Genomic DNA, 57,671 nt, shown 5'->3' with positions numbered 1-57,671 from the left:
GACCTTGGGGTGGTGGATCCGCACCAGGCCCTCGGACTCCATGTCGGAGACCAGGACACGGGTCACACCGAGGGGGACGCCCAGGAGGGCGGAGATCTCCGCGACCGAGCGGACCCGGCGGCACAGATCGCTGATGAGGCGATACTCCCGGATGTAGGACAGGCCGAGCTGGGCCGTGGTCGAGGTCGAGACCATCGCCTCCATGGCGAGCTTGGCGCTCGGCACGATCCGCCCTCCGGTCACGGCGTACATCCGGACCAGCGAGCTCTCCTCCTCGACCGGCTCGCCGTACTCCGGCTCGTCCCCGAAGCGCCTGTCCTGCCCACCGTCGGAGTTGTCGGCCCGCACGGCTACCGATCCCCGTTCGAGAGCTCGTTGCGCGCCCTGTGCACGCCCTGCTGGAAGCTCGATATCCGGTCGCGGAGCCGCTCGGCCGAGACCGGGGCCGGGGCCGCGCCCGGTTCCGGGTGCGACTGTGCCCGCGCGAGCGGCGCCACGGAGCCGGGCACCAGGTTGGCCTTGGGAGTGCGCCTGGGCAGGCCGGCCGCGGTCGTACCGCCGTGTGCGGGGGCGCTCGCCGCCTGGGCGGCCTGCCAGCCTCCGTCACCTGGCGAGGACCACGCTTCGGGCTCGTCCCGGAGTTTCCCCGGGACGGGGTCGCCAGGGGCCGCGGCAGCGGAACCGTCTGGCTCCGCGCCGGGTTCTCCGGAGGAGGCGGCGATCCTGAACCAGGCGGACTCGACCGAGGCGAAGATCGGCAGGAACTCGTCCCGCTGTGCCGGCGGCGAGGCCCCCATCCTGGGCAGCGGCCCTGTCCCGTCCGCCGGAACCTGACCTGGAAAGGAGTCGAGCGGGCCGGGAAGGCTGCCGAAGAGGCCGGAGTCCGGCTCTGGGAACTCCCCCCGCGAGCGGGACCGCTCCACGGGCGGGCTCCACACGCTCGGCGCGTTCGCGTCCGGCCGCCTGTCCCACCCGGGTGCGGGGGATGCCTGTGCGGGGACCTGCGCGGTGGGGGCCGCGAGCACGGGGGCCCTCCGGGACAGGCCCTCGGCACCGGCGGGGAACGACGGGCCGGTAAAGGGCGAGACACCCGCGGGGAGGGCGCCGGAGAGTTGCGGGTAGCCGACCTGCTGGGGCGCGTCGGGCGGCGTGACGAGGAGCGTCTCCGGGAGGAGGATCATCGCGGTCAGGCCGGACTCCTGGTGGCGGAGCCGGACCCGGATGTCGTGCTTGACCGCGAGGCGGCCGACCACGAACAGACCCATGTGGCGGGCGACCGACGCGTCGGCGGCCTGCGGGTTGGCCAGCCGCCAGTTGGCCTGGGAGAGCTCGTCCGGCGTCATACCGATGCCCTGGTCGGTCACCGAGACCATCACACCGCCGCCCTCGATCCGGCTGCTGGACACCGTGACCCTGGTGTTCGTCTGCGAGAACGAGACGGCGTTCTCCACCAACTCGGCCAGCAGGTGGACCACGTCGCTCACCGCGGGACCCTCGACGGCGACCTCCGACTGGACCCGGTTCGTCACCCGCTCATAGTTCTCCACCTCCGACAGCGCGGCCCTGACCACGTCCATCAGCTCGACAGGCTGCCTCCAGCGCCGTGCCACCTCCTGCCCGGCGAGGACGAGCAGGTTCTCGCTGTTGCGGCGCATGCGGGTGGCGAGGTGGTCGAGCTTGAACAGGTCCGCCAGCCGCTGGTCGTCGCGCTCGCCGCGCTCCAGCCGCTCGACCAGGCTGAGCTGGCGTTCCACCAGGTTCTGGCTCCGCCGGGAGAGGTTGACGAACATCGCGTTCACCGTGTTCCGCAACTTGGCCTCGTCGCCCGCCAGCCGCACCGCCTCCCTGAGTACCTCGTCGAACGCCCTGGCGACCTCGCCGATCTCGTCTCGGGACAGCACCCCGATCGGCGGCACGTCCGCGACGACCTCCCCCTCGCGCGACTCGCGGACCCGCTGGACGTACGCGGGCAGCCGCTCCCCGGCGACCTCCAACGCCTCCCCGCGCAGCCGCCGTAGCGGGCTGACCAGCGAGCGCGCCACCCAGATGGTGATCACCAGCACGAGCGCCAGCAGGGTGACGACGGCCATGGCGACCATCAGGGCGCGGCTCTGCTCGGCGTCACCGAGCTGCTGGCTGCGTACCACGATGTCCCGGGCGTGCCGTTCCTCGACCCCGCGCATCTGGTCGACGACGACGGTGGCCGCATCGAACCACTCCTCGGCGTCGTCCTTCTCCGCCGGGTCCAGCCCTTTCAGCGAGACGCCGGAGGCCACGCGGAGCAGGACCAGCTCGCGGAGGAACTCGGCGCGGTCGGCGGTACGGCCGTTGACCGCCTCGTCGAAGAGGCGGCGGTCCCGGCTTCCGGCCTCGGCGGCGAAGGCCTTCCTCTCGTTGCGTTCCGTGGAGAGCGCGCCGAGGAACTGCTCCATCTGCTCCTGCTCGAACCGCCCCGCCACCAGCACCACGGTCAGCAGCGCCCGCTGGAACGAGACCGCCTCCTTGGCGCGGGCGAGCGCGTCCAGGGTCAGGGCCTGGCCGAACAGGACGTCGTCGGCGGTGCCCTTGCCGAGCTCGTCGTGGAGGGAGATCAGATCGGCGATGACCGGGGTGTAGGCGGCGATGGCCGCGTCGGGTAGCAGCGTCGACCCCAGGGCCTGGGTACGCAACGGGGGGAGGTCGTCCAGGCGGGTGATCGCGGTCTCGACCTCGTCCCGGGTACGGCCGCTCACCTCCCTGCCGAGCAGGGCACCGCTCTCGCGAACGCGTGTCACGGCACCGTCGACCAGGTCCATCTGGGCCCGCACGTTCTTCACCCCGCTCGCGGGGCGGCCGAGGGCGATGAACCAGGCGGTGTGGTCACGTTCCTTGGCCAGTTCGTGGGTGAGCGCGCCGACGTGGCCGGAGAGCCGGGCCAGGTCGTTGATCCGCCGGTAGTCGTTCGAGGCACTCATCGAGGCGAGCACCTGGACCCCGCCGAGCAGCACCGCGGCGATCGTGGGCACCAGGATGAGCGCGACAAGGCGCCGCCTCACCCGCCAGTTCCGCGGGCGTAGGCCGCTGCCCGCGGCTTGGATCCTCTGTGTGCTCACCGAACGCTGCCTCTCGGTGGATGAACCACCGGTCGAATTTCCTGCGGTTCTCGGCAATTCGAGCACATATCGACCTATGGGGCCAAGCGAACACAGCTCAATAAATGCGTATTCCTGGCGAAGCGGTGACTGGAATCTGGAGCTCCAACTACGGATGGAATACCGGTTTTATTCACCTACGAGATGGTCGCGGACCACGAACCCACCCGGATGCGGCAGGGGCTACGCAGACGTGCCGTAGGCCGCGCGGACCCGCAGAACATGCTCGACCAGAGTGATCAGCGTGCCTTTGACGGAGTCGCGGGAGCGGGCGTCGGTCCGCACGACGGGAATGTGCGGGGCCAGCGTCAGAGCCTCCCGCACCTCGTCCTCGTTGTGCGGGAACTCCCCGTTCCAGCCGTTGATACCGACCACGAAGGGGAGCTTGGCCTCCTCGAAGTAGTCGATCGCGGGAAAGCCCTCGGCCAGTCGCCGGGTGTCGATCAGGACCACCGCGCCGATCGCGCCGCGGACCAGGTCGTCCCACATGAACCAGAACCGGTGCTGGCCGGGCGTGCCGAACAGGTACAGGATCAGGTCGCGGTCCAGCGAGAGACGGCCGAAGTCCATCGCGACCGTGGTGGTGGTCTTGTTCGGTGTGAGGTCGAGATCGTCGATCCCGGCGCTGGCGTCGGTCATCACCGCCTCCGTGGTCAGCGGCAGGATCTCCGACACCGCCCCCACGAACGTGGTCTTACCGACACCGAATCCCCCCGCGACAACGATTTTCGTCGATGTCAGGCCGCCGCCGCGGCTAGAGCCTGCGAAGTCCACTGAGCACCCTTTCCAGCATGTTGAGATCCGGTTGTCCCCCGTTGAGACGTGGCTGGTGGATGCGGACGAAACCCTCGTCGACCATATCCGCCACCAGAACGCGGGCCACGCCGAGCGGGACCCTCAGCAGAGCCGAGATCTCAGCCACGGAACGATACGAGCGACAGAGCCTGATGATCGCATCCTGCTCGGGGCTGAGCAGAGCCAGGTCCTCCTCCATGATGAAGGAAGAGGAGACCAACGTCTCCATCGCCAGGTGGAAACGGGGCTCCGACCTGCCACCGGTGACGGTGTACGGACGGAACAGGGGCTCGTCGTCCTCGGTTCCGTCAATCCCGCGCACCGGCCTCCCCACGGACGACCCCGACACGGACCCGGTCACTACCGGCCCCGGAAAGACTGCAGCTCGGCACGGAGCGCGGGGGTGAGCACCTGACCGGCCCGCTCGACGAGCAGGGTCATCTGGTACGCCACCAGACCCATGTCGCAGTCGGGAGAGGCCAGCACGGCGAGCGCGGAACCGTCGCTGATCGCCATGACCAGCAACAGTCCGCGCTCCATCTCGACCACGGTCTGGGTGACGGAACCTCCGTCGAACACGCGGGAGGCACCCACGGTCAGGCTGAGGAGACCCGCCGCGACCGCGGCGAGCTGGTCGGCCCTGTCGGCCGGAAACCCTTCCGAGCCGGCGACCCTCAGCCCGTCGGCGGAGACGCACACCGCGTGCGCGACACCGGGTGTGCCGCGGACGAACTCGGTGATCAGCCAGTCGAACCTGCGTGCCTCATGACTCAGGGTCGTCACGAGCCCTCCTCCTTGTCCATAAGGCTCCCGGTAGTGGCTTCGGCCACTTCGGCGCGACCTCGTCGCACCCCCTGCTGAAAACTCGTCAGACGGTTGCGCACCCTGTCCGGGGACGGCGACGGCATCGGGCTGGACGGCGTGGGAGCGGCCGTGCCCGGTACGAGATTCGCCCTTGGAATGCGCTTGGGCAGGCCCGCGGCGGTGATCCCGCCGAGGGTGGGGGCACTCACCGCCTGGGCGGCCTGCCAGCCGACGTCGGAGGGGGTGTCCCAGCCGTCCGGGTCGCCCGCCTCCGCGCCCGCCGGGGGCATGGACTCCTCCGCCCAGGCCGCCTCCGGCTCTCCGGACCTGCTCACCGGTGCGGAGGACGTGGGCACCTTGTCTTCCACCGGCCCGTCCTTCTGCTCACCCGGCCCGTCCGCGCGGCGGAACCAGGCCGACTCGACCGAGGCGAAGATGGGCAGGTACTCCTCCTGCTCGGGTTCGAGCGGGGAGACGCCCACCGTGGGCATCGTCCCAGCCGCCGGCCCCTCGTACTCGTACTCGTACTCGTACTCGTACTCGTGCTCGTATGAGGACTCTCCCCGGGAGGGGGAGCCGGGAGCGGAGACACCCCCGTTGCCTTTCATCCCGCCGACCTGGCGCTTGGGCAGTGGCGCGCCACCTGCCGGAGCACCTGACGAGTCGATGTGACCGGCGGAGTCCTGCCGTCCCGGAGCGGTATGGTCACCGGGCAGCGAGGTCGAACCGAACGAGGGTGCGTCCGGGATGGACGCCTGCCCGAACGAACCCTGTCCGAACGAGCTCTGCCCGAACGAGGACTGCCCCTGTCCGAACGAGGACTGCTCGAACGAGGGCTGGGCCTGTCCGAACGAGGACTGCCCGAATGAGGGCTGGGCCTGTCCGTACGAGGGCCGCTGGACGGGCGGACCGCCGGTGGGCGCCTGGGCGGAGAAGTCCCGCGAGACCGCCTGCTCCGTCCCCCAGGAGGGCGTCTGCACCGGCTGGACCTCCTGCACGAGGATCTCGGGCGGGAACAGCACCATGGCGACGAGGCCACCGCCCTCCTGCGGGCGCAACTGCACCCGGATGCCGTGGCGCAGCGCCAGGCGGCCGACCACGAACAGGCCCATGCGCCGCGACACCGAGACGTCGACGACGGGCGGATCCGCCAGCCTGCGGTTCGTCTCGACCAGTTCCTCGTGGGTCATGCCGATACCCGGGTCGCTGACCGCGAGCAGCGCGCCACCGCCCTCGATCGCGCTGCTGGAGACCACGACCCGGCTGGCCCGGGGAGAGAACTGGACGGCGTTCTCCACCAGCTCCGCGACCAGGTGCACGATGTCGTTGGCGGCACTGCCCGCGACCGAGATCGTACGGTGCACCTTGACCTGGACCCGCTCGTAGTCCTCCACCTCGGATAGGGAGGCGCGCACGACGTCGACGAGTTTGGCGGGCCGGCTGCGCCTGCGGGGCGGCTCGTGACCGGCGAGGACCAGGAGGTTCTCGGAGTTGCGCCGCATACGGGTGGCCAGGTGGTCGAGCCTGAACAGGTCGGCCAGGCGGCCGCCGTCCTCCTCCCCCTTCTCCAGGCCGTCGATCAGCGAGATCTGCCGCTCGACCAGGGTCTGCGTGCGACGCGACAGGTTGACGAACATCGCGCTGATGTTGGAACGGAGCTCGGACTCCTCGGCGGCCAGGCGCACGGCCTGCCGGTGGACCTCGTCGAAGGCCTTGGCCACCTCGCCGATCTCGTCGGTGGTCTCGACCGAGATGGGGGCGATGTCGGGTGTCCTGGTGTCGCCGGAGACCCGCAGCCGTTGCACGACCTCGGGAAGCCTGAAGCCCGCGACCTCCAGCGCCTCGGCTCGCAGGCGGCGCAGCGGCGTCACCATCGAGCGGGCGATGACGACGGTGAGGCCGAGCACCAACAGGAGCAGGAGCAGGATCAGAGCCGATGTGATGATCGCGGTGCGCTGCTCGGTGTCCTCCAGCGCCCGTGCCCTGGCGACCACGTCACCGGCGACCTTGGTCTCGACCTTCCGCATCAGGTCGAGGACCGCGGTGTTGTCCGAGAACCACTGCTTGACCTCGTTGGAACCCGGCAGCAGCCGCCCGGTGTAACGGGGGTCGCCGGCGAGCACGATCGCCCTGGACTTGGTCAGCTCGGCCCGGTGCACCCTTTCGTCGATCATGGAGGTGACGAGAAGCGAGCTGTTGGCCGGGCTCGCCTCGACGCTGAAGTCCGCCTCGAACTCGTTCATGCGGGAACGGGAGGCGATGAACTTCTCGATCTCCTGCGGATTGATCAGCGAGGGCGCGTAGTAACCGGCCAGCAGGCGGGCGCGCTGCCTGGAGACCTCCTCCTTGGCGTACGCCAGGGCGCTCAGCGCGCGGGCGTTGCCGATGATCTCCGAATCGTCACTGACCAGTGTGAGCTCCTCATGGAGCTTGAGCAGCGGGGCGATCATGTGGCTGTAACGTTCCACACGGGTCGTGCCCGGCAGGCGGCGCAGCTCGGAAATGCCCTCCAGCTGGTAGGCGACGCTCTTGGCCGCCTCGACGGTTCGGGACCCGTAGGAGTCGTCTATCGCCTGGACCTCCAGCAGCACCTTCTTGACCAGCGCGTCGACCACCTTCCGCTGGGCTTCCTCGCTCTCTTCCAACCCCTTGTTCGAGGGCTGGAACGACGCCCAGGCGCCTCGGTCACGTTCCAATCCAAGCGCCTGGGCCAGATCCCGGAGGCCGCCGGAGTACTCCGCCGCGGCGGCGGTCCGCTGGTATCCGGCGACGCTGTCGACGGAGGCCACCACGCGCGTACCGGCAAGCAGGACACCCACCGTGGTCGGCACCAGGATCAGAGCCGTCAGACGCGAACGGACACGCCAGTTCCTCAGGCCGAACCGGGCGGCAGGCCGCTTGCCACGGTCGGGTGCCGAAGCACCCCCGCTCTCGGATGTCGCCGTCGCCAAAGCTCTCGCTACCCCTCAATCACGACACAGGTGGACAACATCAGACCACAAGGTCACGTGAGAGAGTCGACAAAACCGACATATCACCTTTGATTGTTACGAAGGCGACAAAAGCGATCATCCACGGCTACCGCAGGGCAGCCAGCACCTGGTCGCGTATCTGAGCTCGCTGGACCTCGTCGGTCAGCGGGCGGCCGGCTCTGTCGACCACGTAGAAGACGTCCACCACCTCTGCGCCGAGAGTCTCCACACGGGCAGCCCGTACGTCAAGGCCACATTCACCAAACGCTCTACCAATGCGCCACAAAAGTCCCGGACGGTCATGGGCTCGCACCTCGATGACCGTCGCGGTGTTCGACGCGTCGTCCAGCAGGTTCACCCTGGGCGGCGCCACCGGCACCCGGGTCGGGCGCAGCGACCTGCTCCTCCTGGAGAGACGCTGCTCGATGTCGAGGCGGCCGGCCAGGACCAGCCGCAGGTCCGCCTCCAGCGTCGCGGGGTCGGGCGGCGAGCCGTACTCGGGGACGACCGAGAACTCGATCACGGCGGTCGCCCCCGCCGAAGCGGCCGACGCGGCGCGGACCACCATCCGGTGCGCGGCCAGCACCCCGGCCGCACGCCAGAGCAGCCCGGCGCGGTCCGGCGCGACCACGGTGACCGCTCCCCCGTTGATCCGTACGGCGCCTCCGCCGTGGCGGGCCAGGGACGCCTGCTCCACCGAGAGCGAGGGCGCGGGCCGCAGCGGGGTGCCCGAGAGCACCGAACGGACCCGGCGTACCAGATCGGTGACCAGCGAGGCCTTCCACGAGTTCCAGGCGGCGGGCCCGGTGGCGTGGCCGTCGGCCACGGCGAGGGCCGCCAGCAGTTCGAGGACCTCGCGCGTACCGACGGCCTCGGCCACCCGGGAGATCGTCACCGGGTCGTCCAGGTCGCGGCGGGTGGCCGTCTCGGGCAGCAGGAGGTGATGGCGGACCACGGTCTCCAGGGTGTCGACGTCCGCCGGGGGCAGGCCCATCCGGGTCCCGATGTCGCGGGCGACGACGGCGCCGGTGGTGGAGTGGTCGCCGGGATATCCCTTACCGATGTCGTGCAGGAGCGCCGATATGAGCAGCAGATCGGGCCGGGAGACCTCGCGGGTGAACGAGGCGGCCCCGGCCGCGGCCTCGATCAGGTGCCGGTCGACCGTGTAGCGGTGCACCGGGTTGCGCTGCGGGCGGTGCCGCACCCGCTCCCAGTCGGGCAGCAGGCGGACCAGCACTCCCGCCTGGTCCAGCTCCTCCCAGACCGGCACGGCCGCGCGCCCGGCGCCCAGCAGGGCCACCAGGGCATCGCGCGCCTCGTCCGGCCAGGGCACGGGGAGTGGTGGCGACTGGGCCGCCAGCGTGGTGACCGTGGCGGGTGCCAGCGGCAGTCCCGCCTCTGCGGCGGCGGCGGCGGCGCGCAGCACGAGGGTCGGGTCCTTGCGGGGGTTGACCCCGCGGGCCAGCACGACCTCTCCGCCGTGCTCGACGACTCCGTCGGCGAGCGGGCGGCGGCCACGGGGGGTGGGACCGGTCAGCAGCCGGTCGACGGTGCGCCAGGTGGCGTCGAAGGCGTGCCCGATCGTCCTGGCGGCCTCGGCGAGCCTGCGCATCAGCGCCTCGGCGTCGAGCAGGCCGAGGATCCCGGCGACCGCGTCCTGCTCCTGGAGCACCAGCCGGTCGACGCCTCGGGCGGTCACCAGGTGCAGGCCGTGCCGGATGTCGAGCAGCAGCTCGTAGGCCTCGCGGACTCGCGGGCCGGGAGCCGAGGCGACCCAGGCCGCAGCCACGGCCTGCATCGCCTGCACGTCACGGATGCCGCCGCGGGAATCCTTGATGTCGGGTTCGAGGAGGAACGCCAGCTCCCCGCTCGCCTCCGCACGCTTGTCTGCGGCGTCGCGCAGCTCGCCCAGGCGGCGCCGGGAGTCGGCCCGCCACTCGGCGAGCACGACCTCGCGCGCCGACCGCGTCAGCTCCTGGTCTCCCGCCACGTGCCGGGCCTGGATCAACCCGAGGACCGCCTTGAGGTCCTCCCCGGCCACCCTCGCCGCCTCGTCCACGGTCCGCACCGAGTGGTCGAGGCCGATCCCGGAGTCCCAGATCGGATACCAGATGCGGTCGGCGATACGCGCCACGTCATCTCGCCCGTCGTGGAGCAGGACCAGGTCAAGGTCGCTGCCCGGCGCGAGCTCCGAGCGGCCCAGGCTCCCGACCGCGACGAGCGCGACTCCACTGAGGGCGCCGCGCTCGTCGTTTCTCGTCGTTCCCCCGTTGTGCCCGTACGGCGTGCCGCAGGCGGTCCTGACCAGGTCTGTCAGCCAGCGGTCGATGTCCGCGGCCCGTTCCTTACGGGCCGCGGCGTACGAGCGAGTGTCGCCTCTCACCGGTTAGAGCGCCTCAGGTCCGCGTTCCCCGGTGCGGACGCGGATCACCGTGTCCACCGGAACGGACCAGACCTTGCCGTCGCCGATCTTGCCGGTCTGCGCGGCCTTGACGATGACGTCGATGACGTCCTCGGCGTCGTCCTCCTCGGTGAGCACTTCGAGGCGAACCTTGGGCACCAGGTCGACCTGGTACTCGGCACCGCGGTAGACCTCGGTGTGGCCGCGCTGGCGGCCGTAGCCGCTGGCCTCGCTGACCGTCATGCCCTTGACCCCGAACTGCTCCAGGGCCGCCTTCACGTCGTCGAGTTTGAACGGTTTGATGATCGCGGTGATGAGTCTCATGCGTCGACCTTCTTAGACGCCGGGGTGGGAGCCGGACCGTTGACGGCGGCCACACCTGAGGAGTGGATGGTACCGAGGTCGTAACCGGTCTCGGCGTGGGAGGTGATGTCGACGCCGGCGATCTCTTCCTCGGCACCGATCCGGAAGCCCATCGTCTTGTCGATGATCTTCGCGATGATCCAGGTGATGATGAAGGAGTACGCGCCGACCGCGACCGGGCCGAGAATCTGCAGGCCCAGCTGCTTGATGCCGCCGCCGTAGAGGAGGCCGGTGCTCTGCTGCTCCAGGAACGGGTAGGCGGCGATGAAGCCCAGGGAGACAGCGCCGATCACACCGCCGACCAGGTGCACGCCGACCACGTCGAGGGAGTCGTCGTAGCCGAACTTGTACTTCAGGCCCACCGCATAGGCGCAGGCCGCACCGGCGACGAGGCCGAGGATGAGAGCCGCCCAGGGGTCCACGAAACCACAGGCCGGGGTGACGGCGACCAGACCGGCGACGGCACCGGAGGCGACACCGAGGCTGGTGGCGTGACCGTCGCGGATCTTCTCGACCACGAGCCAGGCACCCGCGGCGGCGGCGGTGGCGATCTGGGTGTTCATGAACGCCAGGCCGGCGGTGCCGTCCACCGCGAGCTCGGAGCCCGCGTTGAAACCGAACCAGCCGAACCACAGGAGACCGGCGCCGAGCAGGACCAGGGTCAGGTTGTGCGGCCGCATCGGCTCCTTGCGCCAGCCGGCGCGCTTGCCGAGCACGAGCGCGAGGGCCAGGGCCGCGGCTCCGGCGTTGATGTGGACCACGGTGCCACCGGCGAAGTCCTCGATACCGAGGCTGAACAGCCAGCCGTTGCCCCAGACCCAGTGGGCCACGGGGAAGTAGACAATGGTCGCCCAGACGATGGTGAACAGCACCCAGGCGCCGAACTTGGCGCGGTCGGCGATGGCACCGCTGATCAGCGCGACGGTGATGATCGCGAAAGTGAGCTGGAAGGCCGAGAACACCAGGCTCGGCATACCCGTGCCGTCGTCCTTGGTGGCGGTGTCGACCAGGCTCTGCAGCCCGAGGGCGTCGAAGCCGCCGACGAACTTGTTGACGAGCTCGTTGCCGTTGTCGGTGAACGTCAGCGAGTGCCCGTAAAGCACCCATGCGATGGTGACGGTGATGATGCTGACGAACGACATCATCATCATGTTCAGGACACTCTTGGCCCTGGTCATTCCCCCATAGAAGAACGCAAGGCCGGGAGTCATCAACAGCACCAACGCGGTGGCTGTGAGCATCCAGGCAGTGGTGCCGCTATCGATCTTCATTCGACGCGACCCTCCCTTACAAATGGCGTGTGGCCGGTTTCACAGTCGCAGTGATCGCTTCCTGGGCTCCATCGACCGGCCGCGCACTGACGTTGCGCCACAGCGTGTTCTTCCGCCGTTTCAAGGCGCGACTCTGCGTGTTTCGCATCTGTGAATCTCGGCCGCATGATGTTTCCATCAAGTTTCGGACCGGGCGTGCCTTGACTTATAGATGACCCAAAAGGTGCCCGGGCGAGCAACCGCCGGGCTCTTCAGCGGGCTGCCGATGACCACACGCATGACCGCCGCCACGCCCGCCATGTCCCCTCGTCCGGGCGAAGCAGCGCCGGCCCCGGGAAAACGAATCCGGCACGCCCCACAGGGGGCGTGCCGGATCGCGGGTCGTTCAGGCGGCCGTGGCCATCTTCCGCAGCCGGGCCAGGGCGTCGCGCTCGATGCGACGGGCACGGTCCCGGCCGATGCCGTAGCGCTCGCCGACCTCGGTCAGCGTGTGCTCGCGGCCGTCCATCAGGCCGTAGCGCCAGCGGAGCATCTCGCGGGTCTGCCCCTCCAAACCCGTCAGCCACTCCTCCAGACGCTCACGTTCAAGGACGTCCATCGCCTGCTGCTCGGGATCGGCCCACGTGTCGTCGGCGATCATGTCGCCGAGTTCGGTCTCGTCCTCGTCGCCCACACCCAGCTGCAGGGAGACGGGGTCGGAGGCCCAGCGGCGAAGCTCGCGGACCCGCTCGATGGGCAGTTCGAGCACCGCCGCGAGATCGGCGTCGGTCGGCTCGGCGTCGGACTCGGCCAGCATGTCCCGGCGGACCCGCATCAGCCTGGTCATCTGCTCACCCGCGTGGGTGGGCAGGCGGACCGGCCGGGCCTGCTCGTGGATGGCGCGCCCCACGGACTGCCGGATCCACCAGGTGGCATAAGTCGAGAACTTGTAACCGCGCCGGTAGTCGAACTTCTCAACCGCGCGGACCAACCCCAGGTTGCCCTCCTGAACCAAATCGATCAGCGGCATTCCCCGCCCCGAATATTTGCGCGCCACCGCCACCACAAGACGTAGATTGGCCTGGATGAATTCATCCTTGGCCCTTCGCCCGGAAACGGCCAGTCGCTCAAGCTCCTCATCGGCGGCGTCCGCGATCCGCGGCTCCGTCAACCCGCCGTCCAGCAACTGCTCCGCGAAGAGACCCGCCTCGATCCGCTTGGCGAGTTCCACCTCCTCCTCCGCGGTGAGCAGGGGCACCCTTCCAATCTCTGCCAGGTAGGTCCCGAGCAGGTCTCTGTCAGAGACGTGCTGATCCTGCGTCCGATTCCCCGTCGGCCTTGCCATCCGATGGCACCTCGCTCCGGCTGCTTATGACGTGTCCACCCGCTCGCTCAACGCCCCAATGCGCGCGGACACGTCGCTTGACTTTTCAACGGCTGGATCAGAGCAAAGATTCCCTCAAGAAGTACGCCTGGAGAATGGTTTCGAATTCCTCCTCAGGGAGGATGTCCCCCGACTCCGTGACAAGGCCGACGGCTGCCCCTGGCAAAAATGGTCAGACCAGACGGCGCCCCTCCTTCCACACCTGTGTCACCAGCGGCACCCCCGGCCGGTAGGCGAGATGGACGTACGTCGGGGCGTCCAGGATCACCAGGTTCCCCCTGGTTCCCACCCGCAGCGTGCCGACGTCCCCGCGGCGCAGCGCCCTGGCCCCGCCGTACGTGGCCGCCCTGATCGCCTCCAGCGGCGTCATCCGCATCTCGCGGACCGCCAGCGCCACGCAGAAGGGCATGGAGGAGGTGAAGGAGGAACCCGGGTTGCAGTCGGTGGCCAGCGCGACCGTCACCCCGGCGTCCAGCAGGCGACGGGCATCCGGGTAGGGCGAGCGGGTGGAGAACTCCGCGCCGGGCAGCAGGGTGGCCACCACTCCCGCCGACGACAGCGCCGAGACGTCGTCGTCGGTCAGGTGGGTGCAGTGGTCGGCGGAGGCCGCGCCCACCTCGGCGGCGATCCGCGCCCCGGGGCCCTCGCCCAGCTGGTTGGCGTGGATCCTCGGCAGCAGCCCCGCCTTCATCCCGGCGAGAAGGATCTCCCTGCTCTGGTCGGCGTCGAAGGCGCCGCGCTCGCAGAACACGTCGACCCACCGGGCGTGCGGCGCGCAGGCCTCCAGCATCTCCCCGGTGACCGTGCGGACGTACTCGTCGGCCGAGGAGGCGTCGGGGGGCACCACGTGCGCGCCCAGGTAGGTGGTCTCCTCGGTGAACCCCCGCGCGATCTCCAGGGACCTGCGCTCGTCCTCTACCGTGAGGCCGTAACCGCTCTTGATCTCCAGCGTGGTCGTCCCCTGGGTGAGCATCTCCGAGACCAGGGCGGCGGTGCGCGTCACGAGTTCGACGTCGGAGGCGGCGCGGGTGGCCGACACCGTGGTGCGGATGCCACCGGCCGTGTAGGGCCGGCCCGCCATGCGGGCGGCGAACTCGGCCGTGCGGTCGCCGGCGAAGACGAGGTGGGCGTGGCTGTCGACGAAGCCCGGGATCACGCAGCGCCCCTCGGTGTCCACCCGCTCGTCGGCGCAGGGAGCCGCGCCGGTGGGCCCCACCCACACCACCTCGCCGTCCTCCACCACCAGCGCGGCGTCCTCGATCTCCTCCCGCGCCGGATCGCCCGTGTAGAGCAGTCCGATGCGATCGAAGAGGATGCTCCTCACCTGCCGGTCCTCGCCCGTCATGCCGACCTTCCCCCTCGCGCCTCGGTGATCGCCTCGGTGAGCATGCCGCCCACGTCACCGAGGGCGTGCCTGCCGTCGGTGACCACGCGGCGGCCACTCGACACCACGGAGTGCACGTCGGCGGCCGCGGCGGCGAAGACGACGGTCTCGGCCAGGTGCGCCGGGGAGGCGCCCGCCGTACGGACCGAGTCCAGGCGCAGCGACACCAGGTCGGCCCACGCGCCGGGGACGAGCATGCCCGCGCAGGCGAAGCCGAGCGAGTCGTGTCCCGCGGCGGTGGCGGCGTGCAGGAGCTCGGCGGCCGACCAGTGGCCGCGCCGCTCGGTGGCCAGCCGCTCGTCCAGCTCGACCGCGCGGGCCTCCTCGAACAGGTCGACGACCGCGTGGCTGTCCGAGCCGAGCGTGATGGGCGCCCCCGCGTCGAACAGCGCCCTGGCCGGCCCGATGCCGTCGGCGAGGTCGCGCTCGGTCGTCGGGCACATGCACACGCGTGTGCCGGAGCCGCCGAGCAGCGCGACGTCCACGTCCGACAGGTGCGTGGCGTGCACGGCGGTCGAGCGGGGGCCGAGCGCGCCGTGCGCCTCCAGCAGCTGGACCGGGCTCGCGGAGTACGCCTCCACGCAGGCGGTGTTCTCCGCCCGTTGCTCGGAGACATGGGAGTGGAGCGGGACCGCGTGGTGGCGGGAGAACTCGGCGACCACGGGTATCTGCTCGGGCCTGACCGCGCGGACCGAGTGCACTGCCACGCCGATCTCCACATCCGGATCGCCCCGGTAGTGGGCCGTGAGCGCCTCCGCCCGGGCGGCCCACCCGTCGGCGTCGCCGTCACCGAACCGCAGCTGTACACCGCTCAGCGGGGTGCCGACGCCGCCTGTCAGGTAACAGGCGTCCAGCAGCGCGATGCGCAGCCCCGCGTCGCGCGCCGCCTGGACGAGCGCGTGGCCCATGACGTTCGGGTCGTCGTAGCGCCTGCCGCCCGGACCGTGGTGCAGGTAGTGGAACTCCCCGACGCAGGTGATGCCGGCCAGTGCCATCTCGGCGAACGCGGCCCTGGCGAGTCTGAGATAGGACTCGGGGTCGAGGGTCCCCGCCACCCCGTACATCTGCTCGCGCCAGGTCCAGAAACTGCCCTTCTCACGTTGCGTCACCCCGCGCAGGGCGCGATGGAAGGCGTGGGAGTGCGCGTTGGCCAGACCGGGGATGGTCAGCCCGGCCAGCCGGACGGCTCCGGCCGGCGGGGTCGCCACACCGGTGACGATCTCGGAGATCACGGTGTCGTGGACCTTGACGAGCACCCCTGCGACGGCCTCGCCCGGTGGCAGCCAGGCCAGCTCGCACCAGTAGTTCAGCTCGCGCACAGGTCCTCCAGCGTCGCGGCGAGGACGGTGACCCCCGCATGGCAGTCGGCCGTCTCCGCGTGTTCGTCCGGAGAGTGAGAGATGCCCGTCGGATTGCGGACGAACACCATCGCGCTGGGCACACCCGCGGACGCGAGAATGCCCGCGTCGTGTCCGGCCCCGGTCGGCAGGACGGGTGCGCCCCCCGCGGCGGCGGCGACCCGCTCCCGCAGGACCGCGTCGAAGTCCACGACCGGGGTCCACGACTCGACGCTGACCTCGGCACCGGAGAACTCGGTCAGTTCGGCGACCAGCGCCCTGACCGCGTCCTCGTCACCGCCCCTGGCATCCAGCCAGGCGCTGACCAGTCCGGGGATGGCATTGGCGTTGTTGGGCGACACACGCATCCTGCCGAAGGTGGCGACCACGCCGCCGCGCTCGGCGGCCTGGCGGGCGTGGAGCACGGTACGGGCGAAGGGCAGCATCGGGTCGTCGCGGTCGGCCAGCCTGGTGGTGCCGGCGTGGTTGGCCTGGCCGTGGAAGTCGAACCGCCAGCGGCCGTGCGGCCAGATGGCCGAGGCGACGCCGACCGGCGCGTCCCGGTGGACCAGGTCCTTGCCCTGCTCGACGTGGAGCTCGACGAAGACCCCGATGTGCCGCAGGGTCTCCTCGTCCCGGCCCAGGGCGCCCGGGTCACGCCCTGCCCTGCGCAGCACCTCGGCCAGCGAGTCGCCCTCGTCGTCGGTCAGGGCGCGCGCCTTGTCAGGGTCCAGGATCCCGGTCAGCAGGCGGGAGCCGACGCACGGGACACCGAACCTGGCGCCCTCCTCGTCGGTGAAACAGGCGATCCCCAGGGGGCGCGCGGGCCGGAAGTCCCTGGCCCGCAGCAGGTCGAGGGCGGCGAAGGCCGACACGACCCCCAGGGGGCCGTCGAAGGCACCGCCCTGCCTCACCGAGTCGAGGTGGCTGCCGGTGACCACCCCGGGCCGCGCCGACGGGTCACCCCACCAGGCCCACAGGTTGCCGTTGCGATCCTCCCTCAGGTCGAGGCCGCGCCTGGCCGCCTCCTGTCCGAACCAGCGCCGAAGCTCCAGATCCGCCGGCGACCACGCGTCTCGCAGGTAGCCCCGGGTCCGGCCATCACGTCCGAGGTGCGCGATGGCACCCCACATCTCGTCGAACACCCTCCCATTATCTGAATGATTCCATTCAGATGCGAGTCCGCCGCACCCTCAACCGATTCCCCCCTTGCCGCACAGGCCCACTCCGGTCGCCGGGCGAGGAGCCGGGCGGCGACCGCGCCCTCAGCTCAGAGGCCTGCGGCGGGACGGACGGTGATCTCGGTGACGTGGGCGTCGGGGGACGCGGTCAGGGCCGCCTGCACCACCCTGGCCACCGAGTCCGCGTTCAGATACTTCTCCGGCTGGTAGGGGCCGCCCTCCCGGACCCGGACCTCACGCTGCATGTCGGTGTCGACCCGTCCCGGATAGATCGTCGTCACCCGGAGCTCCGGCTCCTCCAGGCGGAGCGCGTCGGCGAAGGCGCGCAGCGCGAACTTGCTCGCCGAGTAGGAGCCCCAGCTAGCGCCGGCCCGCTGCCCGGAGCCGGAGTTGATCAGCACCACGTGACCGTGCCCCGCGCGCAGGGCGGGCAGCAGCAGCCGGGTCAGCTCGACCACCGCGATCACGTTGACCTCCATGGTGTGACGCCACACCTCTGCCGGGGTCTCCGCCACCCGCCCCAGGTGCAGCACGCCCGCGCTGTGCACCAGCACGTCGAGCCGGTCGACGGCGGCGACGTCGGCCTCCGTGACGGCGGTGAGCTCCACCGGCCAGGGCCGCGCGCCGGGCAGGGCGGAGGCCATCTGGGCCAGCGCCTCGGGGTCGCGGCCGCCGAGCAGCAGGTCGTGGGTGGGGGCCAGGGCGCGGGCGATCGCGGCACCGACCCCTCGCGAGGCGCCGGTGACCAGCGCGGTCGGACGTACAGGCATGTCGATCACCTTACTCGCTGGAAGATCTCCGGCCGGCGGCACTCCGGCGGCACGGCGACGGTGTTCTCGCCCGGGTGGCGAAAGCCGTACGGGCAGCGAAAGCCATTCGGGCGGACCGTGCCGGCCTCGGCGAAACCGGCGGCCGGATGCTCCCGCCGCTCTCACCCGGGCACGGATGTCAGTCGAACCGCTCGGTGAAGACCCCCGCCTGGTCGGTCATCCGTTCGTACTCCTCCAACCGGGCCTGCGTGCGCAGCGGCGCCGCGTCCGCCATGGCCTCCACCAGCACCATGGCCAGGGTCAGCGGCGCCGCGTGCGAGTCGAAGACCAGCCGTTCGCCGACGGGGGCGGCCAGGATCACGTCGGCCTCGAAGGGCACGTCCCGCCGGTCGGTGATCACCGCCGTACGCAGGCCGAGGTCCCGGGCGCCGCGCAGCGCCTGTACGGCCTCGGCCGGGTAACGGGGCAGGATCACCGCGACCAGCCAGCTCGCTCCCGCGCGGCGCGCGGCGTACAGGCCGTCGGCCAGCTCGGAACCGCCGTGGGTCAGCAGGCGGACGTCAGGGTGGATCCGGCGCGCGAAGTAGGCGAACGTGGTGGCCAGCCCGCTCGACACCCGCAGGCCCAGCACCGGCAGCGGCTCGCATCCCGCCAGCCTGACACCCAGCTCCGAGATGTCGGCGGGGTCGCCCAGTGCGTCGCGTACGCTCCGCAGGTTGTCGATCTCCACGTCTATGGCCGTCTGCAGGTCGTTGGCCCGCGACGGTTTCCGCCCGCCCACCACGAGGGGCCGTAGCGCCTGTCTGAGCTCGGGAAAGCCCGCGAAACCGAGCACCATCGCGAACCTCGTCACCGACGGCTGGCTGACCCCTGCCCGCTCGGCCAGCTCCACGCTGGACAGGAAGATGGCCTCGGACAGGTGATCGCCCAGGTAGCGTGCGATCCGCCGCTGCACGGGCGACAGCCGCCGCCCCCCCAGAAGCTGATCGAGTCCGTCCCCCACGTCCTCTCCAACCGCTCGATGCCCCACGAGCATTCCCCTCCCCGTCCCGCTGTCGTTCATACACCCGGGCGGGACGGGAGGGAGCGGCGCCGAAGGGATCCGCGCCCCCGAGATCGGGACACGGTACGCGGATCGGTGCCCGGTCGGGTACTTCCCGTTCGACGGGAGACAACGCATCCGACCAGGGCCGGCACGCCCCCGGCCGGAGCCCGGCTGTCCGGCCGGGACCCGCGTGTCCGGCCGGGACCCGCATGCCCGATCAGGACTCGCGCATCGGGATGCGGACGTCTCGCTCCTCGGCCACGGCGACGGCCTCGTCGTAGCCGGCGTCGACGTGACGGATGACCCCCATGCCCGGGTCGTTGGTGAGCACCCGGTTGAGCTTCTCGGCACCGAGCCTGGTGCCGTCGGCGACGGTGACCTGGCCGGCATGGATGGAGCGGCCGATGCCGACACCGCCGCCGTGGTGGATGGAGACCCACGCGGCACCGGAGGCGACGTTGAGCATGGCGTTCAGCAGCGGCCAGTCGGCGATCGCGTCGGAGCCGTCGGCCATGCCCTCGGTCTCCCGGTACGGGCTCGCGACGCTGCCGCAGTCGAGGTGGTCGCGGCCGATCACCAGCGGGGCCTCGATCTCCCCCGAGGCCACCATGTCGTTGAACCGCTCTCCGGCCAGGTGGCGCTCGCCGTATCCGAGCCAGCAGATACGGGCGGGCAGGCCCTGGAAGTGGACCTTCTCCCCGGCCATCCGGATCCACCTGGCAAGCGGCTCGTTGTCTGGGAAGAGCTCCAGGATCGCGCGGTCGGTCTTGGCGATGTCGGAGGGGGAACCGGAGAGCGCGGCCCAGCGGAACGGGCCCTTGCCCTCGCAGAACAGCGGCCTGATGTAGGCGGGCACGAAGCCGGGGAAGTCGAACGCGCGACCGTAGCCCGCGAGCCGGGCCTCGCCCCGGATCGAGTTGCCGTAGTCGAAGACCTCGGCTCCGGCGTCCTGGAAGCCGACCATGGCCTCCACGTGAGCGGCCATCGCCTCGCGGGCCCTGCGGGTGAAACCCGCCGGGTCCTTCTCCCGTTCGTCGGCCATGTCCTCGAAGGCCACACCGATCGGCAGGTACATCAGCGGGTCGTGAGCGGAGGTCTGGTCGGTGACGACGTCGATCTCGGCGTCCCTGCGGAGCAGTTCGGGCACGATCTCGGCCGCGTTGCCCTCCACCCCGATGCTCAACGGCCTGCGCTGGTCGCGGGCCTCGTACGCCAGGCGCAGCGCCTCGTCGAGGTCGGCGGCGCGGACGTCCAGGTAGCGGTGCTCGATCCGCCGGTCGATCGACCTGGGGTCGCAGTCGACGCAGATCACCACGCCGCCGTTCATGGTCACGGCCAGCGGCTGCGCGCCGCCCATGCCGCCGAGCCCGGCGGTCAGCGTGATCGTCCCCGCGAGGCTCCCGCCGAACCGCTTGGCGGCCACGGCGCCGAAGGTCTCGTAGGTGCCCTGCAGGATGCCCTGGGTGCCGATGTAGATCCAGGAGCCCGCGGTCATCTGCCCGTACATGGTCAGTCCGGCGGCCTCCAGGCGCCGGAACTCCTCCCAGTTGGCCCAGTCGGGCACCAGGTTGGAGTTGGCGATGAGCACCCGGGGTGCCCACTCGTGGGTGCGGAACACGCCGACGGGACGACCGGACTGCACCAGCAGCGTCTCGTCGCCCTCCAGGGTGGTCAGAGTGCGGGTGATCGCGTCGAAGGAGCGCCAGTCGCGGGCGGCCTTGCCCGAGCCGCCGTAGACGACGAGCTGTTCCGGATGCTCGGCCACCTCGGGATCCAGATTGTTCTGGATCATGCGGAGCGCCGCTTCCTGCGGCCACCCCTTGGCGGTGAGCATGGTACCGCGCGGCGCGCGCACAACCCGGCTGCCGGTCATGCCCGGACCTCCCCATCAGGAATGAATGAATGCATTCATATTTGTCACCTGGAGGCTACAGGTCAACTCGGGAGAGGGGTACCACGGCAAAGGGGTGTCGCGGGCGACATGCCCGCGACACCCCCCGGTGGTAGCCGTAACGATCGTCGCGCCCCGATCTTCGTCCCGCACGGACGGGATCGGGAGATCGAATGCGGCGCGCGCCCGATGGGGCACCCCGGCGCGAAGGAGAGGCTTCGCACAGGCGGGGATGCCCGGTTCGCCGAACAGCGAATCAGACCATCGACCCGGCGCCCGAATTATTCCTTTGTGAACGATATGAATTTACACAACCGCGCCAGTACCACCGCGATGCCTTCACCCTGACGAACGGCAGGCGGACGGCAGGCGAGCGGCAGGCGGACGGCAGGCGAGCGGGCCTCTGACAATGCGGCCCCCTTCGAATCGACGCGGTCGACCCCGGCCGCCTCTCCTGCTTACCCGGTATCATGATCAGCACTCCTTCGGCAGAGAGGGCCGTCACCTGCCCGGCGGGCGGGCGGGTATGCGCCCTGCCTCTTTCCGGTTTGAAAGCTCACCACGACCGTGCCGCCGCTTTCCCCGCGTCGCTCAGTCCGGGTCGGGGACGTCGTCGTAGTCGATGTCGCCCTCCTCCGCGCGGCGCAGCCCGATGTCCTCCACCCAGGCACCGGCGAACCGGCGGATCTCCCAGAGCCGCTCGCCCTGCACGCCGTAGGCCTCGAAGTCCTCGTCGGCGATCAGGTCGACGAACTCCAACCGCATCACCAGCTCGGCGAGCGAGAACCCCCCGTCGTGCAGGCGGGCGAGGTGTTCGAGTTCGCGGAAGCCGTACGGCTGGGAGACCGAGGCGACCTCGACGACGTCATGGGCGAGACCGCGCTCGTGCAGGGCCCACACCCGCGGGCCGACCTCGGCGCCCGGCCCGAACATCGGCGACATCGGCCACGTCGGTGGCGTCGGTGGCGTCGGTGGCATCTGGGGCATCTGGGGCATCTGGGGCATCGGTGGCTCAGTGGCGGGAGCGGCGGCGGGTGGAGGGGAGGTCATGGCGGCCTGAGACGAACTCCTGGAAGGCGATCTTGCCGCGGATCACCGGGCGGCGCCAGCGCTCCTCACGACGCTCGGCCCTGGCCATCTTGCGGAGCCGCGGATGCCGGGCGCCCGGGGCGAAGAACCAGTGCGCCCAGGGCGATCCCGGGCGTGCCAGCCGCAGGGCGCCGGGCACCAGGAGGACCGGCACGAACAGTCCGACCAGGCCCGTCCAGATCTTGCCCTTGAGCAGCGTGACCACGGCGAGCCCGAGGTTGGTCACGATGAGGCCGACGGTCAGCCAGGTGCCCCTGGGGGTGCCGTCGGAGTTCTCCCAGCCGAGAGGGCGCAGGCCGAGCAGGAGCAGGCCGGTGATCGCGATGGCGATGAACACGGTGTCGACGGAGGCCCGGCCCTCCTCCTCCCAGTAGACGTCGCGCAGGTGCAGGATCAGCGCGAACTCGTCGAGGATGAGGGCGGCTCCGATGCCGAAGATCGCCGCCGTCACCGCGTACCAGCCGTCGGAGACCCCCGAGACGATGAGGCCGGACACCCCGCCGAGCAGGGTCAGCACCACGCCGAACACCACGTGGTGGATGTGCATCTCACCGACGTTGACGTTGCGGAACCAGCCGATCTTGGCTCGGATGAGCCTGACGTTGATCCTGGTGAACACGAAGGCGACGATCAACGCGACGAAGAAACAGAACAGCGGCAGCCGTCCTGTTTCCATGATCCGATCTCGAAACACATCTCCCACCGACTCATCAGGCTATGCGAGGAAGCCCCGGAGCAGCGCGGCGGTGCCCTCCAGGTGCTCGGCCACGGCGCGGCGCGCGCCCTCGGGGTCGCCGGCCAGGATCGCCGTCACGATCGCCTCGTGCTGGATCACGGCGTGCTCGATGTTGCGCCGGAGCACCGGGATGGCGTTGAGCAGGTCGGTGACCCTGAGCCTGGCGTCGGCGCAGGCCGCGGCGAGCAGCGGGGAGCCGGTCAGCTCGGCGATGGCCAGGTGGAAGGCCGTGTCGAGACGGCGGTAGTCGTCGGGCCCCGCCGAGTTGACCTCGCGCAGCCGCTCCCGCAGGGCGTCGCGCCGTTCTTCGGTGAGCGCGGTGGCGGCGAGCACCTGGGCGGCGCCGCACTCCACGGCCATCCTGAAGGTGAGCGCGTCGCCCAGGTCGTCGGTGCCCATGTCGGCGACCGCCCTGCGCAGGTCGTCGCGGCGCGGGCGCGGCGGGGCGTAGGTGAGAAACGCGCCGCCGTACCTGCCGCGGCGTACGGTGAGGTAGCCCGCTTCGGCGAGGGCGCGGATGGCCTCGCGCAGGGTGACCCTGCTGATCCCGAGCTGGGCGGCGAGTTCCCGCTCGGGCGGCAGCTTCTCGGCCACCAGCCCCAGCTTGATGACCTGTAGCAGGCGTTCCACGGTCTCCTCGAACGCGTTGCCCGCGCGCACCGGCCGCAGCACGGTGGCCAGTCGCGACACCTCGTCCAATTGATCTCCTCCGACCCTTGACAACGCTCCCCCCGCTACACGTCAATGGTCTGACACTAGCCCAATAAGACTCCGGCGAGGAGGGCGTGTGGACGTCCGCGAGCTTCACGACGAGGTGCGGGCAGGACGGATCGACACCGTGCTGCTGGCGATCGTCGACATGCAGGGCCGCCTACAGGGGAAACGCCTGTCGGCACGTTACTTCCTGCAGGAGGTGCTGGGGCATGCCTCCGAGGGGTGCAACTACCTGCTCGCGGTCGACGTCGACATGAACACGGTCGACGGCTACGCGATGTCGTCCTGGGAGCGAGGATACGGCGATTTCATCATGAAACCCGACGTGTCCACCCTGCGCCGGGTGCCGTGGCAGGAGGGAACGGCCCTGGTGATGGCCGACCTGGTCTGGGAGGACGGCTCCGACGTGACCGCCTCACCGCGGCAGATCCTGCGACGGCAGCTCGCCCGGCTGGCCGAGCGGGGCTGGGGGGCGTTCGTGGGGACCGAACTGGAGTTCGTGGTCTTCAACGACACCTACGAGGACGCCTGGCGCAGCGGCTACCGCGACCTGACGCCCGCCAACCTCTACAACGTCGACTACTCCCTCCTCGGCACCGCCAGGGTCGAGCCGCTGCTGCGCAGGATCAGGCTCGGCATGGAGGGCGCGGGCATGTACGTCGAGTCGGCCAAGGGCGAGTGCAACCTCGGCCAGCACGAGATCGCCTTCCGCTTCGGCGAGGCCCTGTCCAGCTGCGACGACCACTCCGTCTACAAGAACGGCGCCAAGGAGATCGCTTCCCAGGAGGGCATGTCGATCACCTTCATGGCCAAGCCGAACCAGCGCGAGGGCAACTCCTGCCACATCCACATCTCGCTCAGGGACACCGCCGGGGAGCCGATCATGGCGGGTTCGGAAGCGCACGGACTGTCCGTGACGGGACAGCACTTCATCGCCGGTCAGCTCGCCCTCATGCGCGAGCTGACCCTGCTGTACGCGCCGAACGTCAACTCCTACAAGCGGTACGTGCCGGGCAGCTTCGCCCCCACCGCCGTCAAGTGGGGCGTGGACAACAGGACGTGCGCGCTGCGCCTGGTCGGCCACGGCCCCTCGCTGCGGATCGAGAACCGGGTGCCCGGCGGCGACGTCAACCCCTACCTGGCGGTCTCGGCGCTGGTCGCGGCCGGGCTGCACGGCATCGAGAACGAGCTGCCGCTTCAGGACGCGTTCACGGGGAACGCCTACACCTCGGGCGCGGAGACCGTCCCGCACACCCTGCGGGACGCGCTGGAGCTCTGGGAGGGCTCCGCGTTCGCGGCCTCCGTCTTCGGCGAGGACGTCGTGGCGCACTACGCGAACAACGCCCGGACCGAGCTGGCCGCCTTCGACGCGGCGGTGACCGACTGGGAGCTGTTCCGAGGATTCGAACGGATGTGACAGTGAAGATCATAAATCCGGCGACGGAAGAGGTGATCGCCGAAGTCGAGATGGCGGACGCCGCCGAGGTCGACAGGGCGGTGGAGCGTGCCAGAAGGGCCTTCGCCACCTGGCGGAGCGTCGGCCCTTCGGACCGGGCCCGGCTGTTGCGCCGGTTCGCCTCGCTGGTGCGCGAGCACGCGGAGGAGCTGGCCCTGGCCGAGGTCGCCAACGCCGGGCACACGATCGGCAACGCCCGCTGGGAGGCGGGCAACGTCGCCGACGTGCTCGACTTCTACGCCGGGGCGCCGGAGCGCAACCACGGCCTGCAGATCCCGGTGCCCGGCGGCCTGGACGTCACCTTCAGGGAACCCCTGGGCGTCGTCGGCGTGATCGTGCCATGGAACTTCCCGATGGTCATCATGACCTGGGGGATGGCCCCGGCGCTGGCCGCGGGCAACACCGTGATCGTCAAGCCCGCCGAGTGGACACCGCTGACCGCCCTGCGGGTGGCCGAACTGGCCCTGGCCGCCGGACTGCCCGAGGGGGTCTTCCAGGTCCTGCCCGGCGCCGGAGAGGTCGCGGGCGCCCGGCTGGTCGAGCACCCGGACGTGACGAAGATCGTGTTCACCGGCTCCACCGAGGTGGGCAAGGAGATCGCCGCCGTCTGCGCCGGGCAGGTCAAGCGGCTCACCCTGGAGCTGGGCGGCAAGAGCGCCAACGTGGTCTTCGCCGACGCCGACCTGGAACGGGCGGCGGCGACCGCGCCGTACGCGGTGTTCGACAACGCGGGCCAGGACTGCTGCGCGCGCTCCCGGATCCTGGTCGAGCGCTCGGCGTACGACGAGTTCCTGGCCCGGTTCGGCGAGGCCGTGCTGAACGTCCAGGTCGGCGACCCCCGCGACGAGAGCACCGAGATGGGCCCGCTGATCAGCGCCGAGCACCGGGAGCGGGTGGCCTCCTTCGTCACCGAGCCGCCCCATCTGCGGGGCGCTTGCCCGTCGGGGCCGGGGTTCTGGTTCCCGGCGACGGTCCTGACCCCGCGCTCGGCCGACGACCGGGCATTCACCGAGGAGATCTTCGGGCCCGTGGTGTCGGTGCTGCCGTTCGACGACGAGGCGGACGCCGTGCGGATCGCCAACGACACCCCGTACGGCCTGAGCGGGTCCATCTGGACCCGTGACGTCGGCCGGGCGCTCCGGGTGGCCAGGGCCGTCGAGGCGGGCAACCTGAGCGTCAACTCGCATTCGAGCGTCCGCTACTGGACCCCGTTCGGCGGTTTCAAGCAGTCGGGCCTCGGTCGTGAACTGGGACCCGACGCCCTGTCAGCGTTCACCGAGACCAAGAACGTCTTCATTTCCGAGGAGTAGAAGCGATGCTGCGTTTGCAGGACCGGGTGGCCGTCATCACCGGCGCCGGTAGCGGGATCGGCCTGGCCACCGCGCGCCGGTTCGCCGAGGAGGGCGCCCGCGTCGTGTGCGTGGACCTGGACGAGACGACCGGCGCGGCGGCCGCGGCCGAGGTCGGCGGGCTTTTCGTGAAGGCCGACGTGACCAGCGAGGACGACGTCGTCCGAATGTTCCAGACCGCGTTCGACAGCTACGGCAGCGTGGACATCGCGTTCAACAACGCGGGCATCTCACCGCCGGAGGACGACTCGATCCTGGAGACCGGCATCGACGCCTGGCGCCGGGTCCAGGAGGTCAACCTCACCTCCGTCTATCTGTGCTGCAAGCACGCCATCCCGTACATGCGGCGGCAGGGCAAGGGGTCGATCATCAACACCGCGTCGTTCGTGGCGGTGATGGGCTCGGCGACCAGCCAGATCTCCTACACCGCCTCCAAGGGCGGGGTGCTGGCGATGTCGCGCGAGCTGGGCGTGCAGTTCGCCCGCGAGGGCATCCGGGTCAACGCGCTCTGCCCCGGCCCGGTCAACACCCCGCTGCTGCAGGAGCTGTTCGCCAAGGACCCCGAGCGGGCTCGGCGCCGCCTGGTGCACATCCCGATCGGCCGCTTCGCCGAGGCGACCGAGATCGCCGCCGCGGTGGCGTTCCTCGCCTCGGACGACGCGAGCTTCATCACCGGCTCGGAGTTCCTGGTGGACGGCGGCATCTCGGGCGCCTATGTCACGCCGCTCTGAGCGTTCCCCGACTCTGACCGTTCCCCGGCCGGTTTTGCCCAGGCCATACCTCGGCCCCGATAACGTGCCGGGACGTGGGGTGTCACCCCACATCCCGGCGTCCGCGCGAGAAGGAGACCATGTCCCGTCCCGTCATCGGCATCACCTGCTACGTCGAGCCCGCGAGGTTCACGGTCTGGGAGACGAACACCGCGCTCCTGCCGTACGACTACGTCGACCACGTGGCCCGCGCGGGCGGGCAGCCGGTGATCCTGCCGCCCGCGGGTGACCCCGCGGCGCTCGTGAACCGCCTGGACGGGCTGATCCTGGCCGGCGGCGGGGACGTCGGCCCGGAACGGTACGGGCAGGAGCCGCACGAGCGGACCGGCTACGTCCGGCCGTTCCGCGACGACGCCGAACTGGGACTGGTCCGGGCGGCGCTGGAGCGGGACCTGCCCTTCCTCGGCATCTGCAGGGGCATGCAGATCCTGAACGTCGCCCTTGGCGGCGGCCTCCACCAGCACCTGCCCGACGTGGTGGGCCACCAGGGGCACGCCCCGGCCCCCGGCGGCTACGGCAGGATGCCGGTGCGGCTCGCCCCCGGCAGCCTGACCTCGAAGGTCTTCGGAACCGAGACCGTGGACGTGGCCCACTACCACCATCAGGCCGTTGACCTGCTCGCTGATGGCCTGATCGTGACCGGCCACGCCGAGGACGGCACGGTGGAGGCCGTGGAGGTGGAGGATCATCCGTTCGCCCTCGCCGTCCAGTGGCACCCGGAGACCGACGACGAGTCGGCCCTGTTCGAGGCACTGGTCCGGCACGCCCGCCGCTGAGTGATTCGTGAAGGCCGGTGCGCGCCTGGGGATTTCGCTCGGCCGGTGCGGGCGGTTAGGCTGGCCAGCGACACCGATGAACCCCGCGCGGGAGAGTGTCCTGACATCCAGGCCAGGACCCCTGAAGGAGCAAGCCCTCCCCGCGAACCTCTCAAGGCAAAGGACCGTGCGGGTAGGTGCCTCTGGAAAGCAGGTCCCACGACCTCGCCGAAGGTGAAAGTCCGGTAAAACCCGGATGAAACTCTCAGGCACCAATGACAGAGGGGGAGGATGATCTCATCTGTCCCTTGTCTGAGGTGCGAACATGTCCCGACCTACGCCGCTGCGCGGCGTGCACGAGTCCCTCGGCGCGACGCTGACCGACTTCGCGGGCTGGCTGATGCCGCTCCGCTACGGCAGCGAGTCCGCCGAGCACAACGCGGTCCGCCAGGCGGCGGGCCTGTTCGACCTCTCCCACATGGGGGAGATCCTCGTGACCGGCCCGCAGGCCGCCGAGGCCCTCGACTACGCGCTGGTCGGCCACCTCTCCGCGCTGGCACCCGGCCGCGCCCGCTACACGATGATCGTCGACGCCGGGGGCGGCGTGCTGGACGACCTGATCGTCTACCGGCTGGCCCCCGAAGAGTTCATGGTCGTCGCCAACGCCTCCAACTACCCCCGGGTGGCCGCCGAGCTGATCGAGCGCGCCAAGGACTTCGACGCCGCGGTGCAGGACCGCTCCGAGGAGTACGCGCTGGTCGCGGTCCAGGGACCGCGCTCGGTGGAGATCCTGAGCGCCCTCACCGACGCCGACCTGGACGGGCTCGGGTACTACGCGGGCCTGCCCGCCGTCGTGGCCGGACACGAGGCCCTCGTCGCCCGCACCGGATACACCGGCGAGGACGGCTTCGAGCTGTTCGTCGCGGCCTCGGCGGCGGAGTCCCTCTGGTCCGCCCTCATCGAGGCGGGCGCACCGCATGGGCTGATCCCCGCAGGTCTGTCCGCGCGCGACACCCTCCGCCTGGAGGCGGGCATGCCGCTCTACGGCAACGAGCTCTCGGCGGACCTCACTCCGTTCGACGCCGGGCTCGGCCGTGTGGTGAGGTTTGACAAGCCGGGCGACTTCGTCGGCCGGGCCGCCCTCGAACCGTTCAGGGACGTCCCGCCGGCCCGTCGTCTGGTCGGCCTGGTCGGACGCGGCCGCAGGGTGCCCCGGCACGGGTATCCGGTGGTGGTCGCCGGTGACGGCACGGTCGTCGGGGAGGTCACCAGCGGGGCGCCCTCCCAGACACTGGGCAGGCCCATCGCCATGGCCTACGTGGACAGCGGCCTGTCGTCAGGACTGGCCGTCGACATCCGGGGCAGCCGCGAGCCGGTCGAGGTCGTCGAACTGCCTTTCTACAGGAGGAAAAAATGAGCAGCATTCCCGAGAATCTGCACTACACCAAGGAACACGAGTGGATCGGCGGCGTCGACGACGGCCTGACCCTCACCGTGGGCATCACCGCCTACGCCGCCGAAGCGCTGGGCGACGTGGTCTACGTGCAGGTACCCGAGGTCGGCGCGTCGATCGCCACCGGTGACGCCATCGGCGAGGTCGAGTCGACCAAGTCGGTCAGTGACATCTTCGCGCCGGTCACCGGCGAGGTCGTGGAGGTCAACCAGGCGGTCGTGGACGACCCCTCGCTGGTCAACAGCGACTCATACGGTGACGGCTGGCTGTTCCGGGTACGTCTTGAGGGCTCCGCCGACGACCTGCTGTCGCCGGAGGAGTACACCGCGCTCACCTCGGGTGAGTCATAAGTTCGACGCCTCGCGTCACGGTCACGCGCGTCCCCGGGCACGCGTGACCGTCCACGCTGGAAGGATTCAGATGACGATCAGTGTCTTCGATCTCTTCAAGATCGGAATCGGCCCGTCCAGCTCGCACACCGGCGGCCCGATGGCCGCCGCCCACAAGTTCGCCCGGGGCCTGCACCAGGACGGGCTGCTGGAGAAGACCGTCCGGGTGAGCGCCATCCTGTACGGCTCGCTTGGGCTGACCGGCAAGGGCCACGGCAGCGACAAGGCGGTGCTGCTCGGCCTGTCCGGCGAGAAACCCGAGCTGGTCGACGTCGACACGGTCGACGAGCGGCTGGCCGCCATGCGCGAGTCCGGCACCATCTCCCTGTACGGCTCCCACGAGATCCCCTTCGTCGTCGGCGAGGACCTCGTCTTCGAACGCAAGATCTCGCTCCCCGGCCACCCCAACGGCATGCGCTTCACCGCACTGTCGGAGTCCGGCGAGACGCTACGGGAGAAGGTCTACTACTCGGTGGGCGGCGGCTTCGTCGTCGACGAGAACGCCACCGGCGCCGACCGGATCAAACCCGACGACACGGTCCTGCCGTACCCCTTCACCACGGCCGCGGAACTGCTCGCCCAGTGCGCGGAGACCGGGCTGTCGATCTCCGGGCTGATGCTGGAGAACGAGCGGGCGTTCGGCCGCACCGAGGCCGAGATCCGCGCCCAACTGCTCGTCCTGTGGCAGGTCATGAGCGAGTGCGTGCGGCGGGGCATCGGCAAGGAGGGCGTGCTGCCCGGCGGGCTGAAGGTCCGCCGCCGCGCCCACCAGCTCCACCGGCAGCTGCGGAGCGAGCCGGCAGAGAAGGACTCGCTGCAGACGATGGACTGGGTCTCGCTGTTCGCCCTCGCGGTCAACGAGGAGAACGCCGCCGGCGGCCGGATCGTCACCGCGCCCACCAACGGCGCCGCGGGCATCATCCCCGCCGTGCTCACCTACTACGACCGCTTCGTCCGCGAATCCGATGACGAGGGGGTGATCCGCTTCCTGCTGACCGCGGGGGCGATCGGCGTGCTGTTCAAGGAGAACGCCTCCATCTCCGGGGCCGAGGTGGGCTGCCAGGGCGAGGTCGGCTCGGCCTGCTCGATGGCCGCCGCCGGGCTCACCGAGGTGATGGGCGGCACCCCCGAGCAGGTCGAGAACGCCGCCGAGATCGGCATCGAGCACAACCTGGGGCTGACCTGCGACCCGATCGGCGGCCTGGTGCAGATCCCGTGCATCGAGCGCAACGCCGTCGCCTCGATCAAGGCCATCGCCGCGGCCAGGATCGCGCTGCGCGGCGACGGCCGCCACTTCGTCTCGCTGGACAAGGCCATCAAGACGATGCGCGACACCGGCCGGGACATGCTCGACAAGTACAAGGAGACCAGCCGCGGCGGGCTCGCGGTGAACGTCATCGAATGCTGAGCGGGAACGGCCGGGGCCCTGACGGACAGGCTGTCAGGGCGGCCTTCCCGATGCCCGGGGCCGGTGGATCCGCGCTTCCAATGAGGAACGCCCGAGAAACGCCCGAAGGCACCCGAGCTCAGGGACACCCGAGCTCAGGGCACCTGGGCTCAGGGCACCTGAGGAACGTCTGAGGAACACCGCATAAAACTCGATCACCACCAAATTTCGCATCACGTATAGGCCCCTCCTGTCCCGCGCCTATGCTGGGTGGCCATGTCCGCGGGACTTGGGAGGTCGTCGTGGTAACGGGAGCGCATCCGGCGAACCGTTCCTCGCGAGTGCTCCGTTTTCTCGGGTCACACTGGCTCTTCATGGCCGCCCTGCTGGTCGGCGGCGGCCTGCGCGCCCTGGCCGTGCTCGGCTACCGGCCCGCCCTGTGGTTCTGGGCCGACTCCTTCGTCTATCTGAACGCCGGGCTCGACCCCCGCCCCCTGGAGTCCCGCCCCGCGGGCTACTCCCTGTTCCTGTGGATCCTCAAGCCGCTGGCCAGCGTCCAGGCCGTGGTCGTCGTCCAGCACCTGCTCGGGCTGGCCGTCGCGCTCTGCGTCTACCTGCTGCTGCGCAGACTGGGCCGGCTGCCGGGATGGGGCGCGACGCTCGCCACGCTGCCGGTGCTGCTGGACGCCTACCAGATTCAGCTCGAACACCTCGTCATGGCTGACCTGCTCTTCCAGTTCCTCGCGGTGCTGGCGGTCACGCTGCTGCTGTGGCGGCGGCGCCCGGCCGCCTGGGTCGCGGCGCTGGCCGGCCTGCTGCTGGCCGCCGCGACGGTCACCCGTACCATCGGGCTGCCGCTGATCGCCGTGGCACTGGTCTGCCTGGTGATCCGCCGGGCCGGGTGGCGGGCGGTCGTCTCCGCGACCCTGGCCGCCGCGATCGGCCTGGGCGCGTACGCCGCCTGGTTCGAGTCCGAGCACGGCGGCTACGCGCTGACCCGGGGAAACACCTTCCTGTGGGCGCGGACGATGACCTTCGCCGACTGCGCCAGAATCCAGCCGACCGGACCCGAGGCGGCCCTGTGCCCCGTCGAGCCGGTGGGGCAACGCGCGGCACCGCCGGTCTACATCTGGGGCGACGCCTCACCGCTGACCAAGGTCGAGGGCAGCTGGGCCGAGCGCGACGCGCTCGCCGGCGCCTTCGCCACCCAGGCCATCACAGCCCAGCCGCTGGACTTCCTGCGGGCGGGCCTGGACGACGCGGCCCACATCTTCGACTGGACTCGGCGCGTCTACCCGACCCCCGGACCGCAGAGCGCCTACGTCTTCCCCGACACTCTGCGCCCCTTCCCAGCCGGGGCCGCCTCCCAGGGGAAGACCGCCGAGCAGCTGACCGTGGCCTACCAGGGTGCCTCGGGCGCGCCGACGATGGCCGAGCCGTACGCGGGCTGGCTGCGCGGCTACCAGGAGTACGGCTTCGTGCGCGGCCCGTTCCTCGCGGTGATCTGCCTGGTCGGCCTGGTCGGTGTGCTGATGCGGCTGCGGCGGCTCGGCGGCGCGGTGCTGCTGCCCTGGGCCGCGGGGACCATGCTGCTTCTCCTGCCGCCCTTCATCGCGGCCTTCGACCACCGCTACGTGGTGCCCGCCCTCCCGTTCCTCTGCCTGGCCGCCGGACTGGCCTTCGGCGTCCGGCACCAGGAGAGCGCCCCCGAGGAGGTGGAGGACGAGGAACCGGACGAGGGCCCGGACGAGGAACCGGTGTACGGCAGGACCGCCGGGCATCCGGCGTACGGCAGGACCGCCGAGCATCCGGTGTATGCGAGCCCCATCGAGGAACCGGCGTACGAAAAGTCAGCGGCGGTGGACGTGCAGGCGAATCACCGTGCCGAGTTCTACCTCCCCGAGAGCCCGTCTGACCTTCCCCACCGCGTCCTTGTTCAGCCGCGCCACGAGCTTGCCGACATCGGTCCCGGGCGCGCAGCCCACACTGATTCGCAACCGCTCATGCCTTACGTACCTGACCCGAATCCGGGCGAGCCCTTCGACTTCTTTAAGGGCAACAGCGAGCATGGCGGTTCCCGTTCCGGTCCGCCTGCCCCACCGTCCCCATCCCAGGGCGTGTAGCAGCCACCTCACCGCCAGCAGCGCGAGCACCGTCAGCAGCAGCGCGACCAGCCACCCCAGCCACGGATGTGCGGCCAGCCAGCCGGGGAACCCCCCGCGCACGAGCCTGGCCCCTGGTGGCTGGCCGGGGAGGTCACCACGTCCCCGTAGGAAGGCGTAGAGACCGGCGCAGACCAGCACCGCGCCGGTGACGGCCAGGCCGATCCGGTTGCCGACGTACGGTCTCATCGGACCCTCCGCCCGCGCAGCCGCACCACGACGTCGCCCGCGCACATCGCGCCCAGGCCCGCCAGCCGATCGCCCACCGCCGCGCCCACTCCGCGCAGCACCGGCCCGGTCCGCTCGGCCTCGGTGAACACGGTGACCTCGACGATCCGCGGCGCGAGCCGGACCCGCGCCCCGCTCACCTCCTCCACCGAGGCCGCTGCCTCCCCCAGCGTGCGGCAGAGCCCGGGCCTGGTGATCCCGATCACCATGTGCGGATCCCCCGATTCCAGCGGCACCAGCCTGGGCCGCCCCGGCAGGGCGGCGAACCCGAGCATCAGCAGGCCCGCCGCCATGGCGAGCACCGCCACGGCGAACACGGTGGGATCCGACCAGTTCCACGAGCCGGCACCGTTGACGAGCCGCCGGTAGGGCATTCGCGCGACGGGCGACTCCAGCAGCAGGCCCACGGTCACCGCGGCCGCGGCCGAGAGCACGACGGACGCCGCCAGCGCCGCCGGCACGCCCATCGGGGTCCTCCCCGGCCTGAGCATCCGCACCGACCTGCGGCGGACGTCCTGGAACTGCTCGGCCGCCCTGCCTCCCGAGCCTCCGGTGCTCCCCGAGCCCGCCAGGACGTCCTGGAGAGTAGTCGTCATTCGGTCAGGTGTACGCGTTCCGGCAGGGGCGAGGCCGGGATCAACCGCCCTCTTGCGCGATCTTGGAACCCTCCTGGCAGGAGCATTGACCACCCGTCCAACAACATGAACATTGCTCACATTATCCCGAGCCGGGTTATCCTGCGAACATGGACGACCTCCAGCGCTACAACCGGGCCACAGCACACCTGGACCCCCCCTTCGCCGTCCTCGATCTGCCCGCCCTGCACGCCAACGCCGAGGGAATGCTCCAGCGGGCCCACGGCAAACCGATCAGGGTCGCGAGCAAGTCCATCAGGTCCAGGGCCGTGCTCGAACGGATCCTCGCCATGGACGGCTTCACCGGGATCATGGCCTTCACCCTCCCCGAGGCCCTCTGGCTGGTCTCCACCGGAATACGGAACGTGCTCGTCGCCTACCCCACGGTGGACCGCGCCGCGCTCGCCGAACTGGCCGCCGAACCGCTCGCCGCCCGGGAGATCACCATCATGGTGGACCGGATCGACCACCTCGACCTCGTCGACTCCGCCGTCGCCGGCGTCCACGACCGCCAGGAGATCCGGGTCTGCCTCGACATCGACGCCGGCTACCTCACCTTCGGCGGCCGGTTCCGGGCCGGCGCCCGCCGCTCCCCCGTCCGCGAGAGCGACCAGGCCGCCGACCTGGCCACTCAGATCGCCAAACGCCCCGGGTTCCGCCTCGTGGGCGTGATGGCCTACGAGGCGCAGATCGCCGGGGTCGGCGACGACCCTCCCGGCAAGCCCGCCCTCACCCGGGCCATCCGCCTGATGCAGACCCGATCCCAGCGCGAACTGATCACACGCAGGGGCCGGATCGTCCAGGCGGTCCGCCAGATCACCGACCTGGAGTTCGTCAACGGCGGCGGCACCGGCAGCATCGAGAAGACCGCCGGGGAGAGGGCCATCACCGAGATCGCCGCCGGCTCCGGCTTCTTCCACCCCCGCCTGTTCGACTTCTACCGGGGCTTCACCGGCCACCCCGCCGCCCTCTTCGCCCTGCCCGTCGTACGCCGCCCCGCCCCCGGCGTCGTCACGGTCCTCGGCGGCGGCTACCCCGCCTCCGGCGTCCCCGGCGACGACCGCCTGCCCCAGCCCTACCTGCCGTGCGGGCTGCGCTACGACTCCGACGAGGGAGCCGGCGAGGTCCAGACCCCCCTGGTCGGTCAGGCCGCCGAGGACCTGCGCACCGGCGACCGGGTCTGGTTCAGGCACGCCAAGGCCGGCGAGCTCTGCGAGCGCTTCGCCGGCCTGCACCTGATCGACGGGGACAGGCTCGTGGACGAGGTCCCCACCTACCGGGGCGAGGGCCGCACCTTCCTGTGACCCACCGCCCGCGCGAGGGCATGGCCCCCGCACGCGGAGCGGGCACCCGTCGCCCACCGGCGGGTGCCCGCTCGTGTCTCATCCCCACCCTCCGGCACCGGAAGCCTGCGCTGCTCCCACGCCCGGAGAGGCCCCTGTACCGGGTGAGGCCCTGTACCGGGTGAGGCCCCTCCTGATGAGGCCCCTCCGTGAGGCCCCTCCTGATGAGGCCCCTCCTGATGAGGCCCCTCCGTGAGGCCCCTCCTGATGAGGCCCCTCCGTGAGGCCCCTCCTGATGAGGCCCCTCCTGATGAGGCCCCTCCTGATGAGGCCCCTCCTGATGAGGCCCCTCCTGATGAGGCCCCTCCTGATGAGGCCCCGAGAAGACCTCAGAAGCCCAGGTCGAGCTCGTACCACCTGCTGCACTTGTAGGTGGACCAGCCCCGGTAGCTGATCTGGCAGGTCCTCACCTGTACCTCGCTGACGTCGTGCGCCGTGACGCGGAAGTACTTGATGTCGTCATAGCCGCACTGCTTCACACGCTTGATGACATTCCAGTCCTCGTCATCGGACGAGGCGGCCCGAACCTCGAAGTAGCCACACCGGCCGCCCCGAGCCAGAGAACGCCTGTCACCGTCGTACAGCCCGCCCCGCAGCACGAACGTGTTCTCATCCTCGTCTTCGCCCTCGACCGAGTACTCGGCCTCAACCGTGGCCAGACCGTTCCTGGACTCCTGATCGAAGCTGTCGTCGAAGTCACGCGCGGCCGACGTCGGCGCCGCCGCGAAGGCGGCCGGAACCACCGTCAGCATGAGGCCGGTGGTCGCCGCCACCGCGACCGCAGCGCGAATGATGCTTTTCACGGATTTGCCCTCCCTTTTCCTTGCTCGCAATGTTCCGCGAGCAGGGAAAAGGGCACATGAGTAAACCCCTACTCAATTCGGGACCGCCGATCACCGGCGACGGCGCCGCCACAGCATAATCACCGCGCTGACCGCCAGCACCGCACCCACACCGATCAGAATCGGCGCCAGATCCGGCCGGTCATCCGCCCACAGATCCTCGGGCTCGCCGTCCAGCCTGACCGGTTTCGGCCCCGCCGCACCGGTCACCAGATCACCGACCTGGGCGACGAAATGCTCCGCGTTCGCCCTGACCTTCGCCACACCACGCTCCGCGACCCGCTTGGGGTTCACCCGGTCCGCGATGGCGTCCACCGTCTGGGCCAACTCCGCGCGCGTGCGCTCGATCCGCCGCTCCAACTCCGCGGGATCGGTGTCCGCCATGGCTCTCCTCCCCTACTCCTTGACATCGATCAGTCTGTCAGGTCCGGCCCACCCACGGCACTTCGGACAGGCCGGTAAGTTGACCTGGGAACCATTCCTCGGAGGGACATATGAAACTCGAGCCGGGCGACGCCGCCCCGGACTTCACGCTTCCGGCCGCCGACGGCACCACCGTGTCGCTGGAGCAGTACCGCGGCAGGCGCGTCATCCTCTACTTCTACCCAGCCGCGATGACCCCGGGCTGCACCAAGCAGGCCTGCGACTTCCGCGACAACCTCGCCTCGCTCACCTCGGCCGGCTTCGTCGTGCTCGGCGTCTCGAAGGACACCCCCGCCAAGCTCGCCAAGTTCGTCGAGCGCGACGCGCTGACCTTCCCGCTCCTGTCCGACCCCGCGCTGGAGGTCCACAAGGCCTACGACGCCTACGGGGAGAAGATGATGTACGGCAAGACGACGGTCGGGGTCATCCGCTCCACCTTTGTCATCGACGCCGACGGCAAGATTGAGAAATCCCTCTACAACGTGAAGGCGACCGGCCACGTGGCCCGGCTCCGCCGCGAACTCGGCGTCGATTAAATCCCTTTTTTAGCTATTTATCGTGATGTCGGCACGCGTCGAGAATTGTCGTACCCGTTACCTAGGCTTGGCGCGTGCCTGTCAAATACAAATACACTCCCGAAATGCTGGCGGAGGCCGCGGCCGACTCCCTCAGCATCGCCGACGTCCTCCGCCGCCTCGGCATCACCATCGCGGGCGGCAACCACGCCCACATCAGCCGCCAGCTGAAGCGCTTCGGAATCGACACGTCGCACTTTCGCAGGGTCTCCCCCAACAGAGGGAAGCCCTCACCACGACGCAGTCGCCCGGAACAGGTTCTCGCCATACGATCGGAGGGCAGCCCGCGCTCGAACCCCGGGCAGCTCAGGCGCAGCTTGATCGAGATCGGGATGCCATACCGCTGCGCGGGCTGTAGGATCGAGGGCGCCTGGCAAGGTCAGGCATTGATACTGCACGTTGACCACATCAATGGCAACCGGCTGGATAACAGAAAAGAAAACCTGCGCCTTCTCTGCCCAAATTGCCATTCACAGACAGAGAATTTCGCAGGCAAGAATAGGGGTCGTAGCCCAACGGCAGAGGCAACGGTTTTAGGAACCGTCCAGAGCGGGTTCGAATCCCGTCGACCCCACAAAACAATTCAAAGCCAACCGGTCGACATGAAATCGATAGACACCAGCATAACAATATCGGCCCAGGATTCATTCTTCATAGAATATTGCCGGACCGAAAGACGCTTCGCATCGAGATCTGCGGTCATACGCAGAGCCATTCAATTACTGCGCGAATCCGTCCTCGCGGAAGACCGTGCCGCCGCGTCCGGTGTGGCGGGTGAGGCCGGGGATGCACGTTCGGGTGGCTTCGCCGTGGGGAACGGCTTCGGTGAGTCACCCGCGTGAGCTCCGGTCGACCGCTCATGGGACCGGCGTCGCCCGGAACGGCACGATGTCCACCGCTGGACGGGAAAAACCCTGTGGATCCGCGCGGGTAAGCGGGTGATTCGGGTGAGATCACCGAAGCATCCGAGCGGGCGCGGAGCGGTATCCGGTGTGGCGGCTCTATCCGGTATGGCGGGGGGAACGGGGGAAAAACGTCAGGTCGCGCGGCTTGGTCTGTGTGCCGCGCGACCCGGCGTCGTTGTGATTGATCACCACAAACTATCTCCCTTTACTCACCCCGAAGGGCGCTCCCATAAACCATGGTGCCACAGGGGCCGTAAAGGCTCTGTAAGTCGTGCCGGATGTGCGACCTGGGTCGTACATCGGGCTCCGCCTTCAGGGGGAAGGGGCGTGATCTGCGTATACGTATCGTGGTGGTGTGTTCGGCAGATTACGCGCCTGGAGCAGGCGCCATCCCAGGGTTACGGACGCGCTGTGGCTGAGCCCGTTCCTGCTGGTCTCGGTGCTCAACGTCTGGGCCGTCGGGACGGGTGACCTGGCGGCGTTGGGGGCGACGAGGCTCGGGCACTGGGGGTTCGCGGGGCTGGGGTTGCTACTGTTCGTGCCTCTGCTCTGGTTGCGGCAACGTCCCGTCACGGTCTTCGTGATCATCTCGCTGACCTGTTTCCTGCAGTGGCTGTTCGGTATGCAGCCACTGTTCTTCAACGTCTCGGTGCTCGTCGCCATGTACGGTGTGGCGTCGCGGCGCCCGCTGCGCTGGGCGGTCGGCGCGGGCCTGGTGGTGGAGTTGGGGCTGGCTCTGGCGTTCGCGCGGCCGGCACTGCCCCTTGACCTGAGTGCCTTCGCCACGGCTTCGGCGTTCGCGGTGGCGATCTGGATCGCGGGCATCTATACGAACACCCGTCGCCGCTACCTGGAGGGGTTGGAGGAGCGGGCCGAGCGGGCGGAGCGGGAGCGCGACCAGCAGGCCCGGTTGGCGGCGGCGGCGGAGCGGGCCCGGATCGCCCGTGAGCTGCACGATGTGGTCGCGCACAATGTGAGCGTGATGATCGTTCAGGCGGACGGGGCGGGTTATGCGATCGAGCATGATCCGGAGCAGGCGCGTCAGGCGATGCGTGCGGTCTCGGCGACGGGGCGCGGGGCGCTGGCGGAGATGCGGCGGATGGTGGGTGTGTTGCGGGCCGACGGTGTGCAGGAGGAGTACGCTCCGCAGCCGAGCCTGTCGCAGCTGGACGATCTGGTGGCGCGGGTGCGTGCGTCCGGGTTGGCCGTGGAGTTGCGGATGCTCGGTGTTCCTCGGGAGCTTCCGGAGGGGGAGCAGTTGACCGTTTATCGGATCGTGCAGGAGGCGCTCACCAATACTCTCAAGCATGGCGGTCCGGACAGCCACGCCGTGGTGGAGATGGAGTACGGCGTACGGGAGTTGCTGTTGCGGGTGACCGACGACGGTCGTGGTGCGGCGGCGCCGGAGCGCGAGGGCGGGCACGGCCTGGTCGGCATGCGGGAGCGGGTCGCGCTGTTCGGTGGGAGTGTGGAGGCGAGGCCCGGTCCCGGTGGCGGTTTCCGGGTGGTGGCGCGGCTGCCGATCGGTGAGGCCGGGGCGGGCCGGGCGGCTTGAGGGCGGGTGTCCGTGTCGGGCGTGGTGGCGATCGGGCGCGTCCCGCAGGGTGTTCTGTGGAGAGCGACCGGGCGTGTCCGGTGGAGAGCGGGACGGGTGTGGAGTGGTGAGCGATCAGGTGATTCGGGTGATGCTGGTCGACGATCAGGAGTTGCTGCGTACCGGGTTCCGGATGGTGCTCGGTGCCCATCCCGGCATCGAGGTCGTCGCGGAGGCGGGCAACGGGGCCGCCGCGGTGGAGGCGGTGCGGGCGGTCGAGGTCGACGTGGTGCTGATGGATGTGCGGATGCCGGTCATGGACGGGGTGGAGGCGACGCGGTTGATCTGTTCGGTGGCCGGGGGTCCTCGGGTGCTGATCCTGACCACGTTCGATCTGGATGAGTACGTGTTCGCGGCGTTGAAGGCGGGTGCGTCGGGGTTCCTGCTGAAGGATGTGCCGCCCGCCGATCTGGTGAGTGCGATCCATTCGGTGCACAGTGGGGACGCGGTGGTGGCGCCGAGTACGACGCGGCGGTTGCTGGAGCGGTTCGCGGTGCATCTTCCCTCGGCGGGGGCGGTCGAGCCTGCCGCGTTGTCGGGGTTGACGGCGCGGGAGCGTGAGGTGCTGGTGCTGGTGGCGAGGGGGTTGTCGAACACGGAGATCGCCGGTCGGCTGGAGTTGGCGGAGGCGACGGTCAAGACGCATCTGGGCCGGGTGCTGGCCAAGCTGGGTCTGCGGGATCGGGCGCAGGTGGTCGTGTACGCCTACGAGTCCGGTCTGGTGACCCCGCATTCGGCCGACTAGTGCGACGTTCCGCACCGAAGGTACAGATCCACCTCGGTCCTGGCATCAGGAAGGCAGGCCGACAACCTCGGTTTCCCCGCAGCGCGTTCGCAACCTCTGCTGAGGAACGGAGAGCACTGGCTCCGCTGGCCGACATCGGGGACAGTGGTCGCAGATCAATATCGGCATGTTCGAGGTGCGCCGACCGTTCTCGTCCTTCCGTCCCGGCCGGCCCTCGTGGATGTCATCGGCCGAATGGCCGAGGTGGTGCTGCGACGTAGGTGGTGTCTCCTCTTCTGGGTACGCCCTGCGTAGGGCCGCAGGCCAGGCCTAATTCATGATGGATACCGCTTTTCCCGCCAATAGCGTTTGGTGCGTCATAACGCCACACGTTGTTGAGGAGAGCGAACCGTGACCATCACCGGAGAGGTCGGCACGTGGGACACGCGCGGAAAAGGCGCGGAGCCGGCCGTGACGGCCAGGGGTCTCACGAAGGTGTACGGCCGGGGGGACACCGCGGTGCACGCGCTGCGTGGCGTGGACGTCTCGTTCTCGGCCGGTGCCTTCACCGCGATCATGGGGCCCTCGGGGTCGGGCAAGTCCACGTTGATGCACTGCCTGGCCGGGCTGGACACGGTGAGCGGCGGGCAGGTGCGCATCGGGGACGTGGAGCTCACCGGTCTCAACGACAGGCAGCTCACCCTGCTGCGCCGCGAGCGGATCGGTTTCGTCTTCCAGGCGTTCAACCTGCTGCCGACGCTGACCGCCGAGCAGAACATCCGGCTCCCGCTGGAGATCGCCGGGCGGCTGGCCGACCCGGAGCTGTTCGACCTGGTGGTGGAGACCGTGGGGTTGCGCGACCGGCTGGGGCACAGGCCCTCGGAGCTGTCCGGTGGCCAGCAGCAGCGGGTCGCGGTCGCCCGTGCCCTGATCAGCGGGCCGCAGGTCATCTTCGCCGACGAGCCCACCGGCAACCTGGACTCGCGCAGCGGTGCCGAGGTGCTGTCGTTCCTGCGTACGTCGGTGCGCGAGCTCGACCAGACGATCGTGATGGTCACCCACGACCCGGTGGCGGCCTCGTACGCCGACCGGGTGGTCTTCCTTCGGGACGGCCTGCTGGTCAGCGAGTTGGTGGGGCCGACGCCGCAGTCGGTGCTGGACACGCTGATGAAGCTGGAGGCGTGAGGTGCTGAGGACGACGCTGGCCGGGCTGCGCGCGCACCGGCTGCGCCTGATGCTGACGTCGCTGGCGATCGCACTGGGTGTGGGCTTCATCGCGGGGACGTTCGTACTGACCGACACCATTGAGGCGGGTTTCACCCAGAAGTTCGCGGCGGCGGCCGACCGGATCGACGTCGCGGTGCTCCCGGGGCCGGACAAGGGCGACGAGCCGTCGGCCGTCTCCGACGCGACCCTGGAGAAGATTCGCGCCACGGCGGGTGTCGCCGACGCCCAGGGGCTGGTGCGGGGCACGTCCGCCCTGATCGGCAAGGACGGCAAGGCGGCCGGTGATTACCCCACGGCGGGGATCTCCCTGCCCGAGGGCGCGCTGAACCGTACCTCGATCGTCAGCGGTGCGGCGCCGAGGACCGCGAGGGAGGCGGTGCTCGACGAGGGTACGGCCAGGACCCGTGGTTTCAAGATCGGTGACACCGTCGCGGTGCTCGACTCGGAGAACGCCAGGCACGAGTTCACCCTGGTGGGGCTGTTCGACATCGGCCTGGACCAGGAGATCGGGTACACCGGCGCGGTCGGCTACACCACCGACACCGCCAGAAAGATGACCGGGCAGCGGGGGTTCCGGGAGGTCGACGTCGTCGCCGCCGAGGGTGTCTCCCAGGAGACGCTGCGCGCCTCGGTCGCGGCGGCCGTGGGGGCGGATCACCAGGTCAAGACCGGTGAGCGGTACGCGGCGGACCTGGCCAAGGCCAACGGTGCCAGCAGCGAGTTCCTCACGCTGGGTCTGCTGCTGTTCGGCGTGGTGGCGATGTTCGTGGCCGCGCTGGTCATCTACAACACCTTCAACATCCTGGTGGCCCAGCGGACCCGTGAGATGGCACTGCTGCGCTGCATCGGGGCGACGCGCGGGCAGGTCTTCGGCTCGATCGTGCTGGAGTCGGCGGTGGTCGGCCTGCTGTCGTCGGTGCTGGGCCTGCTGCTCGGCTACGGCATGGGTGCGGGAGCGCTGGCCGTGCTGACCGCGCTCGACGCGCCGCTGCCGTCGGTCGCGGCCTCCCTGACGCCTCGTACGATCGTCCTGGGCCTGGTCATCGGCCTGACCGTCACGGTCGGCGCGGCGCTGCTGCCCGCGCGGTCGGCGACGCGGGTGGCGCCGATCGCGGCGCTGCGCTCGCAGGCCGAGGAGCAGACCTTCAGGGCCGGCCTGATACGGATGATCTTCACGGTGCTCTTCCTGGTCTCGGGCGCGGGGGTCACCGCGACGGGAATGGCCATGGAGCCCGGCGAGACCGCGCTCGTCGTGGTCATGGCCGGCTGCTCGCTCGTATTCCTGGCGGTGCTGACCCTCGGCCCGGTGATCGTGAAGCCGCTGTCCGCCTTCGCGGGCTGGGTTCCGGCCAGGCTCTTCGGCGTGCCGGGCAGGCTGGCCGTGGACAACTCCCGGCGTAACCCGAAGCGGTCGGCGACCACCACGGTGGCGCTCACCGTGGGTGTGACGCTGATGACCGTCATCTCCGTCCTCACCGGCACCATCCGGGTGACGTACGCCCATCAGCTCGACGAGCAGTTCCCGGTCGACTACCTGGTGCAGAGCCAGGATCGCAGCTCGGAGTTGCCCCGGGCGATCGCCGAGGACCTGCGGACCAGGCCTGAGCTGACCGCGGTCGTCGCGTTCCGCGGGAGCACCGCCAGGCTCGGGACCGGGGACGAGAAGTACGAGGTGGGGACGTTCACCCCGGCTCCGGGCTTCGTCCCTAAGCTCGACGCGGGCTCGATCGACCGGCTCGTACCGGGGACCGCGCTCGTCGCGGACCACGTCGCCGAGCGGCTCAAGGTCGGGGTCGGTGACCGGATCACCGTGCGGACGGCGAAGGCGGGTGCGGTCGAGCTGTCGATCGTGGGCGTCTCCGGCCCGGAGGCGGGCCTTTCCGGTGTGACGGTGCCGGAGCGGGAGTTCGACCGCTACTTCGGCGAGGTGGGCGACAGCCGGGTGATAGTCAACTACTCCGACGGGGTGGATCCCGACCGGGCGCTCATGGTCGTCGAGGCGGCGACGCTGCCGTATCCGACGGCGAAGGTCGCCAGCTCGACGGAGGTGCGGGGCGAGTTCGACGAGGCGCTCGACATGATGCTGATGATCATCACGGGGCTGCTCGGCCTGGCGGTGCTCATCTCCCTGCTGGGCATCGCCAACACGCTCTCCCTGTCGGTCCACGAGCGCACCCGCGAGTCCGCGCTGCTGCGGGCACTCGGCCTGACCAGGCCCCAGCTGCGGCGGATGCTCTCGGTCGAGGCGCTGGTCCTGGGGCTCATCGGCGCGCTGGTCGGCGTGGTGCTGGGCATCGGGTTCGGCTGGGCCGCCGCGCGGACGATGACCGAGAACGTCATCTTCCAGTTGCCGGTGCCGCAGATCCTGTCGTTCGTGGCGCTGTCCGGCCTGGCCGGGGTGCTCGCCGCGGTCCTGCCCGCCCGGCGCGCGGCCCGCGCCTCGGTCGTGGGCTCGCTCGCGAGCGGCTGAGCAGGCCGGAGCGCGACCGAACGGGCTGAGCGAGGCCCGGCAAGACCGCGATAAGGCACGGCCAGGCGGGTCGAGCGGAGCCCGGCAAGGCCACGATAAGGCCCCGCAAGGCCGGACGGGTCGAGCAGGGTGGCCGGGACGTCTCCGTTATCGGGGGCGGCGTCCCGGCCACTGCTCCGCCACCGTCTCGGGGTTGAGCAGCGGCCGGATGACGATCTCACCGGTGGCCCGGTCGACGACCACGCACCCGGAGCCGGCGGTGTCGGGCAGCACGCTGGGATCGTCGGACTCAGGCTCGTTCGCCCAGGCGACATAGCCCTCTTGAAAGGCATAAATCCTGATATCGACGGCGGCGCCTGCGCTGCGGACACCGTTGAAGTACTCCTCCGCCACCGCCCTGGCCTGGTCCGGGTTCACAGCCGCCGCCCCTCCCTGTCGATCACGACGCAGAACACGCCGGTCACCGACTCGTACGGCGGCTCCACCGCCATGTGCCCCCGCTGCCCGTCGATCCAGATCACCTCGCCGTCGAAGTTCACCGCGTTCCAGGCGTGGCTGCCCCCGGCCGGCCAGCGGTTGATGACGACGGCCGAGGAACCGTGCCCACCGGCCAGCAGCGCCTGCGCGATCGGGAGGTAGGCGTGGCGCCCCTGCCCCACGTACTGGAAGCGCTGTCCCAGCCACCGCTCCGCCCTGGCCACTCCCCCGGCCTCGCCGCTGAGCAGCGGCCTGCCGACCCGGTCGTACTCGGGCCGCCGGGGCGCGGCCACCGCCGGGGCCCCGTACCAGGTGGAGAGCACCGACAGCGCGCAGTCGATCGCGTTGGTGGCCCGGAACGGGTCGTCGGCCGGCCCGGTCCCGTTGATCAACCTGATCCACATGCCGCGCGGGTCGGGGAAGCGGCGCGGGGTGCCCTGCTCGGTGAGGGGGACGGCCCGCAGCATGTCCTCCTCGGTCTGCGGATCAGGCCTGGCCAGCCCGCCCGCCACCCCGTACGGCCGGCACTGGTCCAGCCGGGCCGGCCCCCAGCGCATCCGCTCCCGCTCCAGAGGCGCCGCCGCCGAGGCCGCCACCTGAAACTCCAGCTCGAAGTCCCGCCACCGCTGCCCGTCCACGGTCACCACGGGGTTGTAGACCCCCGAGGCCAAACTCCACTCGCTCACCGGCTCCCCCGTCCCCGAACCCCTGGGAGCCAGATAGTAGAGCGGCCCACCCACCCGACACGGAGGAGTTGACCATTTAAAGGCCAGGGTTAACGGCCCTGCGGCCTCGTGGAGCGGCATCGAGGTCGCCGACACCGCCCTGACCTTCTCCGTTTCGGGCTCGCGCACGCGGGCGGCACGAGCGCCCTGCCCGCCGAGGCACTCGCCGCCGGCCACCGTCCCACCGCGCCGTGGCCCGGTGCCGACGGCTACGGGATCGGCTGGGGCGTGCAGCGCCACGGCGACCTGTCCATCGCCTTCCACGGCGGCAGCATGGGCGGGGTGGCCCGACGCCGGCTACGAGGAACATCGCACTAGGAGCTGTTTGAGGTTCGGATCTAGGTGAGGCCCGGCCGCGGTATCTTTCTCCCGTATTCCGGACGCCCCCGGTACGAGGCGAGAGCCAGAATGTAACCTCGACAGCGCCGATACCAAGTCGTACCGTTCAGGGTCTGTGCCGGAACAATCACGGGAGCGGCCTCAATGATCAAAGCTGTCATCAGCCCGGACCAGTACGGCACCAACCCGTACTCGGTTCCCACCGCCAAGTACCGCATCGAGAATCCGCACATCACGCCGGGCCAGAACATCGCGACGTTCCACCTGACCCGGCGGCGCGACATAGACGACCAGGGCACCGTCACGGACTGGTTGTCTCCCGCCGAGTACCCGGACCGGCTCATCACCGTGCCCAGCCTGGGCGTGGCGTTCAAGCAGGACGTCGGCATCCGCGGGAAGACCATCACCCTCAACACCAGCCATTCGGAGTATCAGCTCTACCAGCACAACCAGGAATTCGTGGCGCTGCGGGAAGCGGAAACCTGGCCCCGCTACTACGTCATCGACTGGGTCTTCACCGAGCGGCCCGCCTGTGGCGCCAAGTTCCACAACTGGAAAGTCGTCGCGGGTGGCTGTGAGCGCCTCCTCGACCACTGCGAAGACCAGCAGAGCCTGCGCCTGTGGGACCGCGACAAGGGTGGGGAATGGCCGTACAGCAATCGCCCCGACATGCAGATCACCGTCCACAGCATGTTTGACCCCGGCACCGCCAGCAGTGCGATCAAGGCTGCTGCCGCCGCCTACAAGAAGTCCCTGCAGAAGTAGTCTCTCGCACCGGGGGTAGCCCAGACCACCGTCGTGCTGGTCTGCCCCCGCGACCAGTGAGACCGCCGGGTACCTGATTCGGGCTAGCGGGGGCTCAAACGCGCTCAGATGCGCCAGTCGGCGAGAGGGCTCTAGGCACTGCGGCTTGACGCTGGAGTTCGGGAAAGCGAGCGCCCCAGAGAACGCGGACGGGCGGCGGTAGCACCACCTCCGGCCACAGTCTGCGCAGCATCGCGGCGTTGAGGAACTGCCGTAGATCCGCAGGAGTCGCGCTTTCCCGGATCACCCGCATGTACAGCAGGCGCGCATCGGCGAGCTGATCCAGGTGGTAACCGCGCTTCGGCCCCCAGTCGAGATGCCTGGGCAGCATGACCACACCGTCGACCGGCCCGACGAGCTCCTCCAAGGTCGTGGGCACGACATATGGACGGAGCGCTCCATATCCCCTGGCATGCATAACCTCAGCGTGACCGATAGAAGCATGATCATGCCTGGCCCCGGGATATGGCCGGCGGGAACATGACGGATCCCCCGCTCGATCAGCAGTAGCTGCACGACCGCCAGCGCCCTGTCATGACTTTCCGCCGTAGCCTCATCGACCACCTCAGAAAAAACCGACGAAACCACGCGCTTCGCCATTTACCCTCCAAGGTCGGAACCATCAGATTCGGACCGCGAATGCCTTGCCATTCGCGCCGCTTCCGACCTTATGAATTGCCAAGAGGGCTGACTTTCACTTTTTCAGTGAAAGATCTCTCCGCGATAATTCCCTAGAGTGCCATTCTGTTTTCGAGCCGCCGCAGGGATTCGGGGACGGTTCGATAGTGGGCGAAGAGTTGCCTGGCAGTACTTCTGGCAGTGGGATGGAAGTACGTCATCTCAGGCGCGACTTTTTCGGCCACAACAAGCCGTTTCAATGCCTTTTCCTCCTTACCCACCCAGGCCAGGGTTCGCACAGGTCAGCCCTCGCGTGTTGGTGGCTTTGGTCGGCCGATCTCAGCCAACCGGCGTGCGGGGGCCTATTGCTGCACCTGCTGAGTCATCGAGGTCATCTTGCGTTGGCCGGGGAACCGTTCTGTGCGGGTGTCCCGACAAAGGCCGCGATGTGCTGGATACCGGGGCTGTAGCCGTTCGCGGTGTCGACCATCAGTGTTGGGACGTCCAGCGAGATCGGCACGAAGGACTCGAGTGAGTGTTGCCCTGCCGCGATCGCTTCGAGTAGGTCTTGATCAGCGTGCGCCGCTCGGTGGTTGCCGTGCTCGGCGCGTTGGGCGATCCGAGCGTGGGCGATCGCTGCGGGGACCCTGCAGCGGATGACTCGGATGTGTGCGAGATCGGCGAGCGGTTCCAGGTTCGGGCGCCATAACCGGTCCTGGAAATTTGGCGTATTCGGCCGGGTACCGGTGGGCCATTTCCGGTACGGGCCGGTGTTCCACCAGGTGTTCGATGGTGAAGTCTGCGGCGGTGAACTCCTCGACCCAGTACTGGAGGGGTTGCCGCCAGTATCTGTGGAGCAAGCCGCAGGACCAGGTCTCGTCGACGTGCCGGGCGTCGAAGTAGCTGCCGCCGTCGGCGAGCCAGTCGGCAGCCGGGTGGCTGGTGGACAGGACGAGTCGTCCCTGCGGGCGTAGGACGCGATGGAGTTCGCGCAGGGCGGCGACGCGGTCGTGGACGTAGTGGATGACCAGCGTCGCGAGGATGAGGTCGATGGTGGCGTCGGGCAGCCAGTCAAGGGGTTCGTCGAGGTCGTGCCGGCGCACGGGCACGGCGGGGCCGAGGCGCCTGCGGGCGTGTCGGACCATGTCTGCGCTTTGGTCGAACCCGATGGCGTCGGCACCGCGCGCGATGAGCTCGGTCAGATACAGACCGGGCCCGCATCCGGCGTCCAGGACGCGCCGACCGTCGACGTCGCCGATGAGATCGAGGACGGTGGGCCGGTCGTAGAGGGCGTTGTAGGCGCTGCCGGCTGCTTCGTCGGCGAAGGTCTCGGCGAAGCCGTCGTAGGCCGCTGCCGCGCTCAGGCGAGCGCGGGCGAGCGTGAAGCTGGCGGGGGTCGACGTTGAGCAGCGTCAGCCGCAGGTCGTGCCTCCAGCTGTCCACGACCGATCGCGGTGATCGACCACCGTCGCGTACGACGATGACCTCGAAGTCGCGCAACCTCTGGCGCGACAGGCTGCGTAGCGCCCGGTGCAGCGGACCCGGACGGTCAGCCGTGGGGATGATCACGCTGATCACGGGACGCTCCTGAGATCGAGGTGGACATCGTCGCTGAGTTCGCACCGCACCCGTGCGCTGGCCAGGCGCCGTGCTGGTTCGTCGCCACCGCGCAGGGTCGCGGCGGCCGGGGCGGGTACCGCTGAGATCCGGTAGAGCTCCGCGCGGGAGGCGGTGGTCGACGATCGGGTGGTGCGGATCTGGACGGCCCATACGGTTCGCCGGTCGCGGGTCACCTCGATGGCCCGTCCGGCTTGGGCGTCGCTGATCAGTATGTTGCCGCCCGGGAGTCGTTCGCAGCCGCCGGCCATCGCGCAGAACAGGTCTTGCGGCGGGTCGGCCGTGTACTGCCACACGATCGCGTCGCTGCTGGGGTCGATCTCCAGCACGCGGGAGCGGCCTACGGCGTGACCGTTGTCGAAGACGAGCACGGTGCCGCCGGGCAGGGCGGAGGGCTGGTGTTGGCCTGAGAGCTCACCCGGCCCCCAAAACCACCGCACCGACCGGGCTGCCAGGTCCAGCACCGCGATCATGTTGAGTTCCCGCAAGGAGACCAGCACATCGCCCTGACTCCATACCCCGCCAGGATGGGCATCGAGGATCTCGACCGTGTTGGCGTGCAGAACGTCGCTGGGCGAGCCGGGTAGGTCTCGCAGCAACCGGGAGACCTCTCGTCCCCGGTGATGGCCGCTCGACCGGTTCGGCATGCAGGAGCGTGCCGCGTCGAGGTTCGGCGAATTCGCTCTGCGACGCCCGATCTCGTCCTCGATTAGCGAGCGCGGGGTGTGGTGGGAGGTGAGCGCGTCGTACAGCGAATGGGCCGCGAGGATGCCACCGTCGCGCCCGAGGATCGTCACCGTGTTGTCCAGCAGGATGTGGGTGCCGCCGCGCCACTTTGTTGCAGCAGCCGCTGGCCGCCTCGCACAGTGCCCACCGCTCAGGGCGCAGGCTCAGCTCGAACCCCGGGTCCAAGACGTTGCCGTAGGAATGCCGGTCCAAGACCGCGTACCTCGAACACCGGTAGGTCTGGCCATGGATGTCGATGAACAGGTAGTCGTGGCCGGCCCGGCAGGCCGGCCCAGCGGGGAGGTCAGGCCCATCAGGGCGACCTCGGTGAGCGCGCCGTCTCCGCCACAGGCGACCACCGTGCTCAGCGCGTCGGCGGTCCGCATCAGCGGAACCGCGGCAGCGGCGTCGCCGGTGTGCTCAAAGGCCTTCGACGGGGCGAAGGGGTCGTAGCCGAGGTCGACGTTGAACCGCAGCCCCGCCTCCAGCGCTGCGCTCTTCACCCGTTTGACCGTCTCGCTATCGTCGAACAGCAGGGCGTTCACCACGACGAAGCAGCCGTACTCCTCTTGCGCGAAGCGTGCGGCGCAGATGAACTTCTCCAGGCTCATCTGACTGTCGTGCCAGGTGAGCCAGAGCGACAGCTTCCCGAGGTTGGCCATGGATTCGATCGTCGGCAGCCGCTGCTTCAGCAGGCAGGCGTTGGACAGCAGTTCCACGTACCGCACACCCGGCTGCCGGGTGAGCCAGCCCGCCCTCTTGAGGAAGAACGGCGAGGCGAAAGGCTCGCCCAGGCTACCTAGACGCACCTCGACCTCGAAGGGCCGCGACCCCAGCCAGCCCGTGATGGAGGTGAACGTGTCACGGTCACCAGGGTCCTTCCAGTCATACCTGCGGCTCTTGGCCCAGGACCCGACGGACACGCAGTACGGGCAGTCGAAGTTGCACAGCCGCTGGGCGGCGACGTACCAAATCCTCACTGGCTGCGACATGGTCCCCCTCATCCGAAGGTCGCGATGGGCCGGAAGTCCCGGCCGGGAAAGTCAAGCTTCTGGTTATGACAGCGCCGGCACAGAAAATCGTCGGCCGCCTCGGCCACCCCGAACACACGCCGCCGCAGGCGCACCGCGATGTCGCTGGTCATGAGGTCGTCGACCGAGCCGTCGCGGATGTTCCCGAACACCTCCCGCTGGTAGTAGTCGTTGCAGCACAGGAACAGGTCACCGCGAACGCTGACGTTGGCGTGCTGGACTGGCCACCCGCATCCGGTGAGCCGCCCGTCCACCCGCACGTCCCGGAAGTACTCCGCCCCCACCTCGCCCACCCGGTCGCACGTCAGGCTCGGATAGATCTCCACCCCGAGCGGCTCGTACCGGCGGGCCACCCCGGCGAGGTTGCGCACCAGGCGCTCACCGACGCCGTTCACGACGATCTGGACGCGGAATCCGGCGCGGATCGCCCGCTCCAGGTTCTGCACGGTGTGCGGGTAGCTGCGCGAGCCGGTCAGCTCTGCGAACTCCCGCGGGTCGGTGCTGGGCAGGTTGACAATGAGGTGGCGAAGAACGCCGTGACGGCTCAGCGCGTCGATCTTGTCTTGGGTGAGTCCTGAGGCGTTGGTGTAGAGCGCGAGCTGGAGTGTACTGCGCCAGCACAGCGAGGCGGTCGGTGAAGTACTTGTCCAGGGTGGGTTCGTTGAAGAACTGGAAAGTCACGTAGTCGATCGTTGCGACCTCGGCGAGTTTCGCGATGATCTCCTCGAAAAGGTCCATCGGCATGGTCTGGCGAGGCTTCGGGTCGGTGGCGACGGGACAGAAGCGACAGCCCCAGTTGCAGTGGGCGGTAACCTCGATCTCCCCCGACACCAGCCGGTACTCCCGGCAAAGATCGTCGGGTGTCTGCAGCCAGGTGCGGTCGACGGCCGCGCCGACCCGATCGGCACCGAATCGCCCCACCAGATGCTGAACACTGCAGGGCTCCTGCGCGCACGCCGTGAGCATCTCCAGCACCCGGCGGTCGCTCTGCCACACGATTTGACGGTCGAGCCCGACGATCCCGAACACCACGTCAGCCGCCGGAGGATCACCCTGGGGGAACGTCGGACCGAAGGTGTCGGTCAGGTAGATGACCGGTGGATCGGCGCCCGGCGCGACATGGGTGAGATACGGCGATGTCTGAAGCAGCTCCGGCAGCATGATCCTTCTCGGGCGCGTCCGCCCCGAGGCAACGGTGAATACCTCGGGGCGGACGCGGTCCAGCAGGGCGGAATCGATCGCCGCGGTAGTGCAGGCCACCTGCTCGGCCCGTTTGGTCGTCATGGGCTCAAGGCTCCCTTCATCCTTGCGGAGGAGGCCGACATCGCAGTACGGGGGTGATGTTCGCGGTCGGGGGTGTTCAGCCGGGCCAGGGCGTCGGCGAGGTCTTGTGCGACCTGCTCAGCCGTGAGCGGATCAGTCGGGTGCCGGGTCATCGAGCCGCTTCCAACCGCAACTGGTCGCGCAATGCGACCATCGTCGGCGCCTCAACGCATCCCTCCCCGTGCGTGGCTCGCCATTGGTCGCCCACCCGCTCCAGGTGCCAGCCCGGAAACTCCCCCAGGGCCTCGCCCGTCGCCTCTACGCACGTCATCGGATGCTCCTCCTGGCTTGCCCTACGGCGCACGTCGCCGCTTCGACCAGTGGAACGCGGACAGGACGGACGCGGCCACCTTGTAGCCGAGACGTTGCGAGGCGTAACGTGAGACCGCCAAACGTCCCCCAACGCCCCTGAGGGGATCGCCTCATGGTCAATGAGCGCCTGCGCAACACGCTGCTGTCCAGCCCCTACACCGAGGCCTCTCTCGCCGCCCACCTCGGCCTGGACACCAAAAGCGTGCAGCGGTGGATCACCAAGAACATCACCCCCCGCCGGGCGACCGCTCACCGCGCCGCGCAAACCCTGAACGTCCCCCTCGCCTGGCTATGGCCCGAGCTTGCCATCGAGCCGACCGCGGCGGCGGAATCGGAGATTGTTCGGCTATATCCGCATCGCTCCGACACTCCCCGCCAGATGTGGCTGGATCTGCTCACCCAGGCGCGCAGCCAGGTATGGCTGTTCGCCAACGCCAGCCTGTTCCTGCCCGAGGACAACCCCGACTCCATCACGGTCCTCAAAGACAAGGCAGCCGCAGGAGTGAGCGTGCGCATCATGATGGGCGATCCCGACTGTCCGGAGATGACACTCCGCGGCGTGGAGGAACGCCTGTATGACGCGATCCCCGCGCGGATCCGGATGGCTCTGGCCTACTACAGCCCGCTGTCGCAGGCCCCCGGCATCCAGTTCCGTCTCCACCGCACCTCTTTGTACAATTCGATCTTCCGCTATGACGAGGAGATGCTGGTCAACCAGCACATTTACGGGACCTACGGCTACATCGCGCCGATCTTGCACCTGCGGCGTGTCGACGGCGGTGACTTCTTCGACACTTACCTGCGCAGCTTCGAGCGCGTCTGGGAGAGTGCCTATCCGATCCAGGAGTCGAACTTCTACCAGCAGCGGCAGATCTTGATCGAGGAGAGCATCAGGCCTTCAGGTGCGCCGAAATCTGAGCCTGAACATCGGTGACCGCCTTCACCACGGCGGCGGTGTCGGCCAGATCCGCCAGCGCCACATCCGCCCCCTCCGCGAGCAGTTCGGCCACGGTATTCGGCCCAGAAGCCACCCCGATGGCGACAGCTCCGCCGCGGCGGGCGGCTTGGATGTCGCGGATGGTGTCGCCGATCAGCACCGTGCTCGACGCGTCGAGCATGACCTGGTACTTGGCCCTGGCCCGGTTGCGGGCCACCTCCACCAGGTGGGCCCGGACCAGGTCATCAGACCCATATCCACCCACCTCGAAATCCAGCCCACCGTGTAGATTGAACACCTCCACTTTGGTGAACGCGTTGGGCTGCACGTTCCCGGTCAGCACGGATTGGATGACCCCGGGCATCTGGCCCAGCGCGGCGATCGCCTCCCGCGCGCCCGGCAACGCGTGGCCACGTTGACGCAGCCGGTCTCGTCTCGCGGCCAGGGCACAGGTCAACACCTCCGGGAACCGGGCCAGATGCGCCGGCGTGACCTGCACGTCATGCCGCTCCAGAAGATCGCGCATGATCTCCGGATCGGTCCGGCCATCTGTTCGGGCACGGTGCTCGGCAGGCCGGCCGGTCAGCAACTCGAACGCGGCCGCGTAGGTCTCCTTGCTGACGCCTGCGTTCTCGATCAGAGTATGGTCGACATCCCACAAGACAAGCACGCAAGCCGGTACCGAATCCACCCGCGGGTCTCCGATCAGAGAGAAGGTTCACATGGTAACGCTCACCTGCCCGGCCTGCCGAGAGCGGCTCTCATAAACGAAGGTTCGCGATACACAAAGATCAACATGGCGTTCCCGTAGGTCGCCTCTGTAACGCATGCCGTGTACGCGCCTATGTAACGTGCAAAGCTTGTGCGCAGCAGCCCCCTTGACACACCGACCCTTCAGACGGTCATGCGCCCTTGCAGCGCACGCAGTGGTTCCGGAATCCTGCGATGGACTCGTACGAGCTGGCGGACCGCCTCTCTTGCCGAAGGGTGGAAGCGCGTCATCTGCGGCGCGACCCGCTCAGCGTTGATCATGCGCTTGAGCGCCCTGTCGTTGTCGTTGACCCACAGATGAGCCCTTGCCATGTCGATCTCGTGGTGCGCCCGGCGCTCGTCATTGTTGTCCGGTCCGGATAGGTCGACACCCTGGTCCAGCCGAATGGCTTGATCGAAATCACCCAGTTCGACGGCCACCGCACACCCGTGAATTGAGGCGTTCCCCGGGTTCATCTGCAGGCCGTAAGGGTCGCGACGATCTCTTGGGCTGATCCGTGCCGCCGCCTCGGTCGCGGTCCCGTGGTGCTCCCAGGCATCCGCTGTCTTCCCCGCTCTCGCGGCGGTGATGGCCGCGTTCAGATGCAGCGCCCCGAAAACCTCCGTTGACACCGGGTTATCCTGATCGACTTTACTCATGGCCTGCTGGACCATTTTGAGGGCGACATCCCAGGAACCCATGGTCATCAGCAACCGTGCCCGGCCCAGGGTGACCACATACGGCAGATATGGATCTTCCGCGCGCTGCGCGGAGAGCGTCGTTCGTTCCACCACGACCTGTGCCAGGTCGTTGTAGCCGAGGCGGCGTACCAGGGATCCAGCCAGCGCTTGAGCACGGTTGAGCAGACGCCAGGCACGAACCGTATCCAGTTCCATGACCTGAATCGTCAATTCCTCCAGGAGCGCAGGCAGCAGAGCGCCGAGCTGGGCGTACGACACAGATTTTTGAAGCTTCTGAAGCGCGACCACCTCAGCGGCCAACTCGTCGAGCGTTCGGGGAGGCATGCCCAGTTCGGGTGCGACGTCCACATAGGCCAAGGCCACACGAATGGCAGGAATCGCCGCGTGCACGGCGTCACTGCGTTCGTCGGTGCCCCGGTATGGTTGCCCGTTGATCTCCGCCGGATCCACCGAGCAGGCCCGTGCGACAGCTGCGACAAGAGACGGGGTGGCGGGCCTGGCGCCCGACTCGACCTTGGCGATCAAGCTTCGAGAGACATGCGCGAGCCCGGCCAAGCCTTCCTGGGTGAGATTTCGGAGCTTCCGCGCCTTGGCTATCCGGTCCCCGGTGTGCTCGCTACGCTCGGCGTACGTCAGGTCGGGGTTCCAGTCCTGCCCGGTCATCTCGGTGCCCTCCTCGCGACTGCGCGGCGTCTCCACGATAACGAGCCACCCCTGTCAACGAGGGAAAGATTCCCCTTCCGCCAGGTGATAGCCGACCGCATACGCATCCAACTCGGCTTCGGCAGCGGCCTGCCGCTCCGGGTCGGCCATCTCGGGATACAGCCGGTGTGCCTCGGCCTTGACCTCCTGCCAGCGGCGTACAGGGCTCACCGGCGCACCATCCCTATGTCGGTGGTCGAAAGACTACTGATCGAGAGCCACCGGGATGGTTCGAATACAGCCTGAGTCAGCTGACCCGCACCTGGATGGTGTGCCAGCCGGTGGCACCGTCGGGGGCTATCGGGGCTCGGTCGGGGGTCTGGGTGTAGCCGGTGGCGTCGGTGGCGCGGACCTCGATGGTGTGGCTGCCCGGGGTGGCGTCCCAGTCGTCGAGGACCCACTGGCGCCAGGTGTCGGCGGTGGGGGCCTCGGCGAGACGGGCCTGGCGCCACTGGCCCCCATCGACGCGGACCTCGACCGCGTCCACACCCTTGTGCTGGGCCCAGGCGACGCCCGCGACGACGGTGCGGCCCGCCGGGACGCTCGCGCCGTCCCTGGGCAGGTCGATGCGGGACTCGGTCTTGACCGGGCCCTTGGCCGACCAGCCCCTGGGCGTCCAGTAGGCCTCGTCCTCGTCGAAGCGGGTGACCTTGATCTCGGTGACCCACTTGGTGGCCGAGACGTAGCCGTAGAGACCTGGGACGACCTGGCGGACCGGGAAGCCGTGGTCGACGGGAAGCACCTCGCCGTTCATGCCGAAGGCCAGCAGGGCGTCGCGGCCGTCGAGGACGACGTCGACCGGGGTTCCGGCGGTCCAGCCGTCGGCGGAAGTGCTGAGCAGCATGTCGGCGCCTTTCTGGACACCCGCGTCGCGCAGCACGTCGGCCAGCCTGACGCCCAGCCAGCGGGCGTTGCCGATGTAGGGGCCGCCGACCTCGTTGGAGACACAGCAGAGCGTGACGTCGGCCTCGACCACGGTGCGCTTCATCAGGTCGGCGAAGGTGAGCTCGACCGGGCGGTCGACCATGCCGTGGATCTTGAGAGTCCAGCTGCTCGGGTCCACCTGAGGGACGACCAGGGCGGTGTCGACCCGGTAGAAGTCGTTGTTCGGGGTGACGAACGGCGACAGGCCCTTGATTTTGAGGTCGACCCCGGTGGGCAGCGGCGCGAGGGGGGTCGTGGGCCGGGGCAGCGCGATGCTGTTGCGCGCCACGCTCACCTCGGCCCGCCCCGACAGCAGGCGTCCGGCGAGCCCGGCCACCCCGGCGACGGCGACGCCGCCGAGCACACCGGTCAGCAGGCCCCGGCGGTCGAACGCGCGCAGGTCTCTCCCGGCCCGCATGACCGGCGGCGTGGCCGGCTCGTGCCGTTCCCCGGCCTCCGGCAGAGGCTCCGGCGATGAATCCGGCGCGTCCTTCCGTGGCGCCCCCTGCGCGATCTCCCACGGTCCGGCGCCGTGCGCGGTCCCCGCCGCGCCCGCGGCGCCGCCGGGCATCGGGTGCTCCCGGTCGCCGTACGGACCGGTCGAGGCGCCGGCGAACTCTTCGACGGGCACGAGGGAGCGGCGGATGATCCGTCGCAGCGCGAACATGCCCGCACCGACGCCGACCACGGTCGGCAGGACGTCCGCGAGCCCGGAGTCCGGCCGGGTCAGCACGGCGACGACTCCGACGAGGCCGAAGGCGGCCAGGCCCACCAGGCCGTACCGGACGTCGTGGGCGGCGGCGATGCCCAGCGCGGCGGCGATGAGCGCCATGACCACGAAGATCCCGCCGAGCAGCACGACCTTGTCGTTCTCGCCGAAGGTGCGGATCGCCCACTCCTTGAGCGCGGCCGGGGTGAGGTCGACCGCCGAGTTGCCCACCGCGACGATCGGGAAGGCGGAGGGGTTCACCAGGCCCGCGACGAGCAGGGACACCCCGACCGCCACCGCGCCGGACACCAGGCCGATCAGCGCCGCGGCCCACGAGGGCATGCGCCTGTTGCTCTGCATACCTTCGACGCTACGCCCATCCGGGCCGCGGGTTCTTACACGCCGATTACAGACTCGCCGGGATAAGTCAGACGAGCACTTCGGCGAGGATGGGGGCCAGGGCGCGGAAGGCACGACCCCGGTGGCTGATGGCGTCCTTCTCCGCGGCGGACAACTCGGCGGTGGTACGGGTCTCACCCTCGGGGAGCAGGATCGGGTCGTAGCCGAAGCCATTGGTGCCGCGCGGGGTATCGATGATCACGCCGTGCAGCGCGCCCTCGATCACCCGTTCCGCTCCGGAGGGGAGCGCCAGCGCGGCGGCGCAGGCGAAGTGCGCGCCCCGGTGCTCGGCGGGCACGTCGGAGACCTGGGCGAGCAGCAGGTCGAGGTTGGCCAGGTCGTCGCCGTGCTTTCCCGACCAGCGGGCGGAGAAGATGCCCGGCATGCCGTTCAGCGCGTCGACACAGAGGCCTGAGTCGTCGGCGATCGCCGGCAGGCCGGACTGCCGGGCCACCGCGTGCGCCTTGAGCAGGGCGTTCTCCGCGAAGGTCAGGCCGGTCTCGGCGACGTCGCCGATCTCGGGGAACTCCTCAAGCCCGACGATCTCCACCGGGACCTCGGCATCGGCCAGGATCCGGCGCAGCTCGGCGATCTTCCCGGCGTTCCGGGTTGCGAGGACGACACGGGGCCTGCTCATGCCAG

54 protein-coding genes, 1 tRNA gene, 2 pseudogenes and 2 riboswitches (2 of these 59 running past the window's edge) are annotated in these 57,671 nt (G+C 69.5%); of the genes and pseudogenes, 19 read left to right on the top strand and 38 right to left on the bottom strand.

Annotation, left to right across the window (positions count from 1 at the left end; all coding sequences use genetic code 11):
• The 19 genes from OG884_RS24915 to OG884_RS24825 form a co-directional block, all read right to left on the bottom strand.
• Window positions 1-348, bottom strand: the 5' portion of a protein-coding gene (locus OG884_RS24915; protein WP_326636725.1) for a DUF742 domain-containing protein. It extends 63 nt beyond the left edge of the window; the window shows 348 of its 411 coding nt (coding positions 1-348); it begins with the start codon at window positions 346-348; its stop codon lies beyond the left edge, outside the window.
• A gap of 2 nt (window positions 349-350) precedes the next feature.
• Window positions 351-3,035, bottom strand: coding sequence for a nitrate- and nitrite sensing domain-containing protein (locus OG884_RS24910; RefSeq protein WP_326636723.1), 2,685 nt, complete (start codon window positions 3,033-3,035; stop codon window positions 351-353).
• A gap of 279 nt (window positions 3,036-3,314) precedes the next feature.
• Window positions 3,315-3,905, bottom strand: coding sequence for a GTP-binding protein (locus tag OG884_RS24905; protein ID WP_326636721.1), 591 nt, complete (start codon window positions 3,903-3,905; stop codon window positions 3,315-3,317).
• The gene (locus OG884_RS24900; protein WP_326636719.1) at window positions 3,886-4,248 is read right to left on the bottom strand and encodes a DUF742 domain-containing protein; all 363 of its coding nucleotides are present in this window, start codon (window positions 4,246-4,248) and stop codon (window positions 3,886-3,888) included. Before OG884_RS24900 ends, OG884_RS24905 begins: the two co-directional genes overlap by 20 nt.
• Before the next feature lie 38 nt (window positions 4,249-4,286).
• Window positions 4,287-4,709 (bottom strand): roadblock/LC7 domain-containing protein, encoded by a 423-nt coding sequence (locus OG884_RS24895; RefSeq protein ID WP_442811518.1) that lies wholly within the window; start codon window positions 4,707-4,709, stop codon window positions 4,287-4,289.
• Entirely contained in the window at window positions 4,706-7,561 is a 2,856-nt protein-coding gene (locus tag OG884_RS24890) for a sensor histidine kinase (protein WP_326636717.1), read from the bottom strand. The genes OG884_RS24895 and OG884_RS24890 overlap by 4 nt, the downstream gene beginning before the upstream one ends.
• Window positions 7,562-7,808: 247 nt before the next feature.
• Window positions 7,809-10,085, bottom strand: coding sequence for a [protein-PII] uridylyltransferase (locus tag OG884_RS24885; RefSeq protein ID WP_326636715.1), 2,277 nt, complete (start codon window positions 10,083-10,085; stop codon window positions 7,809-7,811).
• Between the two features lie 3 nt (window positions 10,086-10,088).
• Entirely contained in the window at window positions 10,089-10,427 is a 339-nt protein-coding gene (locus tag OG884_RS24880) for a P-II family nitrogen regulator (RefSeq protein ID WP_030906290.1), read from the bottom strand.
• Window positions 10,424-11,737 carry an ammonium transporter gene (locus tag OG884_RS24875; protein ID WP_326636711.1) on the bottom strand — a complete coding sequence of 438 codons (1,314 nt, stop codon included), beginning with the start codon at window positions 11,735-11,737 and terminating at the stop codon, window positions 10,424-10,426. The genes OG884_RS24880 and OG884_RS24875 overlap by 4 nt, the downstream gene beginning before the upstream one ends.
• Before the next feature lie 385 nt (window positions 11,738-12,122).
• Window positions 12,123-13,061, bottom strand: a complete 939-nt coding sequence (locus OG884_RS24870; RefSeq protein WP_326636709.1) for a sigma-70 family RNA polymerase sigma factor — start codon at window positions 13,059-13,061, stop codon at window positions 12,123-12,125.
• A gap of 211 nt (window positions 13,062-13,272) precedes the next feature.
• On the bottom strand, window positions 13,273-14,445 hold the full coding sequence (hutI, locus tag OG884_RS24865) for an imidazolonepropionase (protein ID WP_326636707.1): 1,173 nt from the start codon (window positions 14,443-14,445) through the stop codon (window positions 13,273-13,275).
• The gene (locus OG884_RS24860) at window positions 14,442-15,803 is read right to left on the bottom strand and encodes a formimidoylglutamate deiminase (protein WP_326636705.1); all 1,362 of its coding nucleotides are present in this window, start codon (window positions 15,801-15,803) and stop codon (window positions 14,442-14,444) included. Before OG884_RS24860 ends, hutI begins: the two co-directional genes overlap by 4 nt.
• Window positions 15,791-16,954 carry an allantoate amidohydrolase gene (locus OG884_RS24855; protein WP_326646984.1) on the bottom strand — a complete coding sequence of 388 codons (1,164 nt, stop codon included), beginning with the start codon at window positions 16,952-16,954 and terminating at the stop codon, window positions 15,791-15,793. Before OG884_RS24855 ends, OG884_RS24860 begins: the two co-directional genes overlap by 13 nt.
• 137 nt (window positions 16,955-17,091) lie before the next feature.
• Window positions 17,092-17,772 (bottom strand): SDR family oxidoreductase, encoded by a 681-nt coding sequence (locus OG884_RS24850; RefSeq protein WP_326636703.1) that lies wholly within the window; start codon window positions 17,770-17,772, stop codon window positions 17,092-17,094.
• Window positions 17,773-17,950: 178 nt separating this feature from the next.
• Window positions 17,951-18,775 (bottom strand): MurR/RpiR family transcriptional regulator, encoded by an 825-nt coding sequence (locus OG884_RS24845; protein WP_326636701.1) that lies wholly within the window; start codon window positions 18,773-18,775, stop codon window positions 17,951-17,953.
• Window positions 18,776-19,034: 259 nt separating this feature from the next.
• Entirely contained in the window at window positions 19,035-20,690 is a 1,656-nt protein-coding gene (gene hutU, locus OG884_RS24840) for a urocanate hydratase (RefSeq protein ID WP_326636699.1), read from the bottom strand.
• A 609-nt stretch (window positions 20,691-21,299) separates the two neighbouring features.
• The gene (locus OG884_RS24835; protein ID WP_326636697.1) at window positions 21,300-21,713 is read right to left on the bottom strand and encodes a hypothetical protein; all 414 of its coding nucleotides are present in this window, start codon (window positions 21,711-21,713) and stop codon (window positions 21,300-21,302) included.
• Window positions 21,714-21,720: 7 nt separating this feature from the next.
• A complete protein-coding gene (locus tag OG884_RS24830; RefSeq protein WP_326636695.1) occupies window positions 21,721-22,473 on the bottom strand; it encodes a hypothetical protein in 753 nt (250 codons plus the stop codon).
• A 39-nt stretch (window positions 22,474-22,512) separates the two neighbouring features.
• The gene (locus OG884_RS24825) at window positions 22,513-23,232 is read right to left on the bottom strand and encodes a FadR/GntR family transcriptional regulator (RefSeq protein WP_326636691.1); all 720 of its coding nucleotides are present in this window, start codon (window positions 23,230-23,232) and stop codon (window positions 22,513-22,515) included.
• A gap of 64 nt (window positions 23,233-23,296) precedes the next feature.
• Here OG884_RS24825 and OG884_RS24820 point away from each other — a divergent pair, with 64 nt between their 5' ends.
• From OG884_RS24820 to OG884_RS24785, 8 genes are all read left to right on the top strand, one after another.
• The gene (locus OG884_RS24820) at window positions 23,297-24,664 is read left to right on the top strand and encodes a glutamine synthetase family protein (protein WP_442811742.1); all 1,368 of its coding nucleotides are present in this window, start codon (window positions 23,297-23,299) and stop codon (window positions 24,662-24,664) included.
• Complete coding sequence (locus OG884_RS24815) at window positions 24,661-26,013, top strand: aldehyde dehydrogenase family protein (RefSeq protein WP_326636687.1); 1,353 nt, start codon at window positions 24,661-24,663, stop codon at window positions 26,011-26,013. Before OG884_RS24820 ends, OG884_RS24815 begins: the two co-directional genes overlap by 4 nt.
• A 5-nt stretch (window positions 26,014-26,018) precedes the next feature.
• Window positions 26,019-26,783, top strand: a complete 765-nt coding sequence (locus tag OG884_RS24810; protein WP_326636685.1) for a 3-oxoacyl-ACP reductase — start codon at window positions 26,019-26,021, stop codon at window positions 26,781-26,783.
• A 119-nt stretch (window positions 26,784-26,902) separates the two neighbouring features.
• Entirely contained in the window at window positions 26,903-27,598 is a 696-nt protein-coding gene (locus OG884_RS24805; protein ID WP_326636683.1) for a gamma-glutamyl-gamma-aminobutyrate hydrolase family protein, read from the top strand.
• A gap of 78 nt (window positions 27,599-27,676) precedes the next feature.
• A riboswitch (glycine riboswitch) is annotated at window positions 27,677-27,775 on the top strand.
• Window positions 27,776-27,777: 2 nt separating this feature from the next.
• Window positions 27,778-27,862: riboswitch (glycine riboswitch) on the top strand.
• Between the two features lie 40 nt (window positions 27,863-27,902).
• Window positions 27,903-28,994 carry a glycine cleavage system aminomethyltransferase GcvT gene (gcvT, locus tag OG884_RS24800; protein WP_326636681.1) on the top strand — a complete coding sequence of 364 codons (1,092 nt, stop codon included), beginning with the start codon at window positions 27,903-27,905 and terminating at the stop codon, window positions 28,992-28,994.
• Complete coding sequence (gcvH, locus tag OG884_RS24795) at window positions 28,991-29,380, top strand: glycine cleavage system protein GcvH (RefSeq protein ID WP_326636679.1); 390 nt, start codon at window positions 28,991-28,993, stop codon at window positions 29,378-29,380. The genes gcvT and gcvH overlap by 4 nt, the downstream gene beginning before the upstream one ends.
• 70 nt (window positions 29,381-29,450) lie before the next feature.
• Entirely contained in the window at window positions 29,451-30,827 is a 1,377-nt protein-coding gene (locus tag OG884_RS24790; protein ID WP_326636677.1) for an L-serine ammonia-lyase, read from the top strand.
• Window positions 30,828-31,180: 353 nt separating this feature from the next.
• On the top strand, window positions 31,181-32,929 hold the full coding sequence (locus tag OG884_RS24785; protein ID WP_326636675.1) for a hypothetical protein: 1,749 nt from the start codon (window positions 31,181-31,183) through the stop codon (window positions 32,927-32,929).
• A gap of 224 nt (window positions 32,930-33,153) precedes the next feature.
• On the opposite strand, the gene OG884_RS24780 is transcribed toward OG884_RS24785, so the two are convergent.
• Complete coding sequence (locus OG884_RS24780; protein ID WP_326636674.1) at window positions 33,154-33,792, bottom strand: DUF6286 domain-containing protein; 639 nt, start codon at window positions 33,790-33,792, stop codon at window positions 33,154-33,156.
• Between the two features lie 149 nt (window positions 33,793-33,941).
• Between OG884_RS24780 and OG884_RS24775 the strand changes: the two genes are divergently transcribed.
• Window positions 33,942-35,135, top strand: a complete 1,194-nt coding sequence (locus tag OG884_RS24775; RefSeq protein WP_326636672.1) for an amino acid deaminase/aldolase — start codon at window positions 33,942-33,944, stop codon at window positions 35,133-35,135.
• A gap of 368 nt (window positions 35,136-35,503) precedes the next feature.
• Here the strand turns inward: OG884_RS24775 and OG884_RS24770 are convergent, their stop codons facing one another.
• Both OG884_RS24770 and OG884_RS24765 read right to left on the bottom strand, forming a co-directional pair.
• Window positions 35,504-35,977 (bottom strand): hypothetical protein, encoded by a 474-nt coding sequence (locus OG884_RS24770; protein WP_326636669.1) that lies wholly within the window; start codon window positions 35,975-35,977, stop codon window positions 35,504-35,506.
• 90 nt (window positions 35,978-36,067) lie between these two features.
• Window positions 36,068-36,400: a DUF3618 domain-containing protein gene (locus OG884_RS24765; protein ID WP_326636667.1), complete on the bottom strand. Its 333-nt coding sequence runs from the start codon at window positions 36,398-36,400 to the stop codon at window positions 36,068-36,070.
• Between the two features lie 110 nt (window positions 36,401-36,510).
• Between OG884_RS24765 and bcp the strand changes: the two genes are divergently transcribed.
• The 7 genes and pseudogenes from bcp to OG884_RS24730 all read left to right on the top strand — a co-directional run bounded on the left by bcp (window position 36,511) and on the right by OG884_RS24730 (window position 43,934).
• Window positions 36,511-36,975: a thioredoxin-dependent thiol peroxidase gene (bcp, locus tag OG884_RS24760; RefSeq protein ID WP_326636665.1), complete on the top strand. Its 465-nt coding sequence runs from the start codon at window positions 36,511-36,513 to the stop codon at window positions 36,973-36,975.
• Between the two features lie 104 nt (window positions 36,976-37,079).
• A pseudogene (locus tag OG884_RS37610) lies at window positions 37,080-37,442 on the top strand (hypothetical protein); the annotation flags it as partial.
• Window positions 37,443-37,515: 73 nt separating this feature from the next.
• Window positions 37,516-37,588: transfer RNA gene (locus tag OG884_RS24750), tRNA-Leu, on the top strand.
• Between the two features lie 686 nt (window positions 37,589-38,274).
• Window positions 38,275-39,474 carry a sensor histidine kinase gene (locus tag OG884_RS24745; protein ID WP_326636661.1) on the top strand — a complete coding sequence of 400 codons (1,200 nt, stop codon included), beginning with the start codon at window positions 38,275-38,277 and terminating at the stop codon, window positions 39,472-39,474.
• A gap of 118 nt (window positions 39,475-39,592) precedes the next feature.
• The gene (locus OG884_RS24740; protein WP_326646983.1) at window positions 39,593-40,258 is read left to right on the top strand and encodes a response regulator transcription factor; all 666 of its coding nucleotides are present in this window, start codon (window positions 39,593-39,595) and stop codon (window positions 40,256-40,258) included.
• Window positions 40,259-40,648: 390 nt separating this feature from the next.
• Complete coding sequence (locus OG884_RS24735; RefSeq protein ID WP_326636659.1) at window positions 40,649-41,422, top strand: ABC transporter ATP-binding protein; 774 nt, start codon at window positions 40,649-40,651, stop codon at window positions 41,420-41,422.
• Window position 41,423: 1 nt separating this feature from the next.
• Window positions 41,424-43,934: an ABC transporter permease gene (locus tag OG884_RS24730; protein WP_326636657.1), complete on the top strand. Its 2,511-nt coding sequence runs from the start codon at window positions 41,424-41,426 to the stop codon at window positions 43,932-43,934.
• A gap of 147 nt (window positions 43,935-44,081) precedes the next feature.
• On the opposite strand, the gene OG884_RS24725 is transcribed toward OG884_RS24730, so the two are convergent.
• Together OG884_RS24725 and OG884_RS24720 are read right to left on the bottom strand one after the other, a co-directional pair.
• A complete protein-coding gene (locus OG884_RS24725) occupies window positions 44,082-44,351 on the bottom strand; it encodes a hypothetical protein (protein WP_326636655.1) in 270 nt (89 codons plus the stop codon).
• Window positions 44,348-45,097: a toxin glutamine deamidase domain-containing protein gene (locus OG884_RS24720; protein WP_326636653.1), complete on the bottom strand. Its 750-nt coding sequence runs from the start codon at window positions 45,095-45,097 to the stop codon at window positions 44,348-44,350. The genes OG884_RS24725 and OG884_RS24720 overlap by 4 nt, the downstream gene beginning before the upstream one ends.
• A gap of 108 nt (window positions 45,098-45,205) precedes the next feature.
• Here OG884_RS24720 and OG884_RS24715 point away from each other — a divergent pair, with 108 nt between their 5' ends.
• Both OG884_RS24715 and OG884_RS24710 read left to right on the top strand, forming a co-directional pair.
• Window positions 45,206-45,454: a hypothetical protein gene (locus tag OG884_RS24715; protein ID WP_326636651.1), complete on the top strand. Its 249-nt coding sequence runs from the start codon at window positions 45,206-45,208 to the stop codon at window positions 45,452-45,454.
• Window positions 45,455-45,619: 165 nt separating this feature from the next.
• Entirely contained in the window at window positions 45,620-46,240 is a 621-nt protein-coding gene (locus tag OG884_RS24710; protein WP_326636650.1) for a hypothetical protein, read from the top strand.
• 94 nt (window positions 46,241-46,334) lie between these two features.
• Here the strand turns inward: OG884_RS24710 and OG884_RS24705 are convergent, their stop codons facing one another.
• The 8 genes and pseudogenes from OG884_RS24705 to OG884_RS24675 all read right to left on the bottom strand — a co-directional run bounded on the left by OG884_RS24705 (window position 46,335) and on the right by OG884_RS24675 (window position 51,865).
• Complete coding sequence (locus OG884_RS24705) at window positions 46,335-46,658, bottom strand: hypothetical protein (protein WP_326636649.1); 324 nt, start codon at window positions 46,656-46,658, stop codon at window positions 46,335-46,337.
• An 811-nt stretch (window positions 46,659-47,469) separates the two neighbouring features.
• Window positions 47,470-48,261: a class I SAM-dependent methyltransferase gene (locus OG884_RS24700; protein WP_326646982.1), complete on the bottom strand. Its 792-nt coding sequence runs from the start codon at window positions 48,259-48,261 to the stop codon at window positions 47,470-47,472.
• 94 nt (window positions 48,262-48,355) lie between these two features.
• Window positions 48,356-48,466 (bottom strand): annotated as a pseudogene (locus OG884_RS37605) (glycosyltransferase family A protein); the annotation flags it as partial.
• Window positions 48,467-48,471: 5 nt separating this feature from the next.
• Window positions 48,472-49,311, bottom strand: a complete 840-nt coding sequence (locus OG884_RS24695; RefSeq protein WP_326636648.1) for an arylsulfotransferase family protein — start codon at window positions 49,309-49,311, stop codon at window positions 48,472-48,474.
• A 93-nt stretch (window positions 49,312-49,404) separates the two neighbouring features.
• Entirely contained in the window at window positions 49,405-50,232 is an 828-nt protein-coding gene (locus OG884_RS24690) for a hypothetical protein (RefSeq protein WP_326636646.1), read from the bottom strand.
• A gap of 8 nt (window positions 50,233-50,240) precedes the next feature.
• Window positions 50,241-50,717, bottom strand: a complete 477-nt coding sequence (locus tag OG884_RS24685) for an SPASM domain-containing protein (RefSeq protein WP_326636644.1) — start codon at window positions 50,715-50,717, stop codon at window positions 50,241-50,243.
• Entirely contained in the window at window positions 50,650-51,555 is a 906-nt protein-coding gene (locus OG884_RS24680) for a radical SAM protein (protein ID WP_326636642.1), read from the bottom strand. The genes OG884_RS24685 and OG884_RS24680 overlap by 68 nt, the downstream gene beginning before the upstream one ends.
• Window positions 51,556-51,703: 148 nt before the next feature.
• Window positions 51,704-51,865 (bottom strand): hypothetical protein, encoded by a 162-nt coding sequence (locus OG884_RS24675; RefSeq protein ID WP_326636640.1) that lies wholly within the window; start codon window positions 51,863-51,865, stop codon window positions 51,704-51,706.
• Between the two features lie 153 nt (window positions 51,866-52,018).
• On the opposite strand from OG884_RS24675, the gene OG884_RS24670 reads away from it, so the two are divergent.
• Window positions 52,019-52,840, top strand: coding sequence for an XRE family transcriptional regulator (locus tag OG884_RS24670; RefSeq protein ID WP_326636638.1), 822 nt, complete (start codon window positions 52,019-52,021; stop codon window positions 52,838-52,840).
• On the opposite strand, the gene OG884_RS24665 is transcribed toward OG884_RS24670, so the two are convergent.
• From OG884_RS24665 to rph, 6 genes are all read right to left on the bottom strand, one after another.
• On the bottom strand, window positions 52,797-53,504 hold the full coding sequence (locus OG884_RS24665) for an HAD family hydrolase (RefSeq protein ID WP_326636637.1): 708 nt from the start codon (window positions 53,502-53,504) through the stop codon (window positions 52,797-52,799). The genes OG884_RS24670 and OG884_RS24665 overlap by 44 nt on opposite strands.
• A 233-nt stretch (window positions 53,505-53,737) precedes the next feature.
• The gene (locus OG884_RS24660; protein ID WP_326636636.1) at window positions 53,738-54,958 is read right to left on the bottom strand and encodes a helix-turn-helix domain-containing protein; all 1,221 of its coding nucleotides are present in this window, start codon (window positions 54,956-54,958) and stop codon (window positions 53,738-53,740) included.
• A 54-nt stretch (window positions 54,959-55,012) separates the two neighbouring features.
• Entirely contained in the window at window positions 55,013-55,168 is a 156-nt protein-coding gene (locus OG884_RS24655) for a hypothetical protein (protein WP_326636635.1), read from the bottom strand.
• 76 nt (window positions 55,169-55,244) lie between these two features.
• Complete coding sequence (locus tag OG884_RS24650; protein ID WP_326636633.1) at window positions 55,245-56,990, bottom strand: molybdopterin-dependent oxidoreductase; 1,746 nt, start codon at window positions 56,988-56,990, stop codon at window positions 55,245-55,247.
• A 67-nt stretch (window positions 56,991-57,057) separates the two neighbouring features.
• Window positions 57,058-57,666: an XTP/dITP diphosphatase gene (locus tag OG884_RS24645; protein WP_326636630.1), complete on the bottom strand. Its 609-nt coding sequence runs from the start codon at window positions 57,664-57,666 to the stop codon at window positions 57,058-57,060.
• A protein-coding gene (rph, locus tag OG884_RS24640; protein WP_326636628.1) for a ribonuclease PH crosses the window boundary here: on the bottom strand, window positions 57,663-57,671 show its end. 708 nt of this gene lie beyond the right edge of the window; 9 of the gene's 717 nt are visible here — the last part of the coding sequence; the start codon falls outside the window, past its right edge; its stop codon occupies window positions 57,663-57,665. The genes OG884_RS24645 and rph overlap by 4 nt, the downstream gene beginning before the upstream one ends.

The organism is Streptosporangium sp. NBC_01755, from assembly GCF_035917995.1.
In the GTDB taxonomy this organism is placed as follows: Bacteria; Actinomycetota; Actinomycetes; order Streptosporangiales; family Streptosporangiaceae; genus Streptosporangium.
Note: the sequence above shows the minus strand (reverse complement) of the source record. Positions and strands in the feature narration are given on the sequence as shown.

Coding starts and splice junctions, on each gene's coding strand:
- OG884_RS24785 (WP_326636675.1), top strand. CDS start 31,181: ATGGCCGCCCTGCTGGTCGGCGGCGGCCTGCGCGCCCTGGCCGTGCTC.
- OG884_RS24880 (WP_030906290.1), bottom strand. CDS start 10,427: ATGAGACTCATCACCGCGATCATCAAACCGTTCAAACTCGACGACGTG.
- OG884_RS24855 (WP_326646984.1), bottom strand. CDS start 16,954: ATGTGGGGTGCCATCGCGCACCTCGGACGTGATGGCCGGACCCGGGGC.
- OG884_RS24830 (WP_326636695.1), bottom strand. CDS start 22,473: ATGGAAACAGGACGGCTGCCGCTGTTCTGTTTCTTCGTCGCGTTGATC.
- OG884_RS24670 (WP_326636638.1), top strand. CDS start 52,019: ATGGTCAATGAGCGCCTGCGCAACACGCTGCTGTCCAGCCCCTACACC.
- OG884_RS24780 (WP_326636674.1), bottom strand. CDS start 33,792: ATGACGACTACTCTCCAGGACGTCCTGGCGGGCTCGGGGAGCACCGGA.
- OG884_RS24710 (WP_326636650.1), top strand. CDS start 45,620: ATGATCAAAGCTGTCATCAGCCCGGACCAGTACGGCACCAACCCGTAC.
- gcvH (WP_326636679.1), top strand. CDS start 28,991: ATGAGCAGCATTCCCGAGAATCTGCACTACACCAAGGAACACGAGTGG.
- OG884_RS24775 (WP_326636672.1), top strand. CDS start 33,942: ATGGACGACCTCCAGCGCTACAACCGGGCCACAGCACACCTGGACCCC.
- OG884_RS24790 (WP_326636677.1), top strand. CDS start 29,451: ATGACGATCAGTGTCTTCGATCTCTTCAAGATCGGAATCGGCCCGTCC.
- OG884_RS24835 (WP_326636697.1), bottom strand. CDS start 21,713: ATGCCCCAGATGCCCCAGATGCCCCAGATGCCACCGACGCCACCGACG.
- OG884_RS24875 (WP_326636711.1), bottom strand. CDS start 11,737: ATGAAGATCGATAGCGGCACCACTGCCTGGATGCTCACAGCCACCGCG.
- hutI (WP_326636707.1), bottom strand. CDS start 14,445: ATGACGGGCGAGGACCGGCAGGTGAGGAGCATCCTCTTCGATCGCATC.
- OG884_RS24675 (WP_326636640.1), bottom strand. CDS start 51,865: ATGACGTGCGTAGAGGCGACGGGCGAGGCCCTGGGGGAGTTTCCGGGC.
- OG884_RS24660 (WP_326636636.1), bottom strand. CDS start 54,958: ATGACCGGGCAGGACTGGAACCCCGACCTGACGTACGCCGAGCGTAGC.
- OG884_RS24805 (WP_326636683.1), top strand. CDS start 26,903: ATGTCCCGTCCCGTCATCGGCATCACCTGCTACGTCGAGCCCGCGAGG.
- OG884_RS24690 (WP_326636646.1), bottom strand. CDS start 50,232: ATGTCGCAGCCAGTGAGGATTTGGTACGTCGCCGCCCAGCGGCTGTGC.
- OG884_RS24645 (WP_326636630.1), bottom strand. CDS start 57,666: ATGAGCAGGCCCCGTGTCGTCCTCGCAACCCGGAACGCCGGGAAGATC.
- OG884_RS24870 (WP_326636709.1), bottom strand. CDS start 13,061: ATGGCAAGGCCGACGGGGAATCGGACGCAGGATCAGCACGTCTCTGAC.
- OG884_RS24650 (WP_326636633.1), bottom strand. CDS start 56,990: ATGCAGAGCAACAGGCGCATGCCCTCGTGGGCCGCGGCGCTGATCGGC.
- OG884_RS24765 (WP_326636667.1), bottom strand. CDS start 36,400: ATGGCGGACACCGATCCCGCGGAGTTGGAGCGGCGGATCGAGCGCACG.
- OG884_RS24810 (WP_326636685.1), top strand. CDS start 26,019: ATGCTGCGTTTGCAGGACCGGGTGGCCGTCATCACCGGCGCCGGTAGC.
- gcvT (WP_326636681.1), top strand. CDS start 27,903: ATGTCCCGACCTACGCCGCTGCGCGGCGTGCACGAGTCCCTCGGCGCG.
- OG884_RS24850 (WP_326636703.1), bottom strand. CDS start 17,772: ATGCCTGTACGTCCGACCGCGCTGGTCACCGGCGCCTCGCGAGGGGTC.
- bcp (WP_326636665.1), top strand. CDS start 36,511: ATGAAACTCGAGCCGGGCGACGCCGCCCCGGACTTCACGCTTCCGGCC.
- hutU (WP_326636699.1), bottom strand. CDS start 20,690: ATGACCGGCAGCCGGGTTGTGCGCGCGCCGCGCGGTACCATGCTCACC.
- OG884_RS24680 (WP_326636642.1), bottom strand. CDS start 51,555: ATGACGACCAAACGGGCCGAGCAGGTGGCCTGCACTACCGCGGCGATC.